Source organism: Blautia sp. AF34-10, from assembly GCF_003477865.1.
In the GTDB taxonomy this organism is placed as follows: Bacteria; Bacillota; Clostridia; order Lachnospirales; family Lachnospiraceae; genus Fusicatenibacter; species Fusicatenibacter saccharivorans.
In genome coordinates this window covers 1-52,079 of sequence record NZ_QUED01000026.1, presented here as the reverse complement: position 1 = coordinate 52,079, position 52,079 = coordinate 1, and the positions used below count along the sequence as shown (strand labels likewise).

51 protein-coding genes and 4 pseudogenes are annotated in these 52,079 nt (G+C 43.4%); 49 read left to right on the top strand and 6 right to left on the bottom strand.

Going from position 1 to position 52,079, the window contains the following annotated elements:
• The first annotated feature begins 458 nt into the window (after positions 1-458).
• Both DWZ60_RS14305 and DWZ60_RS14300 read left to right on the top strand, forming a co-directional pair.
• Complete coding sequence (locus DWZ60_RS14305; protein ID WP_119221915.1) at positions 459-665, top strand: hypothetical protein; 207 nt, start codon at positions 459-461, stop codon at positions 663-665.
• Positions 665-1,432, top strand: coding sequence for a cell wall hydrolase (locus DWZ60_RS14300; protein ID WP_119221913.1), 768 nt, complete (start codon positions 665-667; stop codon positions 1,430-1,432). The genes DWZ60_RS14305 and DWZ60_RS14300 overlap by 1 nt, the downstream gene beginning before the upstream one ends.
• Positions 1,433-1,550: 118 nt before the next feature.
• On the opposite strand, the gene DWZ60_RS14295 is transcribed toward DWZ60_RS14300, so the two are convergent.
• Complete coding sequence (locus DWZ60_RS14295) at positions 1,551-2,747, bottom strand: nucleotidyltransferase domain-containing protein (protein ID WP_022461109.1); 1,197 nt, start codon at positions 2,745-2,747, stop codon at positions 1,551-1,553.
• A 217-nt stretch (positions 2,748-2,964) separates the two neighbouring features.
• Here DWZ60_RS14295 and DWZ60_RS14290 point away from each other — a divergent pair, with 217 nt between their 5' ends.
• From DWZ60_RS14290 to DWZ60_RS14240, 12 genes are all read left to right on the top strand, one after another.
• Positions 2,965-3,234: a PqqD family protein gene (locus tag DWZ60_RS14290; protein ID WP_022461108.1), complete on the top strand. Its 270-nt coding sequence runs from the start codon at positions 2,965-2,967 to the stop codon at positions 3,232-3,234.
• A gap of 28 nt (positions 3,235-3,262) precedes the next feature.
• Positions 3,263-4,270 carry an NAD-dependent epimerase/dehydratase family protein gene (locus tag DWZ60_RS18385; RefSeq protein WP_243038342.1) on the top strand — a complete coding sequence of 336 codons (1,008 nt, stop codon included), beginning with the start codon at positions 3,263-3,265 and terminating at the stop codon, positions 4,268-4,270.
• Positions 4,201-5,442 (top strand): hypothetical protein, encoded by a 1,242-nt coding sequence (locus DWZ60_RS18380; protein ID WP_243038341.1) that lies wholly within the window; start codon positions 4,201-4,203, stop codon positions 5,440-5,442. The genes DWZ60_RS18385 and DWZ60_RS18380 overlap by 70 nt, the downstream gene beginning before the upstream one ends.
• On the top strand, positions 5,439-6,395 hold the full coding sequence (locus DWZ60_RS14280) for a hypothetical protein (protein ID WP_022461106.1): 957 nt from the start codon (positions 5,439-5,441) through the stop codon (positions 6,393-6,395). The genes DWZ60_RS18380 and DWZ60_RS14280 overlap by 4 nt, the downstream gene beginning before the upstream one ends.
• Before the next feature lie 40 nt (positions 6,396-6,435).
• Positions 6,436-8,781, top strand: coding sequence for a hypothetical protein (locus DWZ60_RS14275; RefSeq protein WP_117813386.1), 2,346 nt, complete (start codon positions 6,436-6,438; stop codon positions 8,779-8,781).
• Positions 8,782-8,783: 2 nt separating this feature from the next.
• Positions 8,784-10,652, top strand: coding sequence for a DUF2194 domain-containing protein (locus DWZ60_RS14270; protein WP_055220894.1), 1,869 nt, complete (start codon positions 8,784-8,786; stop codon positions 10,650-10,652).
• Entirely contained in the window at positions 10,649-12,112 is a 1,464-nt protein-coding gene (gene pelF, locus DWZ60_RS14265; protein ID WP_022461103.1) for a GT4 family glycosyltransferase PelF, read from the top strand. The genes DWZ60_RS14270 and pelF overlap by 4 nt, the downstream gene beginning before the upstream one ends.
• A 34-nt stretch (positions 12,113-12,146) precedes the next feature.
• Entirely contained in the window at positions 12,147-13,613 is a 1,467-nt protein-coding gene (pelG, locus tag DWZ60_RS14260) for an exopolysaccharide Pel transporter PelG (protein WP_022461102.1), read from the top strand.
• Positions 13,614-13,997, top strand: a complete 384-nt coding sequence (locus DWZ60_RS14255; RefSeq protein ID WP_055220892.1) for a DUF2304 domain-containing protein — start codon at positions 13,614-13,616, stop codon at positions 13,995-13,997.
• 23 nt (positions 13,998-14,020) lie between these two features.
• Positions 14,021-15,223, top strand: a complete 1,203-nt coding sequence (locus DWZ60_RS14250) for a glycosyltransferase (RefSeq protein WP_022461100.1) — start codon at positions 14,021-14,023, stop codon at positions 15,221-15,223.
• A 13-nt stretch (positions 15,224-15,236) separates the two neighbouring features.
• Complete coding sequence (locus DWZ60_RS20345; RefSeq protein WP_330422354.1) at positions 15,237-15,740, top strand: glycosyltransferase family 2 protein; 504 nt, start codon at positions 15,237-15,239, stop codon at positions 15,738-15,740.
• A gap of 258 nt (positions 15,741-15,998) precedes the next feature.
• Complete coding sequence (locus DWZ60_RS14240) at positions 15,999-17,381, top strand: DUF4832 domain-containing protein (protein WP_055220888.1); 1,383 nt, start codon at positions 15,999-16,001, stop codon at positions 17,379-17,381.
• On the opposite strand, the gene DWZ60_RS14235 is transcribed toward DWZ60_RS14240, so the two are convergent.
• Positions 17,373-18,788 (bottom strand): DUF4832 domain-containing protein, encoded by a 1,416-nt coding sequence (locus DWZ60_RS14235; RefSeq protein ID WP_158565045.1) that lies wholly within the window; start codon positions 18,786-18,788, stop codon positions 17,373-17,375. The genes DWZ60_RS14240 and DWZ60_RS14235 overlap by 9 nt on opposite strands.
• A gap of 196 nt (positions 18,789-18,984) precedes the next feature.
• Here DWZ60_RS14235 and DWZ60_RS14230 point away from each other — a divergent pair, with 196 nt between their 5' ends.
• The gene (locus DWZ60_RS14230; RefSeq protein ID WP_055220885.1) at positions 18,985-20,508 is read left to right on the top strand and encodes a lipopolysaccharide biosynthesis protein; all 1,524 of its coding nucleotides are present in this window, start codon (positions 18,985-18,987) and stop codon (positions 20,506-20,508) included.
• 57 nt (positions 20,509-20,565) lie between these two features.
• On the opposite strand, the gene DWZ60_RS14225 is transcribed toward DWZ60_RS14230, so the two are convergent.
• A complete protein-coding gene (locus tag DWZ60_RS14225; protein ID WP_117813382.1) occupies positions 20,566-21,003 on the bottom strand; it encodes a S24/S26 family peptidase in 438 nt (145 codons plus the stop codon).
• Between the two features lie 199 nt (positions 21,004-21,202).
• Between DWZ60_RS14225 and DWZ60_RS14220 the strand changes: the two genes are divergently transcribed.
• From DWZ60_RS14220 to DWZ60_RS14215, 3 genes are read left to right on the top strand one after another with little or no spacing between them, the layout of a single operon-like run.
• Positions 21,203-22,324: a PqqD family protein gene (locus DWZ60_RS14220; protein ID WP_119221912.1), complete on the top strand. Its 1,122-nt coding sequence runs from the start codon at positions 21,203-21,205 to the stop codon at positions 22,322-22,324.
• Positions 22,324-22,467, top strand: a complete 144-nt coding sequence (locus DWZ60_RS17345; RefSeq protein WP_158565044.1) for a hypothetical protein — start codon at positions 22,324-22,326, stop codon at positions 22,465-22,467. Before DWZ60_RS14220 ends, DWZ60_RS17345 begins: the two co-directional genes overlap by 1 nt.
• Positions 22,464-24,233, top strand: coding sequence for a peptidase domain-containing ABC transporter (locus tag DWZ60_RS14215; protein WP_119221910.1), 1,770 nt, complete (start codon positions 22,464-22,466; stop codon positions 24,231-24,233). The genes DWZ60_RS17345 and DWZ60_RS14215 overlap by 4 nt, the downstream gene beginning before the upstream one ends.
• Positions 24,234-24,316: 83 nt before the next feature.
• On the opposite strand, the gene DWZ60_RS14210 is transcribed toward DWZ60_RS14215, so the two are convergent.
• Both DWZ60_RS14210 and DWZ60_RS18735 read right to left on the bottom strand, forming a co-directional pair.
• Positions 24,317-24,733 (bottom strand): hypothetical protein, encoded by a 417-nt coding sequence (locus DWZ60_RS14210; RefSeq protein WP_119221908.1) that lies wholly within the window; start codon positions 24,731-24,733, stop codon positions 24,317-24,319.
• A 188-nt stretch (positions 24,734-24,921) separates the two neighbouring features.
• On the bottom strand, positions 24,922-25,938 hold the full coding sequence (locus DWZ60_RS18735) for a Stealth CR1 domain-containing protein (protein ID WP_118700176.1): 1,017 nt from the start codon (positions 25,936-25,938) through the stop codon (positions 24,922-24,924).
• Between the two features lie 882 nt (positions 25,939-26,820).
• Here DWZ60_RS18735 and DWZ60_RS14195 point away from each other — a divergent pair.
• The 22 genes and pseudogenes from DWZ60_RS14195 (at position 26,821) to DWZ60_RS14090 (ending at position 45,929) form a co-directional block, all read left to right on the top strand.
• Entirely contained in the window at positions 26,821-27,864 is a 1,044-nt protein-coding gene (locus DWZ60_RS14195; RefSeq protein ID WP_055220873.1) for a glycosyltransferase family 2 protein, read from the top strand.
• Positions 27,865-28,259: 395 nt separating this feature from the next.
• Positions 28,260-28,715, top strand: coding sequence for an NfeD family protein (locus DWZ60_RS14190; protein ID WP_055220871.1), 456 nt, complete (start codon positions 28,260-28,262; stop codon positions 28,713-28,715).
• Positions 28,712-29,680 carry an SPFH domain-containing protein gene (locus tag DWZ60_RS14185; RefSeq protein WP_022461086.1) on the top strand — a complete coding sequence of 323 codons (969 nt, stop codon included), beginning with the start codon at positions 28,712-28,714 and terminating at the stop codon, positions 29,678-29,680. The genes DWZ60_RS14190 and DWZ60_RS14185 overlap by 4 nt, the downstream gene beginning before the upstream one ends.
• Before the next feature lie 278 nt (positions 29,681-29,958).
• Positions 29,959-30,948, top strand: a complete 990-nt coding sequence (gene argF, locus DWZ60_RS14180; RefSeq protein ID WP_055220869.1) for an ornithine carbamoyltransferase — start codon at positions 29,959-29,961, stop codon at positions 30,946-30,948.
• A 128-nt stretch (positions 30,949-31,076) separates the two neighbouring features.
• A complete protein-coding gene (locus tag DWZ60_RS14175) occupies positions 31,077-32,069 on the top strand; it encodes a biotin--[acetyl-CoA-carboxylase] ligase (protein WP_055220867.1) in 993 nt (330 codons plus the stop codon).
• Positions 32,070-32,096: 27 nt separating this feature from the next.
• A complete protein-coding gene (locus DWZ60_RS14170; RefSeq protein WP_022461083.1) occupies positions 32,097-32,480 on the top strand; it encodes a DUF6145 family protein in 384 nt (127 codons plus the stop codon).
• Entirely contained in the window at positions 32,470-33,468 is a 999-nt protein-coding gene (gene dusB / locus DWZ60_RS14165) for a tRNA dihydrouridine synthase DusB (protein WP_226906337.1), read from the top strand. The genes DWZ60_RS14170 and dusB overlap by 11 nt, the downstream gene beginning before the upstream one ends.
• 129 nt (positions 33,469-33,597) lie before the next feature.
• Positions 33,598-34,992: an MATE family efflux transporter gene (locus tag DWZ60_RS14160; protein WP_055267420.1), complete on the top strand. Its 1,395-nt coding sequence runs from the start codon at positions 33,598-33,600 to the stop codon at positions 34,990-34,992.
• Between the two features lie 232 nt (positions 34,993-35,224).
• A complete protein-coding gene (gene greA, locus DWZ60_RS14155) occupies positions 35,225-35,707 on the top strand; it encodes a transcription elongation factor GreA (RefSeq protein WP_022461080.1) in 483 nt (160 codons plus the stop codon).
• Between the two features lie 28 nt (positions 35,708-35,735).
• Positions 35,736-37,781 (top strand): lysine--tRNA ligase, encoded by a 2,046-nt coding sequence (lysS, locus tag DWZ60_RS14150; RefSeq protein ID WP_119221906.1) that lies wholly within the window; start codon positions 35,736-35,738, stop codon positions 37,779-37,781.
• A 261-nt stretch (positions 37,782-38,042) separates the two neighbouring features.
• Positions 38,043-38,510, top strand: coding sequence for a GNAT family N-acetyltransferase (locus DWZ60_RS14145; protein WP_330422355.1), 468 nt, complete (start codon positions 38,043-38,045; stop codon positions 38,508-38,510).
• An 82-nt stretch (positions 38,511-38,592) separates the two neighbouring features.
• Positions 38,593-39,273 (top strand): class I SAM-dependent methyltransferase, encoded by a 681-nt coding sequence (locus DWZ60_RS14140; protein ID WP_119221904.1) that lies wholly within the window; start codon positions 38,593-38,595, stop codon positions 39,271-39,273.
• A 99-nt stretch (positions 39,274-39,372) separates the two neighbouring features.
• Positions 39,373-39,975, top strand: coding sequence for a Type 1 glutamine amidotransferase-like domain-containing protein (locus tag DWZ60_RS14135; protein ID WP_055225706.1), 603 nt, complete (start codon positions 39,373-39,375; stop codon positions 39,973-39,975).
• Positions 39,976-40,245: 270 nt separating this feature from the next.
• A complete protein-coding gene (locus tag DWZ60_RS14125) occupies positions 40,246-40,434 on the top strand; it encodes a hypothetical protein (RefSeq protein ID WP_055040005.1) in 189 nt (62 codons plus the stop codon).
• A 104-nt stretch (positions 40,435-40,538) separates the two neighbouring features.
• A complete protein-coding gene (locus tag DWZ60_RS14120) occupies positions 40,539-41,252 on the top strand; it encodes a lantibiotic protection ABC transporter ATP-binding protein (protein WP_055225704.1) in 714 nt (237 codons plus the stop codon).
• On the top strand, positions 41,245-41,976 hold the full coding sequence (locus DWZ60_RS14115) for a lantibiotic immunity ABC transporter MutE/EpiE family permease subunit (RefSeq protein ID WP_118085451.1): 732 nt from the start codon (positions 41,245-41,247) through the stop codon (positions 41,974-41,976). The genes DWZ60_RS14120 and DWZ60_RS14115 overlap by 8 nt, the downstream gene beginning before the upstream one ends.
• Position 41,977: 1 nt before the next feature.
• On the top strand, positions 41,978-42,718 hold the full coding sequence (locus DWZ60_RS14110; protein WP_119221902.1) for a lantibiotic immunity ABC transporter MutG family permease subunit: 741 nt from the start codon (positions 41,978-41,980) through the stop codon (positions 42,716-42,718).
• A 14-nt stretch (positions 42,719-42,732) separates the two neighbouring features.
• Positions 42,733-43,395 carry a response regulator transcription factor gene (locus tag DWZ60_RS14105; RefSeq protein ID WP_015512795.1) on the top strand — a complete coding sequence of 221 codons (663 nt, stop codon included), beginning with the start codon at positions 42,733-42,735 and terminating at the stop codon, positions 43,393-43,395.
• Positions 43,383-44,758, top strand: a pseudogene (locus tag DWZ60_RS14100) (sensor histidine kinase). Before DWZ60_RS14105 ends, DWZ60_RS14100 begins: the two are co-directional and overlap by 13 nt.
• Before the next feature lie 112 nt (positions 44,759-44,870).
• Positions 44,871-44,966 (top strand): annotated as a pseudogene (locus DWZ60_RS18365) (DUF6462 family protein); the annotation flags it as partial.
• Positions 44,967-45,274: 308 nt separating this feature from the next.
• On the top strand, positions 45,275-45,490 hold the full coding sequence (locus DWZ60_RS14095; protein ID WP_055221652.1) for a hypothetical protein: 216 nt from the start codon (positions 45,275-45,277) through the stop codon (positions 45,488-45,490).
• A 22-nt stretch (positions 45,491-45,512) separates the two neighbouring features.
• Positions 45,513-45,929: a hypothetical protein gene (locus DWZ60_RS14090; RefSeq protein ID WP_055225697.1), complete on the top strand. Its 417-nt coding sequence runs from the start codon at positions 45,513-45,515 to the stop codon at positions 45,927-45,929.
• A 51-nt stretch (positions 45,930-45,980) separates the two neighbouring features.
• Here the strand turns inward: DWZ60_RS14090 and DWZ60_RS14085 are convergent, their stop codons facing one another.
• Positions 45,981-46,496: a helix-turn-helix domain-containing protein gene (locus DWZ60_RS14085; protein ID WP_055182202.1), complete on the bottom strand. Its 516-nt coding sequence runs from the start codon at positions 46,494-46,496 to the stop codon at positions 45,981-45,983.
• 192 nt (positions 46,497-46,688) lie between these two features.
• On the opposite strand from DWZ60_RS14085, the gene DWZ60_RS14080 reads away from it, so the two are divergent.
• The 9 genes and pseudogenes from DWZ60_RS14080 to tnpA form a co-directional block, all read left to right on the top strand.
• Positions 46,689-47,345, top strand: a complete 657-nt coding sequence (locus tag DWZ60_RS14080) for a hypothetical protein (RefSeq protein ID WP_172680796.1) — start codon at positions 46,689-46,691, stop codon at positions 47,343-47,345.
• A 735-nt stretch (positions 47,346-48,080) separates the two neighbouring features.
• Positions 48,081-48,290 carry a DUF6219 family protein gene (locus DWZ60_RS18360; RefSeq protein ID WP_118595572.1) on the top strand — a complete coding sequence of 70 codons (210 nt, stop codon included), beginning with the start codon at positions 48,081-48,083 and terminating at the stop codon, positions 48,288-48,290.
• A 3-nt stretch (positions 48,291-48,293) separates the two neighbouring features.
• Positions 48,294-48,749: a thioredoxin-dependent thiol peroxidase gene (gene bcp, locus DWZ60_RS14065; RefSeq protein WP_021737556.1), complete on the top strand. Its 456-nt coding sequence runs from the start codon at positions 48,294-48,296 to the stop codon at positions 48,747-48,749.
• Positions 48,749-49,498 (top strand): peroxide stress protein YaaA, encoded by a 750-nt coding sequence (yaaA, locus tag DWZ60_RS14060; RefSeq protein WP_055267392.1) that lies wholly within the window; start codon positions 48,749-48,751, stop codon positions 49,496-49,498. The genes bcp and yaaA overlap by 1 nt, the downstream gene beginning before the upstream one ends.
• 127 nt (positions 49,499-49,625) lie before the next feature.
• Positions 49,626-50,033, top strand: a complete 408-nt coding sequence (locus DWZ60_RS14055) for a Fur family transcriptional regulator (protein WP_055225693.1) — start codon at positions 49,626-49,628, stop codon at positions 50,031-50,033.
• Positions 50,026-50,646, top strand: a pseudogene (locus DWZ60_RS20945) (flavin reductase); the annotation flags it as partial. The gene DWZ60_RS14055 and the pseudogene DWZ60_RS20945, both read left to right, overlap by 8 nt.
• Positions 50,647-50,664: 18 nt before the next feature.
• On the top strand, positions 50,665-51,207 hold the full coding sequence (gene rbr / locus DWZ60_RS20940; protein WP_005426680.1) for a rubrerythrin: 543 nt from the start codon (positions 50,665-50,667) through the stop codon (positions 51,205-51,207).
• Between the two features lie 27 nt (positions 51,208-51,234).
• Positions 51,235-51,330, top strand: a pseudogene (locus tag DWZ60_RS21300) (L-lactate dehydrogenase); the annotation flags it as partial.
• A gap of 353 nt (positions 51,331-51,683) precedes the next feature.
• The coding region (tnpA, locus tag DWZ60_RS14045; protein WP_119221917.1) for an IS200/IS605 family transposase at positions 51,684-52,079 on the top strand (396 nt) is incomplete at its 3' end.

The following is a 52,079-nucleotide window of genomic DNA, read 5'->3' as shown; positions in this document are numbered from 1 at the left end:
ATTTTCTTTCTTTTTAAAAGATTATACCATATGTAGAAAGAAATATCATGTAAAAATAAAAAGTTAAAAGAAAATTTGAAAATGCGTCAAAAGTGGAAAAGGTTTGTAATGCATGTCGAAAAATAGAAAAAGAACTGTCACAATTTCTTAAAAAATATTTGCGGAAAAAGAGGGCAGAAAGGGCAGAATGTGAAACAAAAGCAAAATAAAAAGAAGGAAACAAGACACGGAAAAGTATTCCAGGCAGGCCGCATGCAGAAGAAAAAGTGGGAATAAAAACCGATCCAATTCGTCAAAAAAGCGGAAAAGTGGTGAAAAATTGTGGGTTCTATGAAAAAAACGATGGGAAAAGACAGGAATGTTGTCGAAATATTCTAGTTGACAAAAAGATGTAACACTGGTAGAATCGGTTTGTAACAAGATGTAACAAAAACGTAATAATTATTCAGGAGGTAAGTATGACATTCAAAAAAAGTTATGTGCCGGGCATCCTGGGGAGCGTGCTCACACTGACTGTCATCATGGCTGCACCCGTAAAAGCAGAGACAAAGGAAGAAACCATTTTAAATAAAACAGACTGGAGCACAATGGCTGCAGCAAACGTAGAAGGATATGTCAACATCCGCAGCGAGGCAAACGCAGATTCGAGATCGTCGGAGTTCTGATGCCGGGCTATGCGGTTACTGTAACAGAAAAAGGAGACGAGTGGAGCAAGATCTCTTCCAATGGTGTAGAAGGCTACATAAAGAATGAATATCTGGTATTTGGGGAAGAGGCAAAAGCACATTACCGCAATATGTGCGGTATCACCGGAGTTGTTCAGGCGGACAGCCTTCGTGTCCGTGAGGCAGCATCCACAGATTCCGCGCAGGTTGGAACACTGACACAGAATGGTGAAGTCAGCATATTCGGCGAAGAGGCTGACTGGTATCAGATCCAGTACAGCGGAAGCAGCGCATACGTTCATGGAGACTATGTGACACTTTCAGAGGAGTTAAAAGGTGCTGTTTCCATGGAGGAATACCAGGCATCACAGGCCTGTGCGGCAAGCAGCGCAGCAGCAGCCTCCACAGCAGGCAGTGCATCGGTAATTTCCGCAGACAGCAATGATGTGGCAATGCTTGCAGCACTGATCGAGTGCGAGGCAGGCGGCGAGAGCTACACAGGAATGGTGGCAGTCGGAGCGGTTGTAGTAAACCGTGTCAACAGCGGTTCCTTCCCGAACAGCATTTCCGGCGTTATTTATCAGAGTGGACAGTTTACACCGGTTGCGACCGGAACTTTCCAGAGCGTGCTTTCCCGCGGAGCGAGAAGTGACTGTTACGCAGCTGCACAGGCTGCACTTGCAGGTGAGAGCCCGGTTGGCGGATGCCTGTATTTCAACAGCGGCTACGGCAGCGGAATTCAGATCGGATATCAGCATTTTTATTAAAAACAGGCGTGGAACCTTTGCAAGGGGATAGGCAGAGGGAAGACGCATTCCCATAGATTGACAGAACAGAAAAACGAGTAAGTGAACAGGGGAGACGTTCGCTTACTCGTTTTTCGTTTTATTGCAAATCGTTGTTGTCGAAGATTTTTAACAGCTTGGTCTTCCGGTTATCGGCCCGGAAGTCTGCCAGCGTCTGCCGCAGTGTCGTGTGGCGGATACGGTAGGTGTTGGACAGGAAACAGAAAAATGTGATGACCCAGAGAACCGGCCAGAGAAGTACGCATTTATGAAGCTTTGGGAACCGCAGCTTCATCTGAATATGGCCTTCGTGGAACCAGGCATGGATACCGGTGTGCTGGTAGGAACCGCTGCTGACAATTTTTCTCTGTGTATCACTGCCGAAATCGCCGTCTGCGAGAATTTTTTCCAGAAAAATGGCACAGTCAGAGGCAGAGCAGTGAACCTGCGGATCAATGGAGGCAGAAAGACCGAAATAAATACGGCAGGATTCCAGAATCAGCTCATACAGATGAAAAATTTTCGATTCCCGGCACCAGAAGTGGATTTTTTCAAAATTAACCTCGGAGGCATAACGTTCCAGATACAGAGTGAAATCGCAGAGCAGACGGCTGCCAAAACCGCTGTAGAGGTAATGCTTGAGCATGTGATGCAGCATGTAAAACACATTTTCCGTTGGCGGCAGTACCGGATAGGTCTGACCGTAGAGTTCCACGAAAGATGGTTTCAGATGACTGGCGGAAAAAATTTCGTCCACCAGTTCATTGGCCCGGGAAAACTGATAAATACCGACGATGCGGTAATGGAGTTCCAGCGTAAAGGAGCGGCCAGTCTCGGGAAAAGTGAAGCGGTAGGTGACATGGTGATCGCTCTCCTCCGGCTCCTCCGTGTAGCCATGAGCGTTAAGAATCCGGCAGGCACGGGAAAAAGCATCTTTTTCGGGAATATAAAGATCCAGATCTCCCAGCTTCCGATATTCGGGAATGGGATAATTGGCGGCGAGACTGATGCCCTTTAAGAGAAAGCAGGGAATCTTCTCCGCAAGGAGGAGCGAAAAAGTAAGGCGTGTAAAATGTTCCAGCTGATAATAGGAGAGCAGCATCTGCTTCGTCTGCTGTTTGAGAGCAGAAAACTGCGGCTGCTGTTCAAAATATGGCAGAAGAAACGGAAGCGAACAGTGTTTTTCGGCCAGACGGTATAAGGCGGACGGATCCACACCATCAAGCGGGACCGGTTCGGACAAATCCGTGCATAAATTTTTTAAAATCTGTAAATAAACGGCATCAAGCGGCTGCATAAGATACTCCTTTGGGGAAAAGATTTTTCAAATATGTTTTAGTATATCACAAAATGGAAAAAGAAAGTGCAGAGAAATAAAACTTTATTACAGATATCAATAAAAAGCAAAATAAAGTTTACAATGCAATTGGGTAGGGCTATAATAGAACTATTAGTATCCTTGTTTTTCTCTGAGGTAAGAAAGAAAAGCAAGACGCAGAAGAATGGAGATAAAAATGACCAGAAAAGGTGATTTTGTACTCAGACAGATTGCAGACGAATATGTTCTGATTCCATATGGGGCGACGGCGGAAAAGATGAATCAGGTACTCACACTGAGTGAAACAGCAGCTTTTATTTACGAGCAGACCGGCGATGCCGTATCTGCAAAAGAGATTGCAAAACGGCTCGGAAAAGCTTACGATATGCCGGCGGAGGAAGTGCAGGAGGACGTAAACGCAGTGCTGGAAACATTCCGAAACTATGGTATCCTGGAGCGTGTTTGAAAAATCTACGAAAACGGCGAGGTAGCGTATGATAGTATTTTTAGTCGGCGGCGAGAGCAGACTGATGGATGCTCTGATCACCAAAATGGAAAAAGACGGACATAAGACATATCTGCTGACCGGAAAGCGGGATGGAAGAGGAAAGTACCGCCGCGTCTTCGAACGGTATAATTTCCCCTACGACAGCGAGAGCGTGCGGGAAATTTTTACCAATGTAAACCCGGATCTTGTTATTTTTCTCGGAGCTTACGATACCAACTATGACTGGAGTGATGCCAGAAGAGAGTCGGTCCGTTACACCGCAGATCTGACGAACCTTCTTTCGGCGTATGCATTTAAACAAAATGGTCGTTTTGTGTACCTGTCTTCCGAAGTTGTTTATGGCCGGTCTTACAGCAGCGATATCCACGAAACGGAACCGGCATCGTCCAAAAGCTTTCAGGCAATGGCGATTTTGCAGGGAGAAAATATCTGCAAAAGCTATCGTGACACCAGAGAGATGGACACGCGGGTTCTGCGCTTCGATCATATGTATGATATTCCACGGAAAGGAAAGGCCGACAATAACCCATGTTTCCAGATGATGCTGAAAATGCTGAAAACCAATCAGATTGCAGCAAACAGCCGAAATGTTTTTTCCATGATTTATCAGAGCGATGCGGTGGAGTTTGCGTACCGCGTGATGATGGCAGAGCATCCGAAATATCCGCTGTATCACATTTCTTCCGGCGAGGTCATCAGTCAGATGAAACTGGCAGAGCTGATTCAGCAGAATGCGGGAGACGGAACGACGATTCGGGATGATACCGTCGGAGAGGGCTATCGCCTGGTGCTGGATGGCAGACGGTACAGGAAAGAATTTGACGGAAAAATTTTTGTCCCATACGAAGAAGGCGTAAAAGCTGTTGTAGAGTATATGAAGAAATACAGCAGTTCCTTTTTACAGAGAGAAGATACGGGCGCCGGATGGGGCAACCGGGTCTGGAGACTGCTGGTGCGGATTTTCCGCATGCTGGCTCCGTATCTGGAAACCTGATCTGTTTTATCCCGTTCTTTATGATTCATAACCGTGCGGTCGGCAGCCAGTATTTTGCAAAGCTGGATGCGTATCTTTTGTATGTGCTTTTGTTTGCGATTGTGTATGGACAGCAGCAGGCGATCTTCTCAGCGCTTCTGGCGACGGCTGGCTACTGTTTCCGCCAGATGTATAACCAGAGCGGTCTGGAAGTGCTGATGGATTACAGTACGTATATCTGGATGGCGCAGCTTTTTATCCTGGGCATGGTAGTCGGTTACATGCGTGACCAGATTCATCATATCAAAAAGGACGATCAGGAGGAGATCAGCTATCTGCACGGACAGCTTGGCGATATGACTGAGATCAACGACAGCAATGTGCGGATGAAACAGATTTTTGAACTGCAGCTTGTCAACCAGAAGGACAGTCTTGGAAAAATTTATGAAATTACATCGTCACTGGATCAATACGGTGCCTATGAGGTGCTTTTCTATGCAGCACAGACGATTTCCAAGCTGATGAATACGGAGGATGTGGCGGTTTACACCGTTGCCAACCAGTCGTATGCGCGTCTCTTTTCCTTTACTTCGCCGACGGCCAGAAAGCTGGGAAATTCCATCCGCTACCCGGAGATGGAAGCGATGTATACGGATCTGAAAGAACGCCGCGTATTCATCAACAAGACGATGGATGAGCGCTATCCGCTGATGGCGCAGGCCATTTATGCGGAGGATGAAATGCAGATCATTCTGATGCTGTGGGGACTTCCGTGGGACCGCATGAACCTGGCCGAGTCCAATCGTCTGACGGTCATCAGCTATCTGATTCAGAATGCGGTTGTCCGTGCAAACCGTTATCTGGAAGCACTCCGGGAGCACCGTTATCTGGGCAACAGCAGCATTTTGGAAAAAGAGGCATTTACACAGCTGGTAAGTGCGTTTTTTGAGGCAAAGCGGAATGGACTGACAGAATGTTCCCTGGTAAAGATTACCTGCGGAGAAGAAAAATATCTGGAAGCAGCAGAGGTGCTCGGAAAGAAACTGCGACAGACCGATTACGTCGGAATGCTGGATGGCGGCCTGTATGTATTGCTTTCGGATACAGAGGAAAAGAATGCGCTGGGTGTTATTACTCGTTTTGCAGAAGCTGGATATGAGAGTACAATTGCAAATGGGGAGGTGGCCGCATGAGCATAAACGGAACACTGGCGTTTGTGATCCTGTGGATCGTGAATGCTCTGATTGCGCTTGTGTATCTGCTGGTTGGAATTTTCCTTTATGTTCCGGCGTGTGATCTGAAAAGAGAGCAGGGGGAGGAGATTCAGTACGACAATCGGAGAGCATTTTTTATTCGTTTTATCGTCATGGTTCTCTGCCCGGTCGTCGGTCCGGCATTTTTTCTGTGCAGTTATCTGATTTACAAGACGGTATTCCGCCAGGCGGTCGATCTGGAAGATGTTATTTTCAGCAAGGAACGTGTGCAGACACATCTGAAAGCGGACGAGGAGCGGGAGCGCAACATGGCGCCGCTGGAAGAATCGCTTGCCGTCAGTGACAAGCGGAATATGCGTATGCTGATGCTGAATGTGATCCGCGGAGATATGCAAAAATCCCTGGAATCCATTACCATGGCACTGAACAGCGAAGATTCTGAGACATCCCATTATGCGGCCTCGGTATTGCGGGATGAGCTGAACGATTTCCGGTCCAATGTGCAGAAAATGTACACGCAGATGCAGCAGGAAACAGAGACGGAAACAGAATGTGAAGAAATGCTGATCGATTATATGAATCGAATTTTAAGTCAGAAAATTTTTACAACAATGGAGCAGACCAAGTATGTCAATATGCTGGAAGAAGCGGCCGAATCGCTGTACCAGAAAAACGGTGCACGAATTACGGCAGACCGGTACGAGGGACTGTGCCTGAAACTTCTGGATTTAAAAAAAATTCCGGAAACCGAAAAGTGGTGTATGCGTCTGGCACGGCAGCACGGAAATGCGCTGGCAGCGTATACCTGCCGGTTAAAACTGTATTTCACAATGGGGGAAAAAGAGAAATTCTTCGAAGTTTTGCAGGAACTGAAAGAGTCTGATATTATTATTGATAATGAGACGCTGGAGCTGATCCGGATTTTCAGTTAAGCAGGAAGAAAAAGAAAAGCAGAAAGGAGGAACAGAGATTATGACAATGAAATGGCTTACAATTTTACAGTTTCTGGAAATTGTCGCGGCATATGGCATTGTAACTTTGTTCCTCCCATGGCTGGTACTCCGGAAGCGGTTCCGCCGTTTTTCTGCTGCGGAACAGCTGACCGGATATTTTTTTGCGGGAAATTTTTATATCATCTATCTGGTATATCTGCTGCAGTTTCTTCATATCAGCAATCGTGTGACACTGACGGCAGGCACCGTGGGGCCGTTTCTTCTGGTGTGGATCTGGAAAAGAAGAAGTAAGATTCCAGGTGTGATCGAGTGGGTTCTGGAGAATGTAGAGCGTCTGCTGAGTGGAGAACGTGGAAAGAAAACTTCGCTTGTGCAGCTGCGAGGGACCATTTACAGGCGGTTTTTCCGTGGAAAAAGAAAGCAATGGCTGAATGTGCTGCTGGAGCTTGCTGTGATGGGGGCCGCGATTGCGGCAATTACGTATGTCTATGGGCCGAATATGATCGAAGCTTACGGTTATAAAGCCAGTGATATCCCGGTACACAACTACTGGATCAATGAGCTGGATCGGAACAACATCTGGGTTGCAGGTGTGTACCCGTATGGATTTCACATCGTGATTTATTATCTGCATATGGTGTTTGGGATCAAAACGTATGTCTTGCTGCGGATCTTTGGCGTAGTGCAGACATATTTTGTATATCTGGCAATGGTTGTGGCGCTGAAAATGGTGTGCAAGGGAAGATTTACTCCATATCTTGGCGTGCTGTTCTATGTGATGGATATTTTTAACCGGAATACGTATGCAAGATTTGAAGGTGCGCTGCCGCAGGAATTCAGTATGATCTTTATTCTGACGTCTGTCTGCATGGCGATCCGTTTTTTTCAGGAATTTGCAAAAGAGCAGAAGGCAGAAGAGAATGAAAAAAAAGAACTGGATCAAAACTGCCGTTGGTATCTGATCCAGTTTGCCATTGGATTTTCGCTTACGCTGACGATCCACTTTTACAGCACGATGATCGCCGGGCTGTTTTGCATTGGCGTTGCAGTCGGCTTTTGTTTCCGGTTTGCCCGGTGGAAGTATTTCCGCAGAATTATGGCAACGGGAATCCTGAGTGTGCTGCTTTCTGTACTGCCCATGGCGGCGGGTGTTGCGATGGGAAAAGGACTGCAGGGATCCCTGTACTGGGGATTAAGTGTTATCAATGGAGGAAAGGATGATGAAACGGAAGCGACAGATTCTCTGGTGGAAAATACAGAGCTGAGCACCATTTCGGAAAGTGAGGGGACAGAAAACAGGGATGGCGGCTCAACAGTCAGTGCATCACAGGTCGAGGCGCTGAAAAAAGCGGCTGAAGAGAAACTGGCAGAACAAGCGAAGGAGCAGCAGAAGCCATTAAAGGAACGTTTAAAAGAAAAATTTGCAGCAGTTCGAAGCAGCATTCGCGTAAATGTGATGAATGTAAAACCATATATTGTGGAAATTACCCTGGGAAGTATTGTGCTTTTGGCTGCGCTTGGAAGTTTGATGGTGCTTTTACGGGAGATTGATTTTGCGGGAGTGATTTTTTCCACTGCCTTTTATCTGCTCTGTATGTGCTGTCTGCAATGTGCATCCCTGCTGCATTTGCCGGCATTGATGGATCCAAACCGCTGCAGCATTTTCCTTTGCTATTCGGTTTGTTTTTCATGGACGCTGGGAGCAGATGCCATCGTACATCTCCTGATACGATGGTGGAAGAAAAGATGGGTCAGCAATGTTGCATCTATCCTTACTTTAGTCATAGCGGTTTCTGCTGTGATATCAAATGGTCTTCTGAGAAAGCCGATTGTTGTAGACGCTCTGGAAGATAATGGAGCGATTGCCTGCGTTACCAATATTTTAAAAGAAAACAGGAATTTCACCTGGACCATCTGCTCTGCCGATGATGAACTTCGAATGACGGAGTTTTACGGCTACCATTATGAGACCATTACTTTTCTGCGTGAACTGCAGGATCTGGAAAAAAATCCGGAGATCATTATGCCGACACAGAATGTATATTTTTTTGTGGAAAAAATTCCAATTGATTATGCGGGAAGTACCAACCACAAAGAAGTAACCGTGGAGGGAGCAGAAGCATCCCTTCCGTCAGCAGGCGGAATTGAACCGTATTTTGCAGAAAACCGGTGGTATACGATGTGCCATATTTATTACTGGACACAGAAATTTAAAGAACTTTATCCAGACGAGATGGAAGTCTATTATGAAACAGACAGTTTTATTTGTTATCGTGTACAGCAGAACGTAAACAGTCCGTACAATTTTGCAATTGATTACGGATATAACAATCCAACGCCAAAGGCAGGAAGCGAGGAAGAATAGAGATGGTTTCGCGTAGAAATTTTGTAGCAATTACAATCATTATGGCGATCGTTCTTTTCTTATTCCAGGGATTGAATGTGGCAAGAGAAAAGCTGAACTATTACGATACAAATGCATATGCGAAGGATAAAGAAACGTTAGCGGATGGAAGCGGAGCATTTGGAGCAGTGGATGCTTCCGATCAGATTAACATAGAGGGCAGCAGGGGAACCATTGTTTATATCGGAGCAGAAAAGAGCGACTCTATCGGTACCGTTGTTCAGGAATGGTGCCGGTATATGAAATATGAGTCAGCAGTCTATTCATCGATAACAAAATATGAGAAAGCAATGGAGAAAAAAGATACCAGGCTGCCGGAAATGGTGATTGTGAATTCGGAAAATATAGACTGGACAACCGTAAAGGATACCGTGGAACTGCAAAAATGTACAGAACAGGGGATTCATCTTGTATTTGCAAATCTGCCTGATGTTTCTGTGATAAAAAAGAATCAGAAATTCATGGAATTGCTTGGCATCAAAAAAATTACAGCAGATCAGGTAACGGTGAAGGGAATGGATTTGTATGCGAATCTGATGCTTGGCGGAGAAAACATTTATGAGGCGAAGAAACAGGAAGAGAAAAAGATGCAGGATCTTGAACTGACTTTTCCGTGGTTTAAACTGGCAGGTGGTACGAAAGCTTATATGAAAGGTATTCCGGAAGACAGTACCTTAAAAGTGCAGGAACATCCCGTTGCAATCTGGCGAAAAAGTACGGGAAATGCCTATGTTTTTGCAGTAAACGGAGATTATATGGAGGATGAAACGGGACTTGGAATCCTGACCGGAATGCTTTACGAGACAAGAGATTATCTGATTTACCCGGTCGTAAATGCACAGAATCTGATTGCTGCTAATTTTCCGGTTCTGACAGAGGAAAATACAGCACAGATGCAGGAGATTTACGGCAACACAGCAACAGCTGTTAACCGTGATATCATCTGGCCCTCTTTTGCTTCTGTTTATGAAAAGAATCATCTCGGACTGACCTGTATGCTGGCGCCGAAGCTTGATTACAGCAGTACAACAAAACCAGATGGCAGTATGCTGAACTATTATGTGAAACTGATTAATGAGCAAAAAGGGGAAACAGGGCTTTCCGGTACTTGTGAGTCAGAAACGGATGTGATACAGAAACTGCAGGAAGATCAGGAGTTCATGCAAAAAAAATTGAATACGTTTGCTTTTTCTTCTTTTTACGCTGGAGAACAGACGGATGAAGAAATGGAAAAAGCATTGCAGCAGCCTGTTCTTGAACAGATTCGTACGGTTGTAAAAGCCAAGGATACCGAGGGGGATATTGTAAGATATCAGAACGATCAGGTTACAAGCCAGAAAGTGATATCGGAAGAAGAGGAGCAATTTACATACCGTTCCTGGATGAAAGTAAAGAGTGTGGAATCTGCACTTGGATATACCAGTGTTCTGCTGGATTTGGATGCTATTCTTTATCCGAAAACAGAAGAGGATCGCTGGGAAAATATCGGCAAGGAATTTGCGGCGAATCTTTCTACGTACTGGAAGCTATTCTCCGGTTTTGACGGCACGACCGTATCGGAATGTGACACCAGAATCCGGACATTTCTGAATTCCCGTTATGAAGATGACAGAGAAGACAATGCCATCACATTAAGGACAACAGGAACCGATGAAACAGCGTATTATGTTCTTCGCACGCACAATGAAGATGTCAGAAAAGTTACAGGCGGAACAGCAGAAAAACTTGAAGATTCCGCGTGGCTGATTCGCGCAGAGCAAAGTGAGGTAAGGATTACGCTTGGAGCATCGGATCAACGGTATTACTATGAGAAAGGGGCGAAAAACGAATGAGAGTCTGCATTGTTGCGGAAGGATGCTACCCTTTCGTCGTAGGAGGTGTTTCAAGCTGGGTACACAGCCTGATCCAGCTGTTTCCGGAAACGGAATTTGTGATTCTTGCAATTGCGGCAAATCGTTCCCAGCGGGGAAAATATGCCTATGAATTGCCGAAAAATGTGTCTGCGGTCTATGAACTTTATCTTGACGATGTGGACTGGAGCGGCAGCAAGAAACTGCACAGAAAACGGCTGAAAAAAGAACAGTATCAGGCACTGCGCAGTCTGATTCTGGATCAGGACATCGAGTGGGATGTTTTGTTTGACCTTTTCCAGAAAGAAAATGTTTCCCTGAATGCGCTACTGATGGGGGAGGATTTTCTGAATGCGGTCAGAGACTGCTATAATCTGAAATACAGTCAGATTGTCTTTTCTGATTTCCTGTGGACGATGCGTTCGATTTATCTGCCGCTGTTTCTCACCATGCAGACGGAAATACCGCGTGCCGATTTGTACCACTGTGTTGCAACCGGTTATGCGGGGGTTCTTGGTGCCATGGCAAAACACTTCTACGGCAGCCGTCTCCTGATTTCTGAGCACGGAATTTACACCAGAGAGCGGGAAGAAGAACTGATCAAAGCCAAATGGGTAGAAGGAATCTATAAAAATATCTGGATCGATCAGTTTCGAAAAATGTCAAAGCTGGCGTACAACGAAGGGACGCTCATTACATCACTGTTTGAACATGCACGGGAACTGCAGATCGAACTTGGCTGCCCGATCGAAAAAACCATGGTCACGCCAAACGGAATCCGTGTGGAAAATCTGCAGAATATTCCGGGGAAAACGGAAGAAGATGAAGGAAAAATCAACATCGGTGCGGTACTGCGTGTGACCCCGATTAAAGATGTCAAAACGATGATTCAGGCATTTGGTTTTGCGAAAGAAAAAGATGACCGTCTGAAACTCTGGATTATGGGACCATGGGAAGAAGACCGGGAATATGCCGAGGAGTGTTTCCAGCTTGTCTCGGATATGGAAATCCCGGATGTTGTTTTTACCGGAAGAATCAATATCCGCGATTATCTTGGAAGAATGGATGTGACCATTCTGACCAGCATAAGTGAGGGACAGCCGCTGACCATTCTGGAAAGCTATGCGGCGCATAAGCCGGTGATTGCAACGGATGTCGGAAACTGCTATGGACTGATTTACGGGGAAAGTGATGATTTCGGTGCGGCCGGAATTGTCACGCATATCATGAATATTGAAGAAATCGCGCAGGCGATGCTGGATATGGCGGCAAATGAAAAAATGCGCCTGGAAATGGGAGAGACCGGCTATCGCCGTGTGATGGAGAAATATAGAGTAGAATATATGCAGAAAACATACTGGGAGATTTACCGGGATTTCGCAGAACAGATGGGGCTGGAGTGGAAGGAAGAATCGGTAAAACTGCCGGATAAGGAAAAGTAAAACCGGAGCAGGCACAAAAAAGGAGGAAGAGGATATGGCAGGAATCGGAGTTCGGCTGAATCGGATTTTTGAAAAAAATACACTTACGACAAATCTGGTTGGATTTTTCTACAGCACCGTAGTGACGGTTGCGCCCATGTTTGTCATCATTATCAATCTGATTTTAATGGAATATCTGCTGGATTTTGCCAGTGTGGGATATGTGACAAGAGAGCTGTTTTCCTGCACGATTCTTTATACCTTTATCTTTTCTCTTCTGACGGCGTCCCCGTTTAATGCGGTGCTGTCCCGCTATATGTCTGATGTGATCTACGAAGAGCGGTATCAGGATATTTTACCCTGCTATCATATTGGTATGCTTCTGAACATTGGTCTCAGCTGTCTGTTGGGGATTCCGTTCTGTCTCTGGGAACATTTTGTGGGAAAGGTACCAACCGCATATGTATTCTGTGGCTTTTGCGGTTATATCAGTCTGGTGCTTGTTTTTTACTCGATGATTTATCTTTCTATTTGCAAAGATTATCAACGGATTTCACAGTATTTTTTCTTCGGCATGCTGGTGGCATTTGTCCTTGCCCTGATTTTACACTTTATTCTGAAGTGGGAGACAACATGGAGTATGCTGTTTTCTCTGACGATCGGATTTTTTGTGACGGCAACGCTGGAAAATGCGCTGATCCGCCGGTATTTTGTGCGAAATAGCAATCATTACCGGCCGGTACTGCAGTATTTTAGGAAATATTGGAAATTGATTTTTACAAACTTTTTGTATATCCTTGGGTTATACATTCACAATTTTGTGTTCTGGACAACGGATATGCGGATGGAGATTGCAAAAAGTTTCGTATGTAACCAGCCATACGATATGGCATCCTGTCTCGCCATGTTTACCAACATTTCCGCAACGATCATCTTTATTGCGCGTGTGGAGATGAACTTTCACGAAAAATATAAACTGTACTCGGAGGCAGTCATCGGCGGAAAAGGCGCCGATATTGACAATGCGAAGAAACGGATGTTCCGTCAGCTTTCCAGTGAACTGATGACACTGGCGCGGTTACAGTTTATCATTTCTGTTGTGGTTTATCTGATCTGTGTTATTCTGCTACCAGGGGAGGGATTTTCCGGTATGACACTGAAAATTTATCCGTCACTTGCGGTTGGATATTTTATTCTGTTTCTGATGTATGCGGAAATTATCTTCCTGTATTATTTTGACGATCTGACAGGGGCAATCTGGACAGCGATCGTGTTTTGCCTGGTGACATGGATTGGCAGTCTGATTGCAACACATTTACCGGTGATCTGGTATGGCGCCGGGGTCATAGCAGGAGCATTTGCAGGATGGAGTGTGGCATATGCGAGACTGCGATGGGTAGAAAAAAACATGGACAGACATGTCTTTTGCCGTGGAAATCTGATTCCTCAGGGAAAGGGGAAACGGCCATCCGGTATGGTTTATGAAAGAAAAGCAGAGCAAGAGCAGAAGGAGGAAGCGTAAATGAGCACAGCAGCAATTGTAAAAGCTTGCGTTATTTTGATGGGAATTGGAATTATGATCGTTACCTTCGTGCTTCATGCGAAAAAGAAGCTGACCGTAAACCTGGCAGTTACCTGGGAACTGCTTGGAATTGCAGCAATCTTAAGCGGAGCGGTTCCGAGATTTTCCGGATGGAGCAGCCGGATCGGGCTTGGGAGCCTCGTTGTTCTTCTGATCACAGCGCTTCTGGTTCTGTGGGGCGTTTACCAGATGACAATTCAGATCTCTTCCCTGTTAATGAAAAACCAGGAACTGGCGATTCTGGTTTCTCTTTTGAACCAGGAGAATGAAAGAATTCTGAGAGAACTGGAAAAACTGACGGGCAAAAATGCAAGAGAGTTATAAGGGAATAGAAGAAGGAAGAACGAATGAAGAAAATTTTGTTTGTGATCAACACCCTTGGCCGGGCGGGAGCGGAAACAGCGCTGCTGGAACTTTTGCGCCGCCTGGATGCGGAGGAATATGAAATTTCACTTTACGTACTTTTGGGGCAGGGTGAAATGATTTCCCAGGTACCGCAGAGGGTACATGTGAAAAATAAGAAAATCTGTACCGCTTCTGTGCTGTCCGGTGCGGGGCGGAGAAAACTGATACAGACATCTTTTCTGGCGTTTTTCCGCCATGGTCGCACCATAAAGAAAATGCAATATGTGATACAAAATTTTTTCCGAATGAAAAAAACTGGAAACATTCAGCCGGACAAGCTGCTCTGGCGTGTAATTTCGGATGGAGCAGACCGATTTTCGGAAACCTTCGATCTGGCGGTTGCTTACCTGGAAGGCGGTTCTGCTTATTACGTTGCCGATCATGTGAATGCTAAGAAAAAAGCTGCCTTTGTCCATATTGCATACGGCAATTCCGGTTATACAAGGGAAATGGATCGGGACTGCTACGAAAAGATGGATCAGATCTTTACCGTTTCGCAGGAGACGCGCCGTCATTTTCTGGAATTTTATCCGGAATATGAGAAGAAAGTGCAGGTTTTTCACAATATTCTCGATACAGACCGGATTGCGCGTGAGGCGCAGCTGCCGGGCGGTTTTTCAGATTCCTATACAGGAATTCGAATCTTAACTGTCGGAAGACTGGCCTATCAGAAAGCATATGACATCGCAATTCCGGCCATGAAAAAGATCCGCGAAGATGGCTATGAGGCGCGATGGTATGTACTGGGAGAGGGATCCGAGAGAAATGCGCTCGAAAAGCAGATTGCAGAGCTTGGCCTGCAGGAAGATTTCCAGCTGCCGGGTGCAAAAGAGAATCTGTTTCCTTATTATGCACAGTGTGATCTCTACGTTCATGCAACACGGTTTGAAGGAAAAAGCATCGCCATCCAGGAAGCGCAGACACTTGGCTGTGCTGTGATTGCATCGGACTGTGCGGGAAACAGAGAGCAGATTGTGGACGGGGAAGATGGTCTTCTCTGTACGCTGACACCGGAAGGCATTGCCGAAAAAGTAGAAGAACTGCTGGATGATCCGAAGAAACGGGAACGGCTTGCAGCAGCGGCAAAACAGAAAATGAACGGTCAGACAGAGGAAATCTGGAAACTGCTGAATCTAATGAAATGAGGCGGACATACATATGAGACAAAAAGAGGTACTGCTGATTATTCCGGCATACAACGAGGAAAAAAATATAGAAAAGGTCATGAAACAGCTGGCGCAGCCGGAGATAGCAGATATTGTTGATGTGCTGGTCATGAACGATGCTTCTTCTGACAATACCAACTGGCTGGCGAAGGAATATGGCTGTGCGGTGGTTACTCATGTTTTTAATCTGGGATATGGCAGTGGGCTGCAGCTTGGATATAAATATGCAATCCGAAGGGGCTATTCTTATGTTATTCAGATGGATGCGGATGGGCAGCACGATGTGTGCAATATCCCGAAAATTTACCAGAGATTAAAGGAAAAAGATGATGATGGAAGAACGCCGGACATTGTGCTTGGATCCCGTTTCATGAAGGGGAGTACAGAGTTTGAAGTTTCCTTTGCAAAAAAATGGCATTTGTCCTGTTTCGAAAAATGCTGTATTTGGCAACTGGACGGAAAATTGCGGATCCGACAACCGGACTGCAGGGTTTAAGCCGGAAAGCTGTTTTATACTATTCCAAATATAATCATTTCGATGATAAATATCCGGATACTAATATGATTACTCAGATGCTGCTTCTTGATTTTAAAGTTGTGGAGATTCCAGCTGTTATGCATGCTCGGACTTCGGGGAAAAGCATGCATTCTGGTTTGAAGCCAATCTGGTATATGATGCGGATGTTTTACAGTGTCCTGGCTGTGATTTTCCGGTGTAAGGTATTGAAAATGGATGCAGGAGCAGGACGGATTGATGTGGAGAGAGAAGATAAAAAGTATCCTGAGCTGGCAGAAGGGAAGAGAAGCTAAAGGCAGGGCAGAAAAGAAAGAATTTCCAGAACTGCGGGGAAAACAGGATAAAAAAGAGCTTTTCCAGAAAGCGATACTTCAGGAAAGCAGGAAAGCGATACAGAATCCCGGGTGTGGCTGGTATCATTTATATACTTTCAACGCGGCGCAAACCGGGGAACCGCTCTACATCGCCTGTGAAGAGGAAGAACTTGTCCTTCTCAGAATTGATATCGGAGCATTCCGGGACAAGCCGATTTCAGAACCGTCTCTGGAATGGATTCGAAGGATTCTGGCATTTTTTCGGGAGAAAAGAAAAGGAATGATCCTGCGGTTTTCCTATGATCTTGAGGGAAAAGGACTGGAGAAAGAGCCGGGCAGTATCCGTCTGGTGGAAGAACATATGCAGCAGATCGGAGAAGTCATTCGGGAATATGCGGACGATATTTTTGCAGTACAGGGAATTCTGATCGGGAACTGGGGCGAAATGCACGGTTCCCGTTATCTGACCCCGGATGCCTTTCGAACCCTGACCGATACCATGATAAAAGCAGTGGACGGCGCCTGCCCGGTTGCAGTGCGGAAACCGGCGCAGTGGCGGGAACTGACTTTGGGATGGACGGAGCAGGAAAAGAAAAAACTGACTCTGTTTAACGATGGGATATTCGGATCGGAAACGGATCTTGGAACGTATGGCACACTGTCACCGGAAACACCGGGACAGAAAATCTGCAGCCGGGAAGAAGAACTGGAATGGCAGAAAAACGAAATGTGCGGAAAATTTTGCGGCGGAGAGGCCATATGGGGAAGTGGGGCAGAACCGGCTCCTTTCGTCTCGGCCCCAAAAGCAATGGCGGATCTCGAAAGAATGCATATTTCCTATCTGAACAGTACGTATGATTTACGACGGCTGGAACAATGGAAAGCAGAAACGGTCGAGGACGAAAGCGGCCTGGAGGCAATTGGAAAACGTCTCGGCTATCGGTTTGTTGTGGAAGGTGTGGAGTTTGTTTCGGAAAGGGAAGAACTTCAGATTACACTGGAAAACAAAGGATTTGCAGAACTGACCGAAGAGGCAGACTGTTATCTGGAGCTGGAAAGAAACGGAACGCTTCAGAAAAAAATACAGATTGCAACAGATGCGAGACTCTGGAAGAGCGGAGAAAAAACCACTCTTTGCCAGAAAATAAAACTGCCTGCGGAATTAGCAGAACCAGAAGAACAGAAACTGTATCTGGCGCTGTACCGCAGGCGGGATGGAAGAACTATTTCATTTGCCAATCAGGGAGAAAAACAGGGACGCCCCTTTTTGGGAATTTTCAAAATTGACCCGATTGTTTTAATATAATTTGCTGATTTCGAGCGTACCAATCGAAAATCCATGCGTATCATGAGAAAATGTGTTTGCGGGCAAAATTTCCCTTTGCAGAACAGGATCCGTCATCTGGAAATATACCGTATAACTGCCTTTGGTGAGTCTCGCAAGCGGGAGAGAAATAGAGAGCTCTGCAGTAGTCCCCGGTATCCAGAATCTGGAATCCGAAGAGATGGGAAATGAGAAAACCTCACCATCGGAAGAAACCAGGGTGAGCTGTAAATCCAGTTTTCGATAGCAGACAGAAAAACCAACATTTTCCAGCCGTATCTGAAAATCAGACGAATCCAAAGCAGTGTCCTGGATGACATAGCGGTATCCCAGATGACGCTCGATATAATCATAGCCGGACAATCCGTTAAAAACGGAAGCTTTGTCTTTGTAAGCAGCTGCTTTCCATTTATCCAGAACCGCGGGATCGTGTTCCGAATTCAGATAGGAGACATGCATGCGCGATAAATCCTGAATGGCATGTGCGAGATCATTCAATGGGTTATCCAGAGTGACCTCGCCGCCGTTTGGGACGAAATTGCAGAGTTCATTCTGGAAGGAAAGCTCATCCTCACGAACCCAGGCGGAACGGTAAGTGTCTGCGGAGGCAGCGGTATCACCATAAGTGCCGGTATCGTTGGCCGTTCCGAGCATACCATCGTTAAACAGTCCAAGCCGGGAGGAAAGCGAACCATCAAAAGCTGTTTCCTTTGTCGGCCGTTCGGAGGAATCCAGAATTTTCCGCCTCTGTACCGGTGTGCGGACAGACAGAAAAACCGAAGGATCCGTTACCTCTGCCAGATGGTGCATCAGGGTAGTACAGTCCTCATCGGACATGTAGTGAGAATTGTTCATTTCCCCGCAGTTTCCGACAAAAATGCCCTGCATCAGAAAAACACAGTCCGTGTAGCGATTTACAACTTCAGCTGTCTGGTCCATGTGACGCAGAATTTGCTCCAGACTTTGCGGCTCTGTTTCCATTGCTTTTCCATCCCAGTCGTAGAGAAAACGTAAGATCACCTGACTGCCATGTCTCTGCCAGGCAGAGAGAATGGTATCAAGCTGGGAAAGAGCTGAATCGGAGAGATCTTCGTTTGAAAAATTCTGCAGATTCACTTCCAGCATGACAATTCCCTGCCTGTTTTTGGCGTCGGAATCAGAGGCGGCAGGAAGATTCGAGAGCGAATCGCTTCCAAGAACATAGCCATACATGTGATAAAATCCAATGTATGGATTGGATAACTCGTCTGCGGATTCTGTGCATGGTTCCGGCATGTAATTCGCACGATAAAAAGAACGGATACCAAGAAATGCGAACAGTGCAAGGAATACCAGAAGCAGAAGAAAAAACAGAAGATAAGAAAATGATTTTTTTCTATTTGTTTTCATAAAGGAAAGCCTTTCCAAAAGGGATACTGCCATTCACAGGTATCTGGAAACGGCAGCAACGATAGCAGGTATTAGATATATGATACCATTTTAATGTTACAAAATCCATGAAAACAGTGGAAAATAAGAGTGATGTAAAATTACGGAACTGTTTACCCGCGTAGCATGTTATAAAAACGAGAAGAAGGAGGAACTTATGCGCATTAAAAATTTATTCCGAAACAGTTTTTTCAGTATGCTTTCACAGTTTGCGCTTCTGATCCTCGGCTTTTTCAGCCAGCGTGCCATGAACCTGTACATGGGCGCGGAGCTGGTTGGAATGAATGGTGTTATTTCCAATGTCATCAATATCCTTTCCGTGACGGAGCTTGGCATATCCACGGCAATCGTTTACCATTTGTATGGCGCGCTTGCAAGAAAGGATGAGGCAGAGATTGCATCGCTGATGAATCTTTACCGAAAGGCATATCACGTCTTTGCTGTTCTTGTATTTGCGGCGGGAATGGCGGTTCTGCCGTTCATCCACCTTTTTATGAAAAATAACAGTTATTCGTTATCCTATATCCGCGTTCTGTATGCGATGTGGCTGGTTCGAACCGTTCTTTCTTATCTTTTAACGTACCGGAAGTCGTTGCTGATTGCGGATCAGAAAGAATACATTGCAAGCATCACCGGACTGATTTTAAATGTGGTCAGCTATCTGGCGATTATTCTGCTGGTTACATGGGAACAGAATTATCTGCTGGCGCTTGGTATTGGAACCGTAACGGAAGTCGTGCTGAATATCTGGATCAGCTGGTATGTGGAGCAGAAATATCCGTTTTTGCGCCAGCGGAGAAAAGAAAAGAGCACATCGTCTCTGACGAAAAGAATTGTAAGAGATCTGAAAAGCCTGTTTATTTCCAGAATTTCAGAAAAAATGCTGTATTGCACGGACAACCTGATTATTTCCGGTTTTATCGGGGTCGGTACGGTAGGACGATATGCAAATTACTGTATGATTACGCAGGCGATCAGCAATATTCTCACGATCCTTGCGAATACGATCCAGCCGACGGTCGGAGATTATTTTACAGAAAAAAATCGTCAGAGAAATTATGAGATTCTGCGGCAATTGACCTTTGGCTTTTTCTGCATTGCGTCGGTTGTATCGGTTGGCCTGTTTTCTCTGATTACACCATTTGTCCGTGATATCTGGCTTGGTCCTTCCTACGAACTTGGCTGGGGAATTACTGTTTTTTGTATTGTAGTATTGCTGGTTCGAATTATGGGATTGCCGCTCAGCCTTGTGATGGGCGTGACGGGACTGTTTGAAAAAGAGAAAAATGTCGGAGCATCCTCCGCACTTCTTAATCTGATCGTGTCACTGGCACTTGTAAAACCGTATGGGATGGCAGGCGTTCTGCTTGGAACCTTACTGTCTTATCTGCTGCAGATCTTGTATCGGTATATCATTTATTTCCGGGATTTCCTCGAGATGCCGGGAGAGGCGCTGCGGTATGCGCAGGATATCGGAGAGTATCTGGCAGTCATAGCGGGCGAAGTTCTGCTGATGCAGAAAATCGTACCACTGATATACGGAGCAGGCGGTATGCTTCTGTTCTGCGTCTGCTTTCTCCTGTGTATTGCGATTCCGCTGCTGCTGGATCTGGTGATCTTTGGAAGAGGCTGGAGACTTCAGAGCATTGTAACCATGGTGAAGGGAATGCGAAAAGCCTGATGCAATAGAAATTTCTCTGTGCATTTTGAAAAAAATTCGGAGAGGACAATGAAAAAATCAGTGCTTCTGAAAAAACCTGCGGAAAAAAGCCGTTACCGACCAGAAAAACGGGCGGACAGGGCGTAAAAAGAGCCAGATGGAAGAAAGCATCCGATAAATTGGATACGAAACAGAAAACGATTTTCCATTGCGTACGACACCAGTCAGTTTTCCATGAATCTGCTCCGGGGAAAGAGGTCCTTCCACTTCGGTCTGATTGTCCCCGACCAGATAGAAGCCATCCCTGGTAATTCGGCAGATGCGGTGCAGAACAAGGATTCCCTGCACACGGCGATACAGAATTACATCGCCGCGATGAAGTTCGGAAGGAACACAGTGTTCAATGACAGCTTCGTCCCGGCCCGGAAGAAAAAGAGGATACATACTGTAGCCCTGCGGTTTCAGTTTGACGGCAGAACCGTTTTTTAAAAGTTGTTCAATATCGTAAGTGTACATAAAAAACTCCATTTGGCGGATACGCCGAACCGACGAAATGCGTGGCATTTTGACGAGTGGCTCTGAATAGTTACCTGAATTTTATTATAACAGCTTACCCTGAAAATAAAAAGGATGATGAGCAGAAAAAGCATAACTTTACATACAAAACGAAAGACAGCAAATATAAGAAAACAAACACAGGAAGGGAAATCAGATTATGAGAATCAGAAGGCAGGAAGGATATTTACTGCAGAAAATCGGGAACACACATTATCTTCTGCCTTATGGGCAGAAAATAGCAGACCAGCAGCGAGGAATGGAGCTGAATGAGACCGCACGGATTCTCTGGGAAGCGCTGGAAACACCAAAAACAATGGAAGAACTTCAGCAGAAAATGATTCGCTGTTATGAAGTGCCGGAAGAAGAGCAGGAGGAACTGAAAAAAGATATTCAGGCTTTTGTGAAGGAGCTTCTTGCCTTTGGTGCGGTACGACGGGAACTTGGTTCTCCGGATGGAACTTGCGCCGGAGAATTGAAGATCGCAGGAATTTCCATTGCTGTTTATGGAAAAGAGGGCTGCATTCCAAAACAGTTTGCTTCTTTTGAGAAGAAAAGAGGAAAGGAAGAAGCAACAGAGAAAACAGAAGGAGAGGCAGCGAAAAAAACAGGAGAAAAAGAAGTGGAAGAAACGGTGATAAAAACAGAAAATAGGCAGGATGCGGCGGATCTCACGTTAGAATTGATCGAGCATGTACCGGAAAGCCACCAGAATGGAAACATTCTGATCCGGAATAAAGATCTGACAGTCTGCGCGTGGGAAGAAGGCTATGTCCTCTGGTTCCCGGCTCTTAAAAATATCTATGAAATCTGGATGGAAGCGGATGGAAGCTTCGCCTGTATTTATTACCGTCTGCCTATGACAGAAGAAGAGCAGGATTCCCTCTTTCTGGCGATCCGGCCGGTATTTCTGTTCCTGGCACAGAAAAAAGGCATGTTTGTGCTGCATTCCGCATCTCTTCTTTATCTGGAAAAAGCATGGCTGTTTTCCGGTCCGTCGGGAATGGGAAAATCGACTCATACGGCACTTTGGAAAAAACTGTTTGACACGCCGTTTCTGAACGGAGATCTGAACCTCATAGGAAAAGAGGGCGATCAGTTTGTAGTATACGGAATCCCGTGGTGCGGCACATCAGAAATTTTCACAGTCGAAAAGAAAGAGCTGGGAGGGATTGTGCTGCTGGAAAAAGCGCCGGAGGATAAAATCGTTTCCCTGACGAAAGAGCAGAAAACACTCCGTGTGATGCAGCGGATGATCTCGCCGCCCTGGACGGCAGGCTGATGAAAAAGAATCTTGCTTTTGCGGAAGAAATTGCAAATGAAAAGCCGGTTTACTTCCTGCGCTGTACGAAAAATGATACAGCGGCAGAAGTGATGCATCACAGAATCACGGAGGATGAACTTGCGCAGGAGGCTTTAAAATGAGCAACTTGTGGACAAAAATAAAAAAATGCCTCCAGGCGGAAATGCTTCAGAAGATGTGGAAAGAATTTCTGTGGATTGCACAGTATGCCAGACGATACTGGAAAGCCATGATTTTCTATACCGCACTTGGTGTTTTCGGAACCGGTGTTTCTCTTGCGTCCAGTGTGATATCGAAAGATCTGGTTGATATTATCACCGGGCACCAGACAGGAAAACTTTTGCAGACCTTCGCACTGATGATCGGCTTTTCTTTTGGAAATACCCTGATTTCGCAGGCATCTGCGTATGCATCTACGATGATTAACCTGAAGGTAGACCGCGAAATCCAGAATGATATTTTTGCCAAGATTCTGGTCACGGACTGGGAATCGCTGACAGCGTATCATACCGGAGATCTGGTAACACGGTGGAGTTCTGATGCTTCAAATATTTCCAGTGGTATCCTGAACTGGCTGCCGAATCTTGTGATCTATACTGTGAAATTTATCAGTGCATTGGCGATTGTGGTACATTATGATCCCACCTTTGCCATTTTTGCATTGCTTGGCATCCCGTTCAGTGCGCTTCTGTCCCGCCCGCTGCTGCGCCGGATGACGAACAATAACCAGCGGAGCGCACAGATGAGTGCGAAACTTTACGGATTTAATCAGGAAGCATTTTCCAATATTCAGACAATCAAGGCATTCGATATGATCCGCTTTTATGTCGATCGCCTGAAAAATCTGCAGCAGGAATACATCAAAATGCGCCTGGATTTCCAGAAAATGTCGATTGCAACCTCGCTTCTGATGACGTTAATCAGCTATCTTGTATCTTACAGCTGCTACGGATGGGGAATTTACCGTGTCTGGAGCGGGGCAATTTCTTACGGAACCATGACCATGTTTCTGTCTCTGTCCGGTACACTGACGGGTTCCGTCAATTCGCTGGTCAGCCTTGTGCCATCGGCGATTTCTCTTGGCATCTCAGCCGGCCGTCTGATGGATATTGTGGAGATGCCGCAGGAGGACTACAGTGCGGATCGGGAAGTGGAGCAGTTTGCAGAAAAATACCGGGCAAGCGGCATCGGGCTTGCTATGGAGGACTTGAGCTATACCTACCATACGGGAACAGAAGTGTTTTCGAAAGCATCACTGGAAGCGTGGCCGCATGAAATTATTGCACTCGTCGGCCCGTCCGGCGAGGGAAAGACAACGATGCTGCGGCTGATCTTATCCTTGCTGCGTGCCCAGGGGGGAGAAGCATGGATTGGTGCAGGGGAAGACAGAGAACAACGGATTGCACTGTCGCCGTCCACAAGGAAATTGTTTTCTTATGTGCCACAGGGGAATACGATGTTTTCAGGAACAATTGCAGAAAATATGCGAAATGTGAAACCGGAAGCCACAGATGAAGAGATCGTGGAGGCGTTGAAACTGGCATGTGCATGGGAATTTGTGGAGAAACTGCCGGATGGTATTGAAAGTATGGTGAAAGAACGCGGCGGCGGATTCTCAGAAGGACAGGCACAGCGGCTTTCGATTGCGCGTGCACTGCTTCGAAAATCTCCGATTTTGCTGCTGGATGAAGCAACTTCGGCGCTCGATGTGGCGACGGAACGGAAAGTGCTGAAAAATATTATGACAGATACGTATCCGCGAACCTGCATTGTAACGACACACCGGCCGACGGTGCTTGGAATCTGTACGAGAGTATATGCGATTCGAGGGAAAAAGTGTGAAGTGCTGGGAGAGGAAGAGATTTTGGAGATGGAGAAGGATTTCTAAAAATAAAAAAGCAATGGGGCATATTGCAGAACCCCATTGCTTTTTTATAATCTGACGAAAATTAATGTTTCAGTTTGAACAACTTATACGGTATATCCAGTGTCAGTTATAGAAACTAAAGTAGCTTTCAAAGAAGACGCATCTCCAGTAACAGGCTGTACGACAACATTGAACATACCCTGATCTGCACCACTGTTATTCATGGAAGAATTTCTGACAAAAGTTAAAGTATCAGTTCCGTTGCCGGACTGTAAAAAGTTCTGTGCGCTTCCGTCAACAACATTAACAGGTGCGTTCAATTTTACAACAACAGTCTGGGCAGTATTGGAATGTTCTTTGGTTTCGTGGGTGTAATAAACAGCAAAACGATATTTATTACCCATACCACCCTCATAGCTTTCATCGGCGATTTTACCAACGAGACATCCACTTGCCGCATAAACACCTTCTGCCATACCAGAATCAATTGTAACGATTGGTTTTGTGTAATTTTTAGTCATATATATTCACGTCCTTTTCTTGCAAAATCATCCTTGGTTACAATTCTTATTATAGGAGGAAAATCCCGCAAATGTCAATAGATTTGGGGTAAAAATGTTACTATTTCGATTAAAAAATAAGAACGTTCCGATAACGTAATGCCAAAATAGATGCAGATAAATTTCCGCCTCTGAATATGGAACAAAATTTACTTTTCAAACTGTGATTTCTGCGGAAAAAGTTTGGAAAAGGCATCGTTCAGTTCCCGTTTTACATGTTCATATGGGATTTCAAAATTGCTGTCATTGATACAGATACATTTTGCAGTCTGCTTTGCAATTGCCTTTACCAGTTCCGGGTTCTCCGGTTTTAAATTGAAGTATTTACAGAGCTTGTGCGTGTTTCTTGGAACGAAATCACCACTCAGTTTCTGATATTCCCGCAGAACATATTGGCTCACATCATCTTTATGACGAAATGGGTGGCTGCAGACACCGTCTAACAATTCTTCTTCCTTTTCCCAGAAGAAACGATAAGTCTCCTTTTTCAAAGGAGACGGGCCATGAACGGTGTAAAAACCGGTAAATCGTGGAAATGCCATTTCCAGAAGATTATACCCAAAGTACATGGGAGGATATCCGATGTGAAAATAGGCGCCCGGCTGCTTTTTCATGTTTTCCCGTTTGTCAAAGTACTTGGCAAGCAGCATAGTATTGTTCAGATAGATATATGGCATAATGGTATCTTCTACGTTTGCAACATCGGGCTGCAGGGCAAGCATATCAACGGGTTTTCCGTTTTCAAAAAAATCGGTTGGCTTTATTGGATGCAGCAAAAACATATCATCATTAAAATAAACAAAGTGTTCCGACAGATTTTTTATCCGGTGGAAATTCCACTCAATGGAATGCGAGTTAAAGGTGGGGAGATATTTTTCGGGAATAAAATCTTTGTGTGAAACAATCTGCAATTTTGGACATTCTGTATTGAGCCACGCCGGCAGATGACCGCATGTTACAAAATATACGTTATTTACCCATGGAGCAAAGTTTTCTATCGAACGAAATAGATACTTTAGAATTTCCCAGTCGCGATAGCGTTCAATACGGTCGTCGATATCAACAGAAACTCCTTGCTTTTTTTTGGCGTTCTGTTTTTGGCGAAACCATAAGGGGTCTGATCCGTCCACCCATGTGATGACAAAATCAATGATCTGTTTTTTCATTTGTAACGATCCTTTCGTATATTGTACCAAAAAAAACAGTATACTTTCGATAACGAAACAGTACAAAAAATCAGTTTACATTGTCAAAGTTGTTCAATTTTCTTTGTAGAAGTTGATATATTTTTTTCTTTACTTTAATAGTGAGAACGATTTATTTAGTGTTTAAGGAATTTTTTGATATAATGTATAAATGTTGTTGGTATACAATTCAGTATAATCTTTTTCCAGATATGTTTGTACAATTTGGTTTTGAATCTGCACATTGCGCCCTGTTACTATGTACATAGGCTCTCTGTGCTCGAATAAATTTTGAATATGCTGAAAAATTTCATTTGAAAGCATCGAAAAATGGTCTGCTGTAATACAGTATTTGTCATAAGGTTCAAGTCCAGACAGCAGCCATTGGGAACTTGTCTCATAATTATATACACTGGACCGCTCATTTTCTGGTATTTTATTTAAGATAGCATCTGGTAATAATGGATATATCCATTTCCAAGATTCATGATTAACAACATGACAAAAGCATCCAGACAGATAAAACGTATTTTTTTATGATCTGTTCGCCAAAGCCATATATTGATGCAACTGCTAAGTAGGAATACTGCCAGTAATGTCCAACGTGCAGAATATATCCGAAAAATGTTTTCAGGAAAAATAGGAATGGGTGTGCAAATGTTTGACCCTTTTATAACTTTAGCACAACATATACTGTGGTGTAAAGAGTGGATGAGAAATAGCTTGTTTTATAGAATAATGGAGGAATCAATACGCTGAGACATTTGTAAATGAAAACAAAAAGAAAGCAAAGTTCAGTTGACGTTTCTTTAAAAATCCGCTATATTTTGGGTACAAAGAATAGGAGAAGAGGAAAGAAAAAAGATGTTTTATCCACTGGTAAGTGTGATTATTCCGGTCTATCAGGCGGAAAAATTTCTGACGGAGTGTGTTGAGAGCGTACGAAAACAGGACTATTCAGAGTTGGAGATTGTTTTGGTGAATGACGGTTCAACAGATCGTTCCAATCAAATGTGTGAGGAACTTGCTGCAGCAGATCCAAGAATCCGTGTGATTCATCAGAATAATAAAGGCAGTGGAGCAGCCAGAAATGCAGGGATAAAAGAAGCAACAGGAAAATATCTTCTCTTCCTGGATGCAGACGACAAGCTGGACGATTCATCTGCCATACGTTCCCTTGCCGCACGGGCAGAAAGAGAGCAGGCAGATATTGTGATCGGAACATATCGCAGATGGAGGGCGAATGGCGAAAAAGTGAAATGCTGCAGTAATCTGGAAAAAGAAAACCCGGACAGCGCAGAGTTCCGGTTTCATGGATTTTTTCAAAAAGGAACGCTTTCTTACGACTGGGGAAAACTCTACCGCAAATCTTTTCTGGAGTCTCACGATTTGTGGATTCCCCCATACAGTTACGCCGAAGACAAGGCACATAATTTTAGATGCTGTGCATGCCATCCGAAATATGCTTTTGTCCCACAGAGCATCGTTCTTTACCGTGAAAATCTCCAGTCCCTGACATATCAACCGAAAAAGAATCTGATGAGAAACTGGATTTTGATTGCATCTGATTTTGAACAGTTTCTGAAAGAAAAGCATCTTTCCAGAGAATATGGAGATCTGATTTTCTTTCATCTGCTCATTGGTGCAATGTATCTTGCCAAAGAAGAAATGACATATCAAGGGAAAAAAATTCGTGTCGCGGCGAAGATATTAAAGCAATACAGCAGAAACCCGTTTGTAGAACAAAAACTGACACTAAAAGAGTGCATTCGTTATACAAGGCAGATTAAATCGCTGTTTTGGAAATTATTAGCATTTACCTTGGTACTTTTTATACAGATGCATATGTATTTTGTTGTGGCAGCTGTTTTTGTATGGATGTCAAGCCTTGGAATTGATAGTTTATAAATAAAAAATCAGTCTTTATATTTCCTTTCTTTATTTCCTTCTTGAAAGAGCTGTTTTCCAGTTTTTCATTTTTATAGCCATTCCTTTCACTTCACACAGGTGCAAAACGTTATGAAAATGTAATCTGCTTTTTCGAACGCTTTAAACATTACAAATTTCTTCGTTTCTATAACTGCATCACAACAGATAGGAGTGTGTAAAGAATGGTTGTAGCCGTTTTAAAATGAAAAGATGTGATGGAAGAATAAGAAGATCGGGTTTTCTGCGCTGTCTCTGTGCGACCAGTTCTTAAAATCCTGTCTTTTTTCTGAATATTCCACCTCTCCGCTTGCTATTTTCATTCTCATATAGTATCATGAATCCAACAGCCAAGAAATCGGAAAGGAGAGAGGAGCATGGAATATGCAGTGTACTGGCTGATTGCGCTTGTGGTTTTGCTGGTGATTGAGGCGGCAACGTTAGGTCTGGCAACCATCTGGTTTGCGGGCGGCGCCCTGATTGCTCTGATCGCAGCTATGTGCGGAGCCGGATTTGTAATTCAGATGGTCTGCTTTCTTGTTGTATCGCTGATACTTCTGATTTTTACACGTCCTGTAGCCGTCCGTTTCCTGAATAAGGATACCTTAAAAACAAATGTAGACCGCGTGATTGGAATGGAAGGGATCGTCGCAGAAGAGATTTCCAACCTGGCAGGCACCGGAAAGGTATCGCTGGGCGGAAACACCTGGACTGCGAGAACGGAAAGCGAAGGAGGCATTATCCCGAAAGAGACCGTGGTGGAAGTGCTCCGTGTGGAAGGCGTCAAGCTGATTGTAAAGGTCAAAGAAAAAGAAGGAGGAAATGAAACATGAGTGGTGGAGGAATTGCAGGAATTTTAATGATTTTTCTTCTTGTGATTGTACTGTTTATTGCAGCATCGTGTGTGAAGATCGTGCCGCAGGCCAGTGCTTACGTTGTTGAGAGTCTTGGAAAATACAAAGGCACCTGGGCAACCGGTCTTCATTTTAAGGTTCCGTTTATCGAGCGCGTGGCAATCCGCGTGAACTTAAAAGAGCAGGTGGTGGATTTCCCGCCGCAGCCGGTCATTACAAAAGATAACGTTACGATGCAGATTGATACGGTCGTATTTTTCCAGATTACCGATCCGAAGCTGTTCGCATACGGTGTTGTAAATCCGCTGATGGCCATTGAAAACCTGACCGCAACGACACTTCGAAACATCATCGGAGATCTGGAGCTGGACGAAACACTGACATCCCGTGAGATTATCAACACGAAGATGCAGGCAGCTCTCGATATCGCAACCGACCCGTGGGGCATTAAAGTCAACCGTGTTGAGCTGAAAAACATCATGCCTCCGGCAGCCATTCAGGAAGCCATGGAGAAACAGATGAAAGCAGAGCGTGAACGCCGTGAAGCAATCCTGATTGCAGAAGGTGAGAAAAAATCGACCATCCTGGTTGCCGAAGGTAAAAAACAGTCTGCGATCCTGGATGCAGAGGCAGAGAAGCAGGCAGCGATTCTTCGTGCTGAGGCAGAAAAAGAGAAACGAATCCGCGAGGCAGAAGGCCAGGCGGAGGCGATCCTCAAAGTACAGCAGGCAAATGCCGATGGTATCCGTGCCATCAAAGAGGCAGGTGCTGACGATGCGGTTCTTACCTTAAAGAGTCTCGAGGCACTTGGTGTTCTGGCGAATGGAAAAGCAACGAAGATTGTTGTTCCGTCCGATCTGCAGGGACTGGCAAGTCTGGCTACCACATTCAAGGGAATCGTGGAAGAGCAGAAAGGCCCGGCAGGGAAAGAAGGACAGAAATAAAAAAGCAGGATTCTCCCGTGAAACGCATCATGCCGGACACGGGAGAATTTTTTATTGCTCTGCATCCGGAGGGAGCTGCCACTGGCAGATTCTGTAGTTGCCGGTAAGAATAACAGAATAAAAATGTATAAAAATACATATATTATGAATAATACAAGTAAAATACGTAAAAATATACATTTCACCCCTTGACAGATGCGCCGGCCTGTTTCATAATAGAAACCATCTTAAGCGATAAAAATACATTACATACCGATATATTTAAGGAGGAACACACCATGGATTTAAAAGGACGCGATTTTCTGACATTAAAGGATTTCACCCCGGAAGAGATTTCCTATCTGCTGGATCTGTCCGCAGAGCTGAAGGATAAGAAAAAGAAAGGCATTCCGGTGGACACCCTGCGCGGTAAAAACGTTGCGCTGATCTTCGAGAAAACCAGCACCAGAACCCGCTGTTCCTTCGAAGTAGCCGCACATGATCTCGGCATGGGAACCACCTATCTTGACCCGACCGGTTCCCAGATCGGTAAAAAAGAGAGCATCAAAGATACGGCCCGCGTTCTTGCAGGAATGTATGAGGGAATTGAGTACCGTGGATTCGGCCAGGAGATCGTAGAGGAGCTGGCAAAATATTCCAAAGTCCCGGTATGGAACGGACTGACCAACGAGTACCACCCGACCCAGATGCTCGCCGATATGCTGACAATCCAGGAAGAGTTCGGCCACTTAAAAGGCATCAAACTCGTTTACATGGGCGACGCCCGCTACAACATGGGAAATTCCCTGATGATTGCATCTGCAAAAATGGGTATGGATTTTGTAGCCTGCGCACCGAAGAAATACTTCCCGAACGCGGAACTCGTTGCACAGTGTGAAGAGTATGCAAAGGAGAGCGGCGCAACCATCACCCTCACCGAGGATGTAAAAGAGGGAACGAAAGACGCCGATGTTATCTATACGGATGTCTGGGTATCCATGGGTGAGCCGGACAGCGTATGGGAGGAGAGAATCCACGATCTGACTCCGTACCGCGTGACAAAAGAAGCAATGGCAAATGCCAAGGATACCGCGGTATTCCTGCACTGCCTGCCGTCGTTCCACGATCTGAAAACAAAGATTGGAAAAGAGATCCACGACCGTTACGGACTGGATGAGATGGAAGTTACCGATGAGGTATTTGAGTCCGCACAGTCGAGAGTCTTCGAGGAAGCAGAGAACCGCATGCACACGATCAAAGCTGTGATGGCAGCAACGCTTGGTGCATAAACTTTCTGGTGGAAAAACCGGAACAGACTGTGTATAATAGAAGAATGGCAAGACACGTACAGCAGCGCTGCGGAGCACGTCTTTCGCAGCGCTGCTGTTGGTTTATGTGAGGAGTGTGAAGATATCATATGCTGGAAAATAAAAGAGCTGAGACACTGCGCCTTCTGCGAGAATCAGGAGAAAATGTTTCGGGTCAGGATTTGTGTGAACATTTTGGAATTTCCCGTACTGCAGTGTGGAAGATCATGAATCAGTTAAAAGAGGAAGGATACGAGATCGAGGCGGTACAGAATAAAGGTTACCGTCTGCTGAACGAGCCGGATCTGATGACGAAGGACGAGCTGGAAAGCCGCACGCATACGAAATATGTTGGACAGACGGTCTATTACAGCCATGAAGTAGATTCGACAAATACGTGGGCGAAGCGCCTGGCGGAAGAAGGAGCGCCGAACGGTACACTGACAACGGCCGAGACGCAGACCGCTGGAAAAGGCCGCCGCGGAAGAGTCTGGAAATCGCCGGAGGGAACTTCCGTTTCGATGTCCCTCCTGCTGTACCCGGATCTCGAGCCGGCCAAAGCGCCGATGCTGACGATTGTGATGGGACTTGCTGTTGTGCAGGGGGTACAGAGAGCGCTCGGCGTCGACACGAGAATTAAGTGGCCGAACGATGCGGTGCTGAACGGGAAAAAGCTCTGCGGAATCTTAACCGAGATGAGTGCACAGATCGATTACATCAATTATGTCGTCATTGGAACGGGAATCAATGTGAACCAGACGGAGTTTCCGGAAGAAATTGCTGAGATCGCGACGTCACTGGCGATCGAAATGGGGCATCCGGTCAATCGGGCGAAAATAGTCGCAGCGGTGCTGGAGGCGTTCGAGGAGAATTACGAAAAATTCCTGGAGGCGGGAGATCTCTCGGCGCTGCAGGAAGCCTATGAGGCTGTACTTGCAAATAAGGATCAGCCGGTGCGTGTGCTGGATCCGAAAGAGCCGTTCGAGGGTGTGGCGCTCGGCATCACGTCGACGGGTGAGCTGCGTGTGAGAAAAGAGGATGGAACGATCGCGGAAGTGCATTCCGGCGAGGTTTCAGTGCGCGGCCTGTACAGTTATGTATAAAAAACTTGGATCAGGAAAGGAAAATATATGTATTCAGATGATGAAAAAGTAGTGCTCTGCGGAGCGAGTGCGTATGAGCAGAAATATTATTTTAACCAGGATTTTGCATCCCTGCCGCAGTCCGTGCAGGATGAGCTTCATATCATGTGCGTTATGTTCACCGTGGAAATCGGCGGCATTTTCACCATGTGGTTTGACAGTGACGGCAGTCTGCAGTTCGAAACAGAGGCTGTAGATGCGGATGCGATGTACGATGAGATCGGCGGTGCGCTGCGGATCAAGCAGTATCAGGAGGAGAAAAAGGATCTGCTGGAATCTCTGGAGCTGTATTACCGCGTTTTCTTCCTCGGCGAGGAAGTGCCGGAGGAAGCGTTCGCAGAAGAAGACGGAGAGAAGCCGGATGGAAAGTAAGAAACGTACGCTCCAGACGATGTCTCCGCTGAAAATCGGAAATGTGGAAATGCAAAATCCGCTCGTGCTCGCACCGATGGCAGGTGTGACGGATCTGCCGTTCCGCGTTCTCTGCAAGGAGCAGGGAGCAGGCCTGATCTGTATGGAGATGGTCAGCGCGAAGGCGATTCTGTATAAGAACAAAAATACCGAGGATCTGATGACGATTCATCCGGGTGAACATCCTGTATCGCTCCAGCTTTTTGGCAGTGATCCGGAAATTCTGGCGCAGATTGCCGCACAGATCGAGGAGCGGCCGTTTGACATTCTGGATTTTAACATGGGCTGCCCGGTGCCGAAGGTCGTCAACAACGGCGAGGGCTCCGCGCTGATGAAGGATCCTGCGCTGGTGCGGAAGATTGTGACCGGTATGGTAAAGGCAGTGAAAAAGCCGGTGACAGTTAAAATTCGAAAGGGATTTAACGAAGAGTCGGCGAATGCTGTGGAGATTGCAAAGATTCTCGAGGACTGCGGTGTGGCTGCGATTGCGGTGCATGGAAGAACGCGGGCACAGTTCTATTCCGGAAAAGCAGACTGGGATATCATCCGTCAGGTAAAAGAAGCGGTTTCGATTCCGGTCATCGGAAATGGCGATGTGGTTGATGCGGCGAGCGCCGAAGCGCTGGTTGAACAGACGGGCTGCGATGGCATTATGATTGGCCGCGGCGCGGAAGGAAATCCGTGGATTTTTAAACAGATTCTTCATTACAGGGAAACCGGAGAAACACTTGCAAAGCCGACGCAGCATGAGGTAAAAGAGATGATGCTTCGCCATGCGCGCATGCAGGTGGAATACAAAGGCGGCGCGATCGGCATCCGCGAGATGCGGAAGCACGTTGCGTGGTACACGGCGGGATTCCCGCACTCGGCGAAACTGCGCGCAGCGATCAACCAGGTGGAGAGCCTGCAGGAGCTGGAACAGATGCTGAATGAGTGGGAACGCGGCTGACAAGTAAGTAAAATAAGTCAAAAAAGTACCTATGATATGCCAATATTGATATATCACGGGTACTTTTTCTATGCTATACTGACATTTAGAGGTATTGGGAATAAAAAAACAAAAGAGGGAGTGTAGTGTATGACTATCAAAGAACTTTTCGCACCGTCCGACATGACGGTGGGAAAGCCGTGGGAAAAGATTGTAGCTTTTACAATCCCTATGCTGATCGGCAACATTGCCCAGCAGCTCTACAACACGGTTGACAGTATTGTAATCGGAAAATATGTCGGGGACAACGCGCTTGCGGCAGTTGGAAGCGCCAGCCCGATCTTAAACCTGCTTCTGGTTCTGTTCGTCGGAATTTCCGTCGGCGCCGGCGTCATGGTGTCGCAGTATTTTGGGGCAAAACAAAGAAAAGAGCTTTCGATGACGATCGGAAACTGCGTCACGCTGACAGCAATTTCTTCCATCATTATTATGATTCTGGGAGCCGTCCTCTCAAGACCGCTGCTGGAAATGCTGAAAACACCGGATTCTATCATCGACTGGTGTACCTCGTATCTGGTGATCCTGATGGTGGGCTGTGCCGGCAGTGCGTACTATAACATTCTATGTGGTATCCTTCGCGGACTCGGCGATTCGATTTCGGCGCTGATTTATCTGCTGGTGGCAACGGTCATCAACATTGTATTGGATATTGTATTCGTTTCCCAGTTCCACATGGGTGTTGCCGGAGTTGCATACGCGACCGTGATTGCGCAGGCAATTTCTGCAGTACTCTGCATGTGGCGTCTGATGCGTATGACCGACATTTTTGATTTCAGGCCCAAATACCTGAAAATGAAAAAACAGTATTCGATGGAAATTATCCGCCTTGGTCTGCCGTCCGGTATTACCCAGGCGATCTTCTCCATGGCGATGGTTATCGTACAGTCGCTGACCAACAGCTTCGGTGAAATGGTTATCGCCGCGAATGTTATCATCATGCGTGTCGATGGCTTTGCAATGATGCCGAACTTTTCGTTTGGTACCGCGATGACAACGTATGCTGGTCAGAATGTCGGTGCACGCCGTATGGACCGCGTAGAGCAGGGCGCAAAACAGGGAACACTGATTGCAGTCGGAACCTCAACGACCATTACCCTTTTAATTGTTATTTTCGGCCATCATCTGATGGGAATCTTTACGAATACCACAGAGCTCGTAACATTAAGTGCCAATATGATGAAGATCCTTGCGGTCGGCTATATTGCCATGGCAATAACACAGTCGCTTTCCGGCGTCATGCGTGGAGCAGGCGATACGATGACCCCGATGTGGATTTCGATGGTTGTTACCGTTGTAATCCGTGTGCCGCTGGCATACGGTCTGGCCTTTCTGACCAGAACGCCGGAGCTGCCAAACGGACGATATCAGGTACTCTGGATTTCCATGCTGGTAAGCTGGTGCATGGGTGCGCTTCTGACGCTGATTTTCTATAAAAAAGGAAATTGGAAAAAGAAAGCACTGACAGGAAGCTCATCCGAAAAATAAAGGAAAAATAAGAGAAAGATGCAGGAAGGATTTGTGAAAAAGAAAATCTTTCCTGCGTTTCTTTTTTTCTTGACATTCCGTGGGCAATCCTTTATACTACTTTAATTGTTAGGATAGGCGGAGTCTATCCTTATTTCAACCGGGAATACTGAAAATACAGCGCATTTCCGGAGAGTTTACAGAATAAAATCAGATATGACTGGATACAGAAACGATAGAAAGGGTGTATAAAATGGAACAGAAAAAAACGATTCTTACCTATGCCGGCCTGAAAAAACTGGAGGACGAGCTTCATGACCTCAAAGTAAACAAACGTAGAGAGATTGCCGGTAAAATCAAAGAAGCAAGAGAGCAGGGAGACCTTTCCGAGAACGCCGAGTACGATGCAGCAAAAGATGAGCAGCGTGATATCGAGGCAAGAATTGAAGAGATCGAAAAAATCCTGAAAAACGCAGAGGTTGTTGTTGAGGACGAAGTAGATTCCGATAAGATCAATATCGGATGTAAAGTAGACGTACTGGATCTGGAGTATGACGAGGAAATCGAGTTCCAGATCGTTGGCTCCACCGAAGCAAACAGCCTGGAAGGAAAAATTTCCAACGAGTCTCCGGTAGGAAAAGCTCTGATCGGCGCGCACAAGGATGATATTGTCGATGTAGAAACACCGGCCGGAATTATGCAGTACAAAGTACTTTCTATCCAGAGAAATATCTAAAAAATACAAAGAAAAGGGAGTGAAGAGATTGGCACAGCAGACACAGGAACAGGATATTAACCACTTACTGAAGGTTCGCCGCGAGAAACTTGCAGAGCTGCAGCAGAACGGAAGAGACCCGTTCCAGATTACAAAGTTCGATCAGACACATCATTCGCTTGAGGTGAAAGGTCTTTACGAGGCACATGAGAGTGAGCTGTTAAAAGACCGCCAGGAGCCGAACGTAGAGGGAATGGATGAGGAGCAGGCGAAAGAAGCTCTTAAAAAGGATTACGAAGAGAGAAGAAATATCATGGACGCAAGCCCGATCCATGTGGCAATTGCAGGACGTATGATGTTTAAGAGAGTCATGGGCAAGGCATCTTTCTGCAACATTCAGGATTTACAGGGAAACATCCAGGTATACGTTGCAAGAGATGCGATCGGAACAGAGTCTTACGCTGATTTTAAAAAATCGGATATCGGTGATATCTTCGGAGTGGAAGGATTTGCTTTCAGAACAAGAACAGGTGAGATTTCTATCCATGCAGAGAAAGTGACACTCCTCTCCAAGAGCTTACAGATCCTCCCGGAGAAGTTCCACGGTCTGACAGATGTAGATACCCGTTACCGTCAGAGATATGTAGACCTGATCATGAATGCAGAGTCTAAAGATACCTTTATCAAGCGTTCCAAGATTCTCAGTGCGATCCGCAAGTACTTAAGCGGAGAAGGATTCATGGAAGTTGAGACTCCAATGCTTGTACAGAACGCAGGTGGAGCAGCAGCAAGACCGTTCGAGACACATTTCAATGCCCTGAACGAAGATCTGAAGCTTCGTATTTCCCTGGAGCTGTATCTGAAGAGACTGATCGTCGGAGGACTCGAGAAGGTATATGAGATCGGACGTGTATTCCGTAATGAGGGTCTTGATACAAGACATAACCCGGAGTTCACTCTGATGGAGCTTTACCAGGCATTTACAGATTACCACGGCATGATGGATCTGACAGAGAACCTGTATCGTTTTGTCGCACAGGAAGTGCTCGGAACGACACAGATCGTATACAAAGGAATCCCGATGGATCTCGGTAAGCCGTTCGAGCGTATCACAATGGTTGACGCAGTGAAGAAATACGCAGGCGTTGACTGGAATGAAGTTGAGACTCTGGAGCAGGCAAGAGAACTTGCAAAAGAGCATCATATTGAGTTTGAAGAGAGACATAAAAAAGGTGATATCCTGAATCTCTTCTTTGAGGAGTTTGTAGAGGAGCATCTGCTTCAGCCGACGTTCGTTATGGACCACCCGGTTGAGATCTCGCCGCTGACGAAGAAAAAGCCAGAAAATCCGGAATATGTAGAGCGCTTCGAGTTCTTCATGAATGGTTGGGAGATGGCAAATGCTTATTCTGAGCTGAACGATCCGATCGACCAGAGAGAACGTTTTAAAGCCCAGGAAGAACTGCTTGCACAGGGCGATGATGAAGCCAATACAACAGATGAAGACTTTATGAACGCATTGGAGATCGGTATGCCGCCGACCGGTGGTATTGGATTCGGCATTGACCGTATGTGTATGCTTCTGACAGGAGCTGAGGCAATCAGAGACGTGCTGCTCTTCCCGACAATGAAATCACAGGGCGCTGCTAAGAACGAAGCAAACAACGCAGCTCAGTCTGGTGCAGCAGCTCCGGCAGAGACAAAAGTAGCTGAGAAGGTTGATTTCTCCAATGTGAAGATTGAACCAATCTTTGAAGAAATGGTTGATTTCGATACATTTGCAAAATCTGATTTCCGTGCAGTTAAGATTCTTGAGTGTGAAGCAGTTCCGAAATCCAAGAAGCTTCTGAAGTTTGTACTGGATGACGGAGAACGCAAGGATCGCGTGATTTTAAGTGGTATTCACGAGTATTACGAGCCGGAAGAACTGGTTGGTAAGACAGCAATCGCTATCGTGAACCTGCCACCGAGAAAGATGATGGGAATTGATTCCGAGGGTATGCTGATTTCAGCAGTACACGAGGAAGATGGTCACGAGGGACTGAACCTTCTGATGGTAAATGACAGAATCCCAGCAGGTGCTAAGCTCTATTAAGATGATGTAAAGATGTACCGTTTTACCAAATAGACGGGACGTACTTCATTTGATAAAAAACTAAAAAAACAGCGATTTACATTAAACTTACATCAATTGATGCAGAAATCGGTGCAAGCAAGGGAAAATCGCATAATTAGTGCAATGGGTGGGCAATTCCAATCGGAGTTGCCCATTTTCTAAAATGAATGGAAATGCAAATCGATATTTAGCGAGGTAAAGATATATGCTTCATTTAGAAAAAGTAAATGGTAATAATGTCTGGGATATCCTGAAACTGACGGTATCGAAATCGCAGAAGACTTCGTTGCCACCAATGAGATCAGCATCATTGAAGCGTATACTGCAATTACGGGAAACGGTCATGCATTCCCGTTTGGTATATATGATGAGGATAAGCCTGTAGGCTTCCTGATGATTGGTTTTGATGTTGATGATTATTGGACGGATGCACCTGAAATTGCAAAGGGAAACTATAATCTGTGGCGTCTTATGATCGATAAGGCATATCAAAACAGAGGGTACGGAAAAGAAGCGGTCAGCCTTGCATTAGAGTTCATAAAATCTATGCCTTGTGGAGAAGCGGAATACTGTTGGCTATCATATGAACCCGATAATGCAGTTGCCCGTCAGATGTATCGCTCTTTCGGTTTCGAAGAAACCGGTGAAATGGACGGCGAAGAACTGATCGCTGTTCTGAGACTGCAATTAACAACTTCAAGTTTTTGAAACTGAGAAATAGGAAGTTGTGGAGGTAATTATCAATGAGAAATATTTACGATAATAGTGAATTTTTGCCGCATATGCGGAAATGGGAAGAAGCAAAGATGGTCTGAAAGCTGCTGGAGAGTGGCATCAGTTGCAACCGTTATTCCCTAAATTACAGGGAAAAAAAGTTTTGGATTTAGGATGTGGTTACGGTTGGCATTGCAAATATGCCGCACAAATGGGAGCTACTGAAATTCTTGGTATTGATAGTAGTCAAAAAATGATTGCAAAAGCAGTAGCTGATAACTCTGATGACAAAATCAAGTATAAAGTTTGCGGTGTTGAAGAATACATTTATCCTGAAAATACTTATGACCTAGTTGTTTCTAACCTGGTACTGCACTATATCGAAAATTTAGCTAATGTTTATCAAAAGGTGTATTGCACATTAAAAGTAGGTGGGTATTTCCTATTCAATATTGAACATCCGACTTTCACCGCAGGTGTTAATGAGGATTGGATTTATGATGAAAATGGGAAACCTAAATATTGGCCAATCGACAATTACTATTACCCAGGCGAAAGAGAAACCAATTTTCTTGGTCAACGAGTAATTAAACAGCACCACACATTAACGCAGATATTGAATCCACTTATAAAATGTGGTTTTCAAATTGAGGCTATTGAGGAAGCAATGCCTCCGGCAGATATGATGGGTATGCCGGGAATGTGTAATGAAATGCGTAGACCTATGATGTTGTTGGTTAAGGTTAAAAAGGTTTAATAAACAACTTCTAGTTTGTAGATGCAAATACATAGTAATTATGGTGTAGGGGACAAGGAATTGTTCCTTGCAAATCGCAATTTATAAAGGAGAATATTGATGAACCTATTTTTATGTTCGCACTTTTCAAGTGTAGGAAGTCTGATAAAGGAAGAAATTGAAAATAAAAAAGTCGCATTTATTCCAACAGCTTCGCTGCGTGAAGGCTACACCGGTTATGTCGGCTCGGCTCGAAAATTATTCAAAAAGTTGGGAGCAATCGTAACTGAAATTGATATTTCAACGGAGGCTTATTCAACGATACAGTCTGTTTTTGAAGATGCGGATGTGATATATTTTACCGGCGGAAATTCTTTTTTCCTTATAGACCAGCTCCGTAAAACGGGAACGGATGAGCTGTTGAAGAAAGAATTGGCAAAGGGAAAACTGATGATTGGTGAATCGGCAGGTGCGATTATATGCGCTCCAAGCATCCAATATATCGAGCAAATGGATGAAAAGCCGGAGGACTACTCACAAGAAGATGATGCAGGGCTTGATTTGATTGATTTCTATGTTCTTCCGCATTATCTTACAGCACCATTTAAGAAAGTTACCGAGAAAATAATGACTGAGTTTTCGGATTTGAATCTATGCCCAATTAACAACCGTCAGGGAATTGTAATTGATGGTGAAGGTTCAAAGGTTATTTGTAAAGACTAATTTGAAAATTCAAGTTTGTCGGACTTACTCTACAATAATCAAAGACCGCTTACATCGTGTAGGCGGTCTCTTTTCTTATTCAGAAATATTTGATTTTGAGCTTTCTTTTCTTGGCTGACATTACCTTGCAGAGAACATTGTCAACCCCGTCGGTATATCTGCCTTGTGCTATCAGGCTGTTCTTTAAACGGATAAGTGATTGTATTACTCTGCCATATTCGTCATCATTAAGATAGATGAAGCACTTGAATTGATGGGCAGGTAGACTATATGTATGGAGAAGCACTTTATAAGCCTGAAATGAAAGAAGGAAATCCTATAAGGTTATATAGTTTGGATGAAATCACGGAGATATTCGGTAAATTAGGACTTCGTATTTGTAACAGCTTTGCTGATTTCAGTGGAAAGCCGAGTTCTGATAATGATATTCAATTGATGGTTTATTCCATACGAGAATAAAAATAGAGTAGACGAATTATTTAGCAATCTTCATCAAATCTTTATTTCTTTCTGTTAGGTTATATTTCAGTAAGAAATGAAATATGGAAGGAAGGATAGTAAAGATGGAAATGATGTTGCAGACACAAAATTTGTGTAAATATTTTAGAAAGCAGAAAGCGGTAAATAATGTTTCACTTAATATAGAAAAGAAACAGATTTATGGACTGCTTGGACCGAATGGTGCGGGAAAATCTACCACATTGAAAATGTTGACTGGTATGATGAAACCCACTGCAGGAAAGATTTACTTTGATGGAAAACTTTGGGATAGGAAAGATTTATCAAAAATAGGAGCGTTAATTGAGAATCCGCCTATTTATGAAAATCTTTCCGCCAGAGAGAATTTGAAGGTAAGACAATTATTGCTTGGTACAGATGAAAACAGAATTGATGAGGTCTTGCAGATTGTATCACTTACAAACACCGGAAAGAAGAAAGCAGGACAGTTTTCTTTGGGAATGAAGCAAAGACTAGGCATTGCAATGGCATTGCTTGGAGAACCGGAACTTTTGATATTGGATGAACCTACGAATGGATTAGATCCAATAGGAATCGAGGAATTACGAGAGCTGATCCGGTCTTTTCCGGAACAGGGAATCACTGTAATTCTCTCCAGTCATATTCTCTCAGAGGTACAGTTACTTGCAGATAAAGTCGGGATTATTTCAGGTGGAATCTTAGGATACGAAGGAGCATTAAAGCAGGGAGATAATCTTGAAGATTTGTTTATGAATGTGGTAAGAAAAAACCAGAAAGCAGGTGAAATCCATGGTTAATATTATAAAAGCAGAACATCAAAAAGCCAAAAGAACCATGCGAAAAAAGTTTATCTGGGGATTTCCTCTTCTTACATTTGTCATGGCATTTATATTTACTCTTGGGATGACAAATGCTTATGCAGAAAGTGTTTGGAACTGGTGGTATACACTTTTGCTGCCGGGGATGATTGCTCTATTTTGTTATCTTTCTGTGGCGCAGGAGAAAAAGATAAAATACTATCATTTAATGACTATTCCCACAGACAGAAGAAAATTGGTGCTGGGGAAAATTATTTATATTGGGTACATGATTTTGTTTTCTAATGTGATTGTGTTTGCAGGAGCAACGCTTGGAGGCTTTCTTCTAACGACACATGTTCCAGTTGGAGGAGCGTTGATTGCAGTATTGTTTCTGACGGTTTCTGAGTTATGGGAGATTCCGGTAGCTTTATTTTTAAGTGAACGATTTGGAATGATTGTAAACCTGTTCGTCTGCCTGTTTATTACCGTCAGCGGTGTGGTAATATCACAAACCAGAATCTGGTATGTACTTGTTTCTGCAATCCCTATGCGAATGATGTGCCCGTTGCTTCATGTTTTACCAAATGGACTTGCCGCAGAAGCAGGGAATCCTCTTTTGGATACGGGAGTCATTGTTCCGGGAATGTGTCTCTCAATCATCTGGTTTGTTTTTGTAACGGTTCTGTTTTTGAAATGGTTTGAGAGAAGAGAGGTGAAATAAGATGATTGGAAGATCTCTTAATGCAGACTTGCGAAAGATGAAAGGAACATCTGTGATTCTGGCACACTTACTGATTCCGATTATAACCAGCGTTATATTTTTAATATATTACTTTTTTTCACCATGGAATGAAAATATGAAAGTGATTGCATTTTATCAGGCAATAGGAGCAGGACTTCCGGTACTTATTGGAATTTTTACAGCAAGTGTGATGGAACAGGAACAAAATGCAGGTGATTTTCAAAATCTGTTGTCTTTATCGGATAAACCTGCAGCATTTTTATCGAAACTGTTGATGCTACTGGTTTTGTGTCTGTGCTCTATCCTATTGACAGCAATCATATTCGGAATTGGATTTGGAAGAATCGCATCAAGCGATATCGAAATCATGAAAGGATGTATATTTGCAGCATTGCTGCTGTGGGGAAGCAGTGTTCCACTTTATCTGTGGCAGCTGATTCTGGCTTTTCAGTTTGGAAAAGGGGTATCCATTGGAGCAGGGATTATATCAGGACTAATTAGTGCATTGATGCTTACCGGACTTGGAGATTATGTGTGGAAATATGTATTTGTCTGCTGGACGGGTAGAGTACCATATACTTATCTGCAATCTATATTGGGAGAAACTAGTGTAGGTGAATGGTTGTCATTCATACCAGGTTGCTTAATATTTACAGGGATTAGTATGGTATACTATTTTTGGTGGGTAAACCACTGGGAAGGAAACAGAATATCGGAATAGAATCGAGGGAAACTATGGCAAAAATACTGGCAGTTGATGATGAACCGGCAATTTTGGAAATGATAGAAAGCATTTTGAATAAGGATGGACATCTGGTTACCAAAGTAAGTAATCCACTAAAAATTAATATGGAAGAATTACATCGTTATGACCTGATTTTACTGGACATTATGATGCCTGGAATTGATGGCTTCGAATTATGCAAAAGAATCAGGGCACTTGTGGATTGTCCGATTTTGTTTCTTACGGCAAAAACGGAGGAAAACAGTCTGGTAAACGGACTTTCTTTAGGAGCAGATGATTATATTTCAAAGCCATTTGGAGTGATGGAACTTCGGGCAAGGATCAATGCACATCTTAGAAGAGAGCACAGGGAACATTCTGTCCGGATGGTTTTAGGGAGAGTCTGCATTCAGATGTCTCAAAAGAAACTGTTGATGGATGATAAAGAACTTCCGTTTACGAAAGCAGAGTACGAAATCTGTGAATTTCTGGCTAAAAACAGAGGACAGGTTTTCTCGAAGGAACAGATATTGGAAGCGGTCTTTGGCTTTGACAATGAGAGTAATGACAGTACTATAATCACGCATATCAAAAATATAAGAGCAAAATTTGCGGATTATGATTATATGCCGATAAAAACAGTCTGGGGGATTGGATATAAATGGGAAGAGTAAAGAGAAGCAATGCACTCAGCAGGATTTTTATGAGATATGTACTGGTCATGCTTGGATCATTAGTTGGTTTGGTGATTGTTGCTTATCTGCTGCTGTGCCTTTTGATTAGTGTGGGCTGTATTTATCCGGCAAATTATGCAGAGCAAAAGATTAATGAAGCATATGATACGATTCTACGTGCAGATAAAGTGACTGCTGAGATGATTCCCGCACTTTGTGATTATGTAATCTTTTCAGAGAATGGAGAGAAAATAGGTGGAGATCTGTCAGAACAATACGAACAGATAGCATGGAATGTTGCAAAGTACGGAAACGCATCCGGGAAATATTTTTATAAAGTAATTGTAAGGGAAAATGAATATGTTGTATTGCAATATCGCCTGACACCTCAATATCATTCAGCTTTTTTGAGGGAGCATTTTATAGGACCACAGAATGTGATGAGTATTATGTCAGTGATTGGAGCGGTAGCGATTATCATCATTCCGTCCATACGTTTTGGAAAAAGAATCAAAAAGCAGATGCAGCCTGTATTAGACGCAATCAGACAAATAAAGGATCAAAATCTGGAATATGAGACATCCTGTTCCGGTATCAAAGAGTTTGATGACTGTTTATCGGCAATCGATGATATGCGAGATGCATTGCGAGAATCTTTAGAAAAGCAGTGGAAAACAGAGCAGGAAAAGAAACAACAGATGTCTGCTTTGGCGCATGATATTAAAACACCTCTTACGATTGTACGGGGAAATGCAGAACTACTTTCAGAGACTGAACTGACCACAGAACAGAAGAATAATATCACTTATGTTTTGAACGGCACAACACAGATACAAAGTTATGTAAAACAGTTGATAGATGTCACAAAATCATGGAATTGCAGTGATGTTACCTATACAACGGTGAGGTTAGAAGATTTTTTCGCAGATATAAAGGAACAGGCACTCGGACTGGTAGAAATCTATCACCAGAAAATAGATTGGAAGGCGGGACAAAGTGATAAAAAGGTAACGATTGCTTATGATCCAATGTTCCGAGCCGTAATGAATGTGATTCAGAATGCAGTGGAGCATACAAAAGAAAATGGAATCATTTATATTGACGCAAAGGAGCAGGATGGCCGGCTGACATTCATTGTGGAGGATAGCGGATCAGGATTTACAAAAGAAGCATTATTGCATGGCACAGAGCAGTTTTTTATGGATGACACAAGTAGAAATGGCGAAGCCATTATGGAATGGGACTATTTTTTGCAAAAACTGTGGCTGAAAAATATGGTGGAGGTATTAAACTTTCAAATTCTGAAAATACAGGTGGGGCGAGGGTAGAAATATTTTTCCTGAGTAGTCAAGAAACAAGCTAAATGAAAAGTCTAATCCCCCAGCATAGCTGGGGGATTAGACTTTTCATTTATACGGATATTCGCAAACTACAAGATAAAGCCAAAACTTCATATACTCTAACAGTTAGCGAAAGATGCCAGAGCAGTATACCATGTCAAACGAATTGTGTTAGTTAATTTGGATCTTATTGATGAATATCTGGAAGCATTCCGTGATGAAGAATTTTGATGAAAGAACAGGAGGAACAACTATTCCTCGAAAATTGAGAATTACATATGTTCAATTCTTTGTATTAGGTATATATTTTGAAAAGTTATCCGGTTATACTGACAATATCAAAAGGCAGAACTGTTAGAATGAGGTGAGCAGATGGATACAGCACAGAGAATAAGGATAATTCGGATGATTGAAAAAATAGAGAAGAACCCAGAATTCAGTAGTAAAATCGGTGTGAGAAATACATCTGAGTTTATATCAAGTAAACAATCAAAAAAATGAATGATTCAAATCATAACAGGAGTCAGAAGGAGTAGAATATGTTATCGTTATTATTTGCTATATGCATGATTTGGTTTATTGGAAAATTTTTTATATTTGGTGTAAAAGCATCCTGGGGAATCTTAAAGCTGCTCTGTACAGTTGTATTTTTCCCGGTGATTTTGATAGGAATGGTTGTTGGCGGACTGATTTATATTGCACTTCCATTGTTGATCATCGGCGGAATCATTGCACTTATATCATCTAACTCATAAAAATACGAGGAGGGAAGAAATTATGGGATATGATATAGAAAAAGAGAAACGAGAAGCGATTGAAGCAGGACAACGTGCGTTAAGTAGTCTTCGGACAGCAAAAGAGAACCTGAACAGTGCAAAGAATTGGGGCTTGGTGGATATGTTTGGCGGTGGATTCTTTTCTACGATGTTGAAACACTCCAAGATGGATCAGGCAAGACAAAATATGGAACAGGCGAAATATGATCTTCGTAATTTCAGTAGGGAATTAAATGATGTGAACGTGGCTTGTAATTTAAACATCAATACTGGAGACTTCTTATCCTTTGCAGATTATTTTTTTGATGGATTTGTTGTGGATTGGATGGTGCAGGATCGAATCAATAATGCCAGACATCAGGTGGAAGAAGCTATCCGCAGAACGGAATACATCATAAACCAGTTACAGCATATGTAAAGGAAAGAGGCAGTGAACCATAAATAGGTTCGCTGCCTTGTTTTTTCATACTTATTTCTGTTTCTTTTTTTCTTCTCTGAGCAATTCGATGTTTAGTCCCTGCTCTCCGGCTGTTTTATCAACCCAGAGATTCAGAGAATCTATTGCCAGAGAAATTTCATCCAGTTTGTTGCTGATAAAAGCAAAATCCTTGATCTCATCATCACTGATCTTACCGTCACGGGCAATCTGGATCAGACGTGTGGTAAGAGGATTAATCTCATTCAGACTGGCAATGGTTTCCAGGATTATATTGGACAAGTCAGAAACTTCGACTTCCGGGACATAACGGTGACCGATTTCGCATTTATGAGAGCAGTAATAATTGCAGAGATCTGGTCGCCCGTAAGCGTCTGCCATCTGGATAATATCATAAGGTGTAGGTTCCTGCATTTCATATTCAAATTTTTCAATTTTAGAATCAGAAACAGCAGTCATTTTTTCGCTGGCTTCTAATCTGGTAAGACCGGCTTCTTCCCGGCAAATCTGATAAATTGTTTTATTTTCTCTTGTAGATTGTTTCCCCATGAGAATAACCTCCCCGTATATCGCCGAACATGAGAATTATCAGGTGTTAAGTCCACATGCTGTGCGTGTATTTTCTTTATAGATTTTATTATACTTGAAGCATCAGTAAACAACAAGTGCATTGTTGATACGGAATTATGAAAGGAAGAAAAAACATGAGGAAAACTAGAAGTGATTGTAGAGTAGGAACATTTGAAAAGAAGCATGGTCTTCCACCGGGGACTATTAGAAACAAAAATGGAAGAGATACCAGAAGTGACAAAAAAATTGGCACCATTCGCAAAGAAGCAAAGTAGGAACATAATCATGGAAAAGAAAATAAGAAAAAGATATCATTCAGAAGAAGCTGTAAAAAAAGCGTTAAAAATTGAATCATTTCGAAATTTAACAAAGGATAAAGTGATGGAGTTTACATCTATGATTCCATATATGGAAAAGGAAGTGGCGCTTGAAATAATAAAGCAGTTCCCAGTATATGTAGAGTTTGTGGAATCAGCAATAGAAAATTATACACAGTTATGCAAAACAATTTTAGAAACAAATAAAGAAGAATATGAACAAGCAGTTCATGCACATCAGTATGTTCTTGAGACCTTCGCAAATCAGCTGGAACAAGAAAACTTAACAGAGGAGGAAAGAAGGGAATTTTCTGAAAAAATGATGGAAGAAGCTGATAAAATAACGGAATTATATTTACAGCAGCAGAAATTTCATGAGCGAGTGTTCAAGACGATTGGGGGAGTTGTAACATTAGCTTTGGGAGTGACGGTAACAATGTTAGGTTTAAAAGCAATTGGTAGCGATGAAGATTTACCTCAACTAGATGATGAGAATCAGAATGTTGCATAATAGCTTTATCTATAATTGAAAACAACAGGATGGAAAGGCTCAGGAAAAAGTATTCTGGGCCTTTTGTCTTAGAAGGATAGCAGTATAAAAGAGCAGGGATTTTTATACCCCACCTATTGATATACACTGTAACCGTCAAAGAAGATTAAATCATAAAATTCAAAGAAATGGAGGAGTTGGCAATGAAAGGTTTTAACACTGGTGATGGTTACATGGGATTGGAGACTGTGAGAAAAAGTCTGTAACACTTTTTCTATGCGAACCCTACAAAAATATTAGAAGAATAACGTATGCAAAACTTCCTGTTTGCCAACTTGCCCTTTGAGAGAGGAAAAATCCTTTTCTCAAAGGGCTTTTTTGTTTATACGGATATTCGCAAACTTACAAGATAAAGCTAAAATTTCATATACTCTAAGCACAAGGAGGTTGAGGTTTATGAGCCAAACAGCACAGTGTCTAAGGCATATAAGCCACGAACCTGGTATACATTCTGCCAAAGGGGAACAATGACGCAGGGTATCTGTAAATTAAAAAATAATGAAAAGAAGAATAAAAAAATACAACACGAAAGGATGCGTCAAGGTAATGCAAGAGTTATCGTGATACATCCTTTTGTATTTGGATTGAGTATTTTTCTTTCCCTGCTTGTCAAAAGTAATGGATGGAATGTATAATATTGTTAATGATCCAGAGATATTTATTTTGGAAACAGCTTAATCAATTTGGAGGTATAAAATGAAAGCACATAAGTATTGGTCAATCGGAGCGTTAATTACTATGATTGGAACTTTTTATACTGGATATAAAGGATCCAAATCAGGTCATAGGTATTTTGCGTGTAGCACTCTTATATGTATGATCATGTCTATGTATACGGGACATAAAATGATTTCAGGTAATAAAAGAATAAGAAAACAGGTGGAAAATACAAAAGCGGAGGAATAGTAAATGTTAGAGTTAGGAAAAAAAGCACCGGACTTTGAATTGCCGGATCAGAATGGAGAAATGCATAAATTAAGCGATTATGCAGGAAAAAAAGTGATCTTATATTTTTATCCAAAGGATAATACACCAGGATGTACGAAGCAGGCATGTGGCTTTTCTGAGCGTTATCCACAGTTTACTGAGAAGGGAGCTGTTATTCTCGGAGTAAGCAAGGACTCTGTAGCGTCTCACAAGAGATTTGAAGAAAAATACGGACTGGCATTTACGCTATTAGCAGATCCGGAGCGTAAAGTTATTGAAGCATATGATGTCTGGAAAGAAAAGAAAAATTATGGAAAAGTATCTATGGGTGTAGTAAGAACTACATATCTTATTGATGAGCAGGGAATCATTATAAAGGCAAATGATAAAGTCAAGGCGGCAGATGATCCTGAAAATATGCTTAAGGAATTGGCATAATGAAGATTATTTTATCACCTGCAAAAAAGATGATTGTAGATACCGATAACTTAGCACCGGTTGAACTGCCTGTCTATATTGATAAGACAGCAGAAGTATTAAACTGGATGAAAAGCAAATCAAAAGAAGAACTGAAAGCTATCTGGAAATGTAATGACAAGATTGCAGAGCAGAACTTTAACAGATTGGAAAATATGGATCTTTATAACAGGCTTACTCCGGCTGTTTTAGCATATGAAGGGATTGCATTTCAATATATGGCACCATCTGTGTTTGAAATCCAGCAGTTTGAGTATTTGCAAAATCATTTAAGAATCTTGTCTGCGTTTTATGGCATTTTAAAACCAATGGATGGTGTGACTCCTTATCGTCTTGAAATGCAGGCAAAGGTTGGAATTGGAGATGCAAAAAATCTGTATGAGTACTGGGGAGAATTGTTATACCGCTCAATAATCGATGACAGGAGGATTATCATTAATCTTGCATCAAAAGAATACTCAAAATGTATAGAAAAGTATCTGACATCACAGGACAGATATATTACGATTGTATTTTGTGAGTTATCCGGAGATAAATTGGTAACAAAAGGTACCTATGCCAAGATGGCTCGGGGTGAAATGGTCAGATTCATAGCGGAAAATAATATTGAAAATCCGGTGGAGATTCAGAAATTTGATAGACTCGGATATTCGTTTAGGTCTGATTTATCTTCAGATTCAGAATATGTATTTGAACGCAAAATAAAATAGTTATTCAGGTAAAAGATGCTCAGTTTGACAGTTTTTATAATAATGAGAATTATTACTATTTTTATTGACAGCAGGATGATGGTGGTATATAATCCTTATTAAGAACTAATCCTAATAAGGAGGACGAATGACAAGTAGGAGAAATACCATTCAAAAAGATCTCGTAAGAAATACCGTATACGAAATGAGAAGACACGTTACGGCGAATGAAGTGTATGAATTTATAAAAGAAGCATATCCAACAATTGGAAAAGGAACGGTATATAGAAATCTTGATATATTGGTAGAGGAAGGTGCATTAAGAAAGGTTGAAGTTCCGAATGGACCGAACCGATTTGATTTTACATTGAAAAATCATTACCATGTAAGATGTATAAAGTGCGGTGAAATTTTTGATGTGGATATGGATCAAATACCGGATTTGCTGGAAAGAATTCATAACACTCATGGAATTGAATTTGTGGATTATGATATTTCATTTAAAGGCATTTGCCCGAAATGCAGGGAGAAGGTAAAGGAGGAACAGCATGGATAGGAAAGCAATGTATAAGTTGAGTTATGGACTGTTTATATTGACCGCTAAAGAAGCAGAAAAAGATAACGGATGCATCATTAATACAGCCATTCAGGCAGCTTCGGAACCAAACCAGTTAAGTATCTGGGTAAATAAGGCAAATTATACGCATGATATGATTCAAAGAACCGGAAAATTTACTGTATCAGTCTTAAGTCAGAAGGCACAATTTGAATTGTTTAAACATTTTGGCTTCCAATCAGGAAGAGATACCAATAAGTTTGAAGCCTTTGAGCAGTGTGCCAGGGGCACAAATGGTATTTATTATATTACAGAAGGTACAAATGCATACATTTCTGTGACAGTTACTAAAACAGAGGACTTGGGTTCACATACGATGTTTATCGGTGAGATAACCGATATGGAAGTTTTAAGCAATGTTCCTTCAGTAACATATGATTATTATCAGAATAATATTAAGCCTAAGCCACAGGAGGTTGGAAAAACAGAGGACGGTCAGACAATATGGCGTTGCAGAATTTGCGGATATGAATATGTAGGCGAGGAATTACCAGATGACTTTATATGTCCTTTGTGCAAGCACCCGGCATCAGATTTTGAAAAAGTAGTAAAGAAAACGGAGGTAAAAGAGATGGCAGCAAACAAATATGCAGGAACACAGACAGAGAAGAATTTACAGGAGGCATTTGCAGGGGAATCACAGGCAAGAAATAAGTATACCTATTTTGCTTCTGTAGCGAAAAAGGAAGGTTACGAGCAGATGTCAGCATTGTTTTTAAAGACTGCAGATAATGAGAAAGAACATGCAAAGATGTGGTTCAAGGAATTAGCAGGAATTGGTGATACAAAGGAAAACCTGGTGGCAGCGGCAGAAGGCGAAAATTATGAGTGGACAGATATGTATGATGGCTTTGCTAAAACAGCTGAGGAAGAAGGATTCCCTGAGCTTGCAGCAAAATTCAGGGCAGTAGGTGAGATTGAGAAGCACCATGAGGAAAGATATCGTGCACTTCTTAAGAATATTGAAACTTCACAGGTATTTGAAAAGAGCGAAGTTAAGGTATGGGAATGCCGTAACTGCGGACATATTGTGGTAGGAACTAAGGCGCCTGAAGTATGTCCGGTATGTAATCATCCACAGAGCTATTTTGAAGTACATGAAGAGAATTATTAAGGAGATGAGATTATTACGAAGAAGAAAGTGATTAATTCAAAAAAAGCAGTAATGATAGGCTGTGGCTTTGTTGGTTCTGCATCGGTATTTGCTCTGATGCAGAGTGGCTTGTTTACAGAGATTAAGTGATAATTTTTTTGCAAAGATTGTAGATTATAAATCTTCTTTTACAAGCGATAATAATCTGATGAAAACAATGATCATCAGGTGCTTCAAAACATCTTTCCAATTTGGTGCAGGCAGATATTATTGAACCAGTATCCGGTCACGGAAAAGGAAAATATAAATTCAAGAAGTAGTTTAGGTATTGTAAAATTTCCACTCGATGAGTGGAAATTTTGCTTATCCAATGCGTCGTAAAACCCCTTGCTTCAGCTATGGGGATATATAAGACGCGTCCATCGAATTTACGCAAGTAATTGAAGATGGACAAAATAACAATTGTGTTAATTGATAAAACATTGTATAATACAAACATGAACACAACATATAAATCAAACAATAATGTCGTCTATTCCTGTAAATACCATGTAGTATGGTGCCCCAAATATAGACGAAAAGTATTAACGAACGGTGTAGATGTCCGGCTGAAGGAGCTGCTCACAGAGTATGCTGCAAATCGTTCTGTAGACATTCTGGAAATGGAGATCATGCCAGACCATGTTTATATGCTGCTGGAAGTAGATCCTCAGTTTGGAATCCACAAAGCTGTAAAATCGTTCAAAGGCTATACGTCCAGAATTTTAAGACAGGAATTTCCCTATCTCAAAACGAAAATGCCGACGCTCTGGACAAACAGCTATTTTGTATCTACCGTTGGCGGTGCCCCGCTGGAAGCAGTAAAACAGTATATCGAAAACCAGAAAACATCG

What these genes read in the sequence shown, in the direction of transcription:
- DWZ60_RS14290 (WP_022461108.1), top strand. Translation starts at nt 2,965, where the DNA reads ATGACCAGAAAAGGTGATTTTGTACTCAGACAGATTGCAGACGAATAT.
- pelF (WP_022461103.1), top strand. Translation starts at nt 10,649, where the DNA reads ATGAGAGTCTGCATTGTTGCGGAAGGATGCTACCCTTTCGTCGTAGGA.
- DWZ60_RS14090 (WP_055225697.1), top strand. Translation starts at nt 45,513, where the DNA reads ATGGGATATGATATAGAAAAAGAGAAACGAGAAGCGATTGAAGCAGGA.
- DWZ60_RS14170 (WP_022461083.1), top strand. Translation starts at nt 32,097, where the DNA reads ATGTATTCAGATGATGAAAAAGTAGTGCTCTGCGGAGCGAGTGCGTAT.
- DWZ60_RS14095 (WP_055221652.1), top strand. Translation starts at nt 45,275, where the DNA reads ATGTTATCGTTATTATTTGCTATATGCATGATTTGGTTTATTGGAAAA.
- DWZ60_RS14190 (WP_055220871.1), top strand. Translation starts at nt 28,260, where the DNA reads ATGGAATATGCAGTGTACTGGCTGATTGCGCTTGTGGTTTTGCTGGTG.
- DWZ60_RS17345 (WP_158565044.1), top strand. Translation starts at nt 22,324, where the DNA reads ATGAAAAAGAATCTTGCTTTTGCGGAAGAAATTGCAAATGAAAAGCCG.
- DWZ60_RS14250 (WP_022461100.1), top strand. Translation starts at nt 14,021, where the DNA reads ATGAAGAAAATTTTGTTTGTGATCAACACCCTTGGCCGGGCGGGAGCG.
- DWZ60_RS14215 (WP_119221910.1), top strand. Translation starts at nt 22,464, where the DNA reads ATGAGCAACTTGTGGACAAAAATAAAAAAATGCCTCCAGGCGGAAATG.
- DWZ60_RS18735 (WP_118700176.1), bottom strand. Translation starts at nt 25,938, where the DNA reads ATGAAAAAACAGATCATTGATTTTGTCATCACATGGGTGGACGGATCA.
- greA (WP_022461080.1), top strand. Translation starts at nt 35,225, where the DNA reads ATGGAACAGAAAAAAACGATTCTTACCTATGCCGGCCTGAAAAAACTG.
- DWZ60_RS14255 (WP_055220892.1), top strand. Translation starts at nt 13,614, where the DNA reads ATGAGCACAGCAGCAATTGTAAAAGCTTGCGTTATTTTGATGGGAATT.
- rbr (WP_005426680.1), top strand. Translation starts at nt 50,665, where the DNA reads ATGGCAGCAAACAAATATGCAGGAACACAGACAGAGAAGAATTTACAG.
- DWZ60_RS14135 (WP_055225706.1), top strand. Translation starts at nt 39,373, where the DNA reads ATGAACCTATTTTTATGTTCGCACTTTTCAAGTGTAGGAAGTCTGATA.
- DWZ60_RS14185 (WP_022461086.1), top strand. Translation starts at nt 28,712, where the DNA reads ATGAGTGGTGGAGGAATTGCAGGAATTTTAATGATTTTTCTTCTTGTG.
- yaaA (WP_055267392.1), top strand. Translation starts at nt 48,749, where the DNA reads ATGAAGATTATTTTATCACCTGCAAAAAAGATGATTGTAGATACCGAT.
- DWZ60_RS18380 (WP_243038341.1), top strand. Translation starts at nt 4,201, where the DNA reads ATGGGGCAACCGGGTCTGGAGACTGCTGGTGCGGATTTTCCGCATGCT.
- DWZ60_RS18385 (WP_243038342.1), top strand. Translation starts at nt 3,263, where the DNA reads ATGATAGTATTTTTAGTCGGCGGCGAGAGCAGACTGATGGATGCTCTG.
- bcp (WP_021737556.1), top strand. Translation starts at nt 48,294, where the DNA reads ATGTTAGAGTTAGGAAAAAAAGCACCGGACTTTGAATTGCCGGATCAG.
- DWZ60_RS14300 (WP_119221913.1), top strand. Translation starts at nt 665, where the DNA reads ATGCCGGGCTATGCGGTTACTGTAACAGAAAAAGGAGACGAGTGGAGC.
- DWZ60_RS14105 (WP_015512795.1), top strand. Translation starts at nt 42,733, where the DNA reads ATGGCAAAAATACTGGCAGTTGATGATGAACCGGCAATTTTGGAAATG.
- DWZ60_RS14240 (WP_055220888.1), top strand. Translation starts at nt 15,999, where the DNA reads ATGTGGAGAGAGAAGATAAAAAGTATCCTGAGCTGGCAGAAGGGAAGA.
- DWZ60_RS14280 (WP_022461106.1), top strand. Translation starts at nt 5,439, where the DNA reads ATGAGCATAAACGGAACACTGGCGTTTGTGATCCTGTGGATCGTGAAT.
- DWZ60_RS18360 (WP_118595572.1), top strand. Translation starts at nt 48,081, where the DNA reads ATGAAAGCACATAAGTATTGGTCAATCGGAGCGTTAATTACTATGATT.
- DWZ60_RS14210 (WP_119221908.1), bottom strand. Translation starts at nt 24,733, where the DNA reads ATGACTAAAAATTACACAAAACCAATCGTTACAATTGATTCTGGTATG.
- argF (WP_055220869.1), top strand. Translation starts at nt 29,959, where the DNA reads ATGGATTTAAAAGGACGCGATTTTCTGACATTAAAGGATTTCACCCCG.
- DWZ60_RS14175 (WP_055220867.1), top strand. Translation starts at nt 31,077, where the DNA reads ATGCTGGAAAATAAAAGAGCTGAGACACTGCGCCTTCTGCGAGAATCA.
- DWZ60_RS14270 (WP_055220894.1), top strand. Translation starts at nt 8,784, where the DNA reads ATGGTTTCGCGTAGAAATTTTGTAGCAATTACAATCATTATGGCGATC.
- DWZ60_RS20345 (WP_330422354.1), top strand. Translation starts at nt 15,237, where the DNA reads ATGAGACAAAAAGAGGTACTGCTGATTATTCCGGCATACAACGAGGAA.
- DWZ60_RS14295 (WP_022461109.1), bottom strand. Translation starts at nt 2,747, where the DNA reads ATGCAGCCGCTTGATGCCGTTTATTTACAGATTTTAAAAAATTTATGC.
- dusB (WP_226906337.1), top strand. Translation starts at nt 32,470, where the DNA reads ATGGAAAGTAAGAAACGTACGCTCCAGACGATGTCTCCGCTGAAAATC.
- DWZ60_RS14140 (WP_119221904.1), top strand. Translation starts at nt 38,593, where the DNA reads ATGGGAAGAAGCAAAGATGGTCTGAAAGCTGCTGGAGAGTGGCATCAG.
- DWZ60_RS14120 (WP_055225704.1), top strand. Translation starts at nt 40,539, where the DNA reads ATGGAAATGATGTTGCAGACACAAAATTTGTGTAAATATTTTAGAAAG.
- pelG (WP_022461102.1), top strand. Translation starts at nt 12,147, where the DNA reads ATGGCAGGAATCGGAGTTCGGCTGAATCGGATTTTTGAAAAAAATACA.
- DWZ60_RS14125 (WP_055040005.1), top strand. Translation starts at nt 40,246, where the DNA reads ATGTATGGAGAAGCACTTTATAAGCCTGAAATGAAAGAAGGAAATCCT.
- DWZ60_RS14225 (WP_117813382.1), bottom strand. Translation starts at nt 21,003, where the DNA reads ATGTACACTTACGATATTGAACAACTTTTAAAAAACGGTTCTGCCGTC.
- DWZ60_RS14085 (WP_055182202.1), bottom strand. Translation starts at nt 46,496, where the DNA reads ATGGGGAAACAATCTACAAGAGAAAATAAAACAATTTATCAGATTTGC.
- DWZ60_RS14055 (WP_055225693.1), top strand. Translation starts at nt 49,626, where the DNA reads ATGACAAGTAGGAGAAATACCATTCAAAAAGATCTCGTAAGAAATACC.
- DWZ60_RS14110 (WP_119221902.1), top strand. Translation starts at nt 41,978, where the DNA reads ATGATTGGAAGATCTCTTAATGCAGACTTGCGAAAGATGAAAGGAACA.
- DWZ60_RS14275 (WP_117813386.1), top strand. Translation starts at nt 6,436, where the DNA reads ATGACAATGAAATGGCTTACAATTTTACAGTTTCTGGAAATTGTCGCG.
- DWZ60_RS14305 (WP_119221915.1), top strand. Translation starts at nt 459, where the DNA reads ATGACATTCAAAAAAAGTTATGTGCCGGGCATCCTGGGGAGCGTGCTC.
- DWZ60_RS14220 (WP_119221912.1), top strand. Translation starts at nt 21,203, where the DNA reads ATGAGAATCAGAAGGCAGGAAGGATATTTACTGCAGAAAATCGGGAAC.
- DWZ60_RS14115 (WP_118085451.1), top strand. Translation starts at nt 41,245, where the DNA reads ATGGTTAATATTATAAAAGCAGAACATCAAAAAGCCAAAAGAACCATG.
- DWZ60_RS14195 (WP_055220873.1), top strand. Translation starts at nt 26,821, where the DNA reads ATGTTTTATCCACTGGTAAGTGTGATTATTCCGGTCTATCAGGCGGAA.
- DWZ60_RS14160 (WP_055267420.1), top strand. Translation starts at nt 33,598, where the DNA reads ATGACTATCAAAGAACTTTTCGCACCGTCCGACATGACGGTGGGAAAG.
- DWZ60_RS14235 (WP_158565045.1), bottom strand. Translation starts at nt 18,788, where the DNA reads ATGAAAACAAATAGAAAAAAATCATTTTCTTATCTTCTGTTTTTTCTT.
- DWZ60_RS14230 (WP_055220885.1), top strand. Translation starts at nt 18,985, where the DNA reads ATGCGCATTAAAAATTTATTCCGAAACAGTTTTTTCAGTATGCTTTCA.